The sequence below is a fragment of the Bacillus sp. OV322 genome, from assembly GCF_900112495.1.
GTDB lineage: Bacteria > Bacillota > Bacilli > Bacillales > DSM-1321 > Peribacillus.
On record NZ_FOMA01000004.1, the window covers coordinates 1 to 57,671 of the forward strand.

At 36.8% G+C, this 57,671-nt stretch carries 61 protein-coding genes and 4 pseudogenes (1 of these 65 running past the window's edge); 17 read left to right on the plus strand and 48 right to left on the minus strand.

Features of this window, described 5'->3' with window-relative positions:
- Positions 1-148: 148 nt before the first annotated feature.
- From BM126_RS10290 to BM126_RS10330, 9 genes are all read right to left on the minus strand, one after another.
- Positions 149-793: a protein kinase family protein gene (locus tag BM126_RS10290; RefSeq protein ID WP_090989435.1), complete on the minus strand. Its 645-nt coding sequence runs from the start codon at positions 791-793 to the stop codon at positions 149-151.
- Between the two features lie 275 nt (positions 794-1,068).
- On the minus strand, positions 1,069-1,458 hold the full coding sequence (locus BM126_RS10295; protein ID WP_090989436.1) for a hypothetical protein: 390 nt from the start codon (positions 1,456-1,458) through the stop codon (positions 1,069-1,071).
- Entirely contained in the window at positions 1,440-1,835 is a 396-nt protein-coding gene (locus BM126_RS10300) for a GNAT family N-acetyltransferase (RefSeq protein WP_090989437.1), read from the minus strand. The genes BM126_RS10295 and BM126_RS10300 overlap by 19 nt, the downstream gene beginning before the upstream one ends.
- 124 nt (positions 1,836-1,959) lie before the next feature.
- Positions 1,960-2,529, minus strand: coding sequence for a uridine kinase family protein (locus BM126_RS10305; protein WP_218154472.1), 570 nt, complete (start codon positions 2,527-2,529; stop codon positions 1,960-1,962).
- 197 nt (positions 2,530-2,726) lie between these two features.
- The gene (locus BM126_RS10310; RefSeq protein ID WP_090989439.1) at positions 2,727-3,212 is read right to left on the minus strand and encodes an NUDIX domain-containing protein; all 486 of its coding nucleotides are present in this window, start codon (positions 3,210-3,212) and stop codon (positions 2,727-2,729) included.
- Positions 3,213-3,358: 146 nt separating this feature from the next.
- Positions 3,359-3,664, minus strand: coding sequence for a hypothetical protein (locus tag BM126_RS10315; RefSeq protein ID WP_090989440.1), 306 nt, complete (start codon positions 3,662-3,664; stop codon positions 3,359-3,361).
- Positions 3,665-3,903: 239 nt separating this feature from the next.
- On the minus strand, positions 3,904-4,278 hold the full coding sequence (locus BM126_RS10320; protein WP_090989441.1) for a DUF3888 domain-containing protein: 375 nt from the start codon (positions 4,276-4,278) through the stop codon (positions 3,904-3,906).
- 136 nt (positions 4,279-4,414) lie between these two features.
- On the minus strand, positions 4,415-4,831 hold the full coding sequence (locus BM126_RS10325) for a hypothetical protein (RefSeq protein WP_256213055.1): 417 nt from the start codon (positions 4,829-4,831) through the stop codon (positions 4,415-4,417).
- Positions 4,832-5,051: 220 nt separating this feature from the next.
- Positions 5,052-5,339: a hypothetical protein gene (locus BM126_RS10330; RefSeq protein ID WP_177201391.1), complete on the minus strand. Its 288-nt coding sequence runs from the start codon at positions 5,337-5,339 to the stop codon at positions 5,052-5,054.
- 290 nt (positions 5,340-5,629) lie between these two features.
- On the opposite strand from BM126_RS10330, the gene BM126_RS10335 reads away from it, so the two are divergent.
- Entirely contained in the window at positions 5,630-6,469 is an 840-nt protein-coding gene (locus tag BM126_RS10335) for a tyrosine-type recombinase/integrase (RefSeq protein WP_090989443.1), read from the plus strand.
- Positions 6,470-6,672: 203 nt separating this feature from the next.
- On the opposite strand, the gene BM126_RS10340 is transcribed toward BM126_RS10335, so the two are convergent.
- The 8 genes from BM126_RS10340 to BM126_RS10370 all read right to left on the minus strand — a co-directional run bounded on the left by BM126_RS10340 (position 6,673) and on the right by BM126_RS10370 (position 12,013).
- Entirely contained in the window at positions 6,673-6,885 is a 213-nt protein-coding gene (locus BM126_RS10340; protein ID WP_090989444.1) for a DUF5316 family protein, read from the minus strand.
- A 184-nt stretch (positions 6,886-7,069) separates the two neighbouring features.
- On the minus strand, positions 7,070-8,293 hold the full coding sequence (locus tag BM126_RS10345; protein WP_090989445.1) for an MFS transporter: 1,224 nt from the start codon (positions 8,291-8,293) through the stop codon (positions 7,070-7,072).
- A 263-nt stretch (positions 8,294-8,556) separates the two neighbouring features.
- A complete protein-coding gene (locus tag BM126_RS10350) occupies positions 8,557-8,904 on the minus strand; it encodes a hypothetical protein (RefSeq protein WP_090989446.1) in 348 nt (115 codons plus the stop codon).
- A 274-nt stretch (positions 8,905-9,178) separates the two neighbouring features.
- The gene (locus tag BM126_RS23295) at positions 9,179-9,379 is read right to left on the minus strand and encodes a DUF6678 family protein (protein ID WP_371261440.1); all 201 of its coding nucleotides are present in this window, start codon (positions 9,377-9,379) and stop codon (positions 9,179-9,181) included.
- Positions 9,380-9,479: 100 nt separating this feature from the next.
- Positions 9,480-9,944: a GNAT family N-acetyltransferase gene (locus BM126_RS10355; RefSeq protein ID WP_090989447.1), complete on the minus strand. Its 465-nt coding sequence runs from the start codon at positions 9,942-9,944 to the stop codon at positions 9,480-9,482.
- 86 nt (positions 9,945-10,030) lie between these two features.
- On the minus strand, positions 10,031-10,894 hold the full coding sequence (locus BM126_RS10360) for an aminoglycoside phosphotransferase family protein (RefSeq protein ID WP_090989448.1): 864 nt from the start codon (positions 10,892-10,894) through the stop codon (positions 10,031-10,033).
- A 96-nt stretch (positions 10,895-10,990) separates the two neighbouring features.
- Positions 10,991-11,458 carry a 2-thiouracil desulfurase family protein gene (locus BM126_RS10365; protein ID WP_090989449.1) on the minus strand — a complete coding sequence of 156 codons (468 nt, stop codon included), beginning with the start codon at positions 11,456-11,458 and terminating at the stop codon, positions 10,991-10,993.
- A 105-nt stretch (positions 11,459-11,563) separates the two neighbouring features.
- Positions 11,564-12,013 carry an ASCH domain-containing protein gene (locus BM126_RS10370; protein ID WP_090989450.1) on the minus strand — a complete coding sequence of 150 codons (450 nt, stop codon included), beginning with the start codon at positions 12,011-12,013 and terminating at the stop codon, positions 11,564-11,566.
- Between the two features lie 307 nt (positions 12,014-12,320).
- Here BM126_RS10370 and BM126_RS10375 point away from each other — a divergent pair, with 307 nt between their 5' ends.
- Positions 12,321-13,361: a C45 family autoproteolytic acyltransferase/hydrolase gene (locus tag BM126_RS10375; protein ID WP_090989451.1), complete on the plus strand. Its 1,041-nt coding sequence runs from the start codon at positions 12,321-12,323 to the stop codon at positions 13,359-13,361.
- 270 nt (positions 13,362-13,631) lie between these two features.
- Here BM126_RS10375 and BM126_RS10380 read toward each other — a convergent pair whose 3' ends face one another.
- The 8 genes and pseudogenes from BM126_RS10380 to BM126_RS10410 form a co-directional block, all read right to left on the minus strand.
- Positions 13,632-14,063, minus strand: a complete 432-nt coding sequence (locus BM126_RS10380; RefSeq protein ID WP_090989452.1) for a cytidine deaminase — start codon at positions 14,061-14,063, stop codon at positions 13,632-13,634.
- Positions 14,064-14,438: 375 nt separating this feature from the next.
- On the minus strand, positions 14,439-14,615 hold the full coding sequence (locus tag BM126_RS22345) for a hypothetical protein (protein WP_177201392.1): 177 nt from the start codon (positions 14,613-14,615) through the stop codon (positions 14,439-14,441).
- Between the two features lie 246 nt (positions 14,616-14,861).
- The gene (locus BM126_RS10385; RefSeq protein WP_141770056.1) at positions 14,862-15,287 is read right to left on the minus strand and encodes a DUF5412 family protein; all 426 of its coding nucleotides are present in this window, start codon (positions 15,285-15,287) and stop codon (positions 14,862-14,864) included.
- A 483-nt stretch (positions 15,288-15,770) separates the two neighbouring features.
- Positions 15,771-16,273 (minus strand): annotated as a pseudogene (locus BM126_RS10390) (DUF2716 domain-containing protein).
- 240 nt (positions 16,274-16,513) lie between these two features.
- Positions 16,514-17,389 (minus strand): hypothetical protein, encoded by an 876-nt coding sequence (locus BM126_RS10395; protein ID WP_090989454.1) that lies wholly within the window; start codon positions 17,387-17,389, stop codon positions 16,514-16,516.
- Between the two features lie 13 nt (positions 17,390-17,402).
- On the minus strand, positions 17,403-18,272 hold the full coding sequence (locus tag BM126_RS10400) for an endonuclease/exonuclease/phosphatase family protein (RefSeq protein WP_090989455.1): 870 nt from the start codon (positions 18,270-18,272) through the stop codon (positions 17,403-17,405).
- 114 nt (positions 18,273-18,386) lie between these two features.
- Positions 18,387-20,006, minus strand: a complete 1,620-nt coding sequence (locus BM126_RS10405) for a UvrD-helicase domain-containing protein (RefSeq protein WP_177201393.1) — start codon at positions 20,004-20,006, stop codon at positions 18,387-18,389.
- The gene (locus BM126_RS10410) at positions 19,990-21,654 is read right to left on the minus strand and encodes an ATP-dependent nuclease (protein ID WP_256213083.1); all 1,665 of its coding nucleotides are present in this window, start codon (positions 21,652-21,654) and stop codon (positions 19,990-19,992) included. Before BM126_RS10410 ends, BM126_RS10405 begins: the two co-directional genes overlap by 17 nt.
- Before the next feature lie 765 nt (positions 21,655-22,419).
- On the opposite strand from BM126_RS10410, the gene BM126_RS10415 reads away from it, so the two are divergent.
- Positions 22,420-23,604 carry a DUF4317 domain-containing protein gene (locus tag BM126_RS10415; RefSeq protein WP_090989458.1) on the plus strand — a complete coding sequence of 395 codons (1,185 nt, stop codon included), beginning with the start codon at positions 22,420-22,422 and terminating at the stop codon, positions 23,602-23,604.
- A gap of 209 nt (positions 23,605-23,813) precedes the next feature.
- Here BM126_RS10415 and BM126_RS10425 read toward each other — a convergent pair whose 3' ends face one another.
- Positions 23,814-24,248, minus strand: coding sequence for a hypothetical protein (locus tag BM126_RS10425; protein WP_090989460.1), 435 nt, complete (start codon positions 24,246-24,248; stop codon positions 23,814-23,816).
- A gap of 370 nt (positions 24,249-24,618) precedes the next feature.
- Between BM126_RS10425 and BM126_RS10430 the strand changes: the two genes are divergently transcribed.
- Positions 24,619-24,882 (plus strand): GlsB/YeaQ/YmgE family stress response membrane protein, encoded by a 264-nt coding sequence (locus BM126_RS10430; protein ID WP_177201394.1) that lies wholly within the window; start codon positions 24,619-24,621, stop codon positions 24,880-24,882.
- A 252-nt stretch (positions 24,883-25,134) separates the two neighbouring features.
- On the opposite strand, the gene BM126_RS10435 is transcribed toward BM126_RS10430, so the two are convergent.
- The 4 genes and pseudogenes from BM126_RS10435 to BM126_RS23300 form a co-directional block, all read right to left on the minus strand.
- Positions 25,135-25,683, minus strand: coding sequence for a DUF4367 domain-containing protein (locus BM126_RS10435; protein ID WP_141770058.1), 549 nt, complete (start codon positions 25,681-25,683; stop codon positions 25,135-25,137).
- A 244-nt stretch (positions 25,684-25,927) separates the two neighbouring features.
- Positions 25,928-26,302: a DUF3888 domain-containing protein gene (locus BM126_RS10440; RefSeq protein ID WP_090989463.1), complete on the minus strand. Its 375-nt coding sequence runs from the start codon at positions 26,300-26,302 to the stop codon at positions 25,928-25,930.
- 166 nt (positions 26,303-26,468) lie between these two features.
- Positions 26,469-26,648: pseudogene (locus BM126_RS10445) on the minus strand (NUDIX domain-containing protein); the annotation flags it as partial.
- 649 nt (positions 26,649-27,297) lie between these two features.
- Positions 27,298-27,735 (minus strand): annotated as a pseudogene (locus BM126_RS23300) (VOC family protein); the annotation flags it as partial.
- A 140-nt stretch (positions 27,736-27,875) separates the two neighbouring features.
- On the opposite strand from BM126_RS23300, the gene BM126_RS10455 reads away from it, so the two are divergent.
- Positions 27,876-28,742, plus strand: coding sequence for an STAS domain-containing protein (locus BM126_RS10455; RefSeq protein WP_090989464.1), 867 nt, complete (start codon positions 27,876-27,878; stop codon positions 28,740-28,742).
- 71 nt (positions 28,743-28,813) lie between these two features.
- Here BM126_RS10455 and BM126_RS10460 read toward each other — a convergent pair whose 3' ends face one another.
- The 3 genes from BM126_RS10460 to BM126_RS10475 form a co-directional block, all read right to left on the minus strand.
- Entirely contained in the window at positions 28,814-29,725 is a 912-nt protein-coding gene (locus BM126_RS10460) for a VOC family protein (RefSeq protein WP_090989465.1), read from the minus strand.
- Between the two features lie 164 nt (positions 29,726-29,889).
- Entirely contained in the window at positions 29,890-30,477 is a 588-nt protein-coding gene (locus BM126_RS10465) for a group-specific protein (protein ID WP_256213056.1), read from the minus strand.
- 935 nt (positions 30,478-31,412) lie between these two features.
- Positions 31,413-31,679, minus strand: coding sequence for a phage holin (locus BM126_RS10475; RefSeq protein ID WP_071352079.1), 267 nt, complete (start codon positions 31,677-31,679; stop codon positions 31,413-31,415).
- A gap of 495 nt (positions 31,680-32,174) precedes the next feature.
- Here BM126_RS10475 and BM126_RS10480 point away from each other — a divergent pair, with 495 nt between their 5' ends.
- A complete protein-coding gene (locus BM126_RS10480) occupies positions 32,175-32,825 on the plus strand; it encodes a C40 family peptidase (protein ID WP_090989467.1) in 651 nt (216 codons plus the stop codon).
- Positions 32,826-33,319: 494 nt separating this feature from the next.
- Here BM126_RS10480 and BM126_RS10485 read toward each other — a convergent pair whose 3' ends face one another.
- On the minus strand, positions 33,320-33,703 hold the full coding sequence (locus BM126_RS10485; RefSeq protein ID WP_090989468.1) for a VOC family protein: 384 nt from the start codon (positions 33,701-33,703) through the stop codon (positions 33,320-33,322).
- A 24-nt stretch (positions 33,704-33,727) separates the two neighbouring features.
- A complete protein-coding gene (locus tag BM126_RS10490) occupies positions 33,728-34,399 on the minus strand; it encodes an AlkZ-related protein (RefSeq protein ID WP_256213057.1) in 672 nt (223 codons plus the stop codon).
- Positions 34,400-34,840: 441 nt separating this feature from the next.
- Between BM126_RS10490 and BM126_RS10495 the strand changes: the two genes are divergently transcribed.
- The 3 genes from BM126_RS10495 to BM126_RS10500 all read left to right on the plus strand — a co-directional run bounded on the left by BM126_RS10495 (position 34,841) and on the right by BM126_RS10500 (position 36,544).
- The gene (locus BM126_RS10495) at positions 34,841-35,911 is read left to right on the plus strand and encodes a hypothetical protein (protein ID WP_090989470.1); all 1,071 of its coding nucleotides are present in this window, start codon (positions 34,841-34,843) and stop codon (positions 35,909-35,911) included.
- Positions 35,904-36,038: a hypothetical protein gene (locus BM126_RS22840; RefSeq protein WP_256213058.1), complete on the plus strand. Its 135-nt coding sequence runs from the start codon at positions 35,904-35,906 to the stop codon at positions 36,036-36,038. Before BM126_RS10495 ends, BM126_RS22840 begins: the two co-directional genes overlap by 8 nt.
- Positions 36,039-36,247: 209 nt before the next feature.
- Positions 36,248-36,544, plus strand: a complete 297-nt coding sequence (locus BM126_RS10500) for a DNA-binding protein (protein WP_090989471.1) — start codon at positions 36,248-36,250, stop codon at positions 36,542-36,544.
- A 75-nt stretch (positions 36,545-36,619) separates the two neighbouring features.
- Here BM126_RS10500 and BM126_RS21925 read toward each other — a convergent pair.
- The 7 genes and pseudogenes from BM126_RS21925 to BM126_RS10530 form a co-directional block, all read right to left on the minus strand.
- A pseudogene (locus tag BM126_RS21925) lies at positions 36,620-36,879 on the minus strand (IS1595 family transposase); the annotation flags it as partial.
- Between the two features lie 694 nt (positions 36,880-37,573).
- Positions 37,574-38,032 (minus strand): VanZ family protein, encoded by a 459-nt coding sequence (locus BM126_RS10505; RefSeq protein WP_090989472.1) that lies wholly within the window; start codon positions 38,030-38,032, stop codon positions 37,574-37,576.
- 103 nt (positions 38,033-38,135) lie between these two features.
- Positions 38,136-39,626 (minus strand): argininosuccinate lyase, encoded by a 1,491-nt coding sequence (gene argH / locus BM126_RS10510; protein WP_090989473.1) that lies wholly within the window; start codon positions 39,624-39,626, stop codon positions 38,136-38,138.
- 12 nt (positions 39,627-39,638) lie between these two features.
- Entirely contained in the window at positions 39,639-41,327 is a 1,689-nt protein-coding gene (locus tag BM126_RS10515; RefSeq protein WP_090989474.1) for an ABC transporter permease, read from the minus strand.
- Entirely contained in the window at positions 41,324-42,421 is a 1,098-nt protein-coding gene (locus BM126_RS10520) for an ABC transporter ATP-binding protein (protein WP_090989475.1), read from the minus strand. The genes BM126_RS10515 and BM126_RS10520 overlap by 4 nt, the downstream gene beginning before the upstream one ends.
- Positions 42,422-42,433: 12 nt before the next feature.
- Positions 42,434-43,507: an extracellular solute-binding protein gene (locus tag BM126_RS10525; protein ID WP_256213084.1), complete on the minus strand. Its 1,074-nt coding sequence runs from the start codon at positions 43,505-43,507 to the stop codon at positions 42,434-42,436.
- Positions 43,508-43,509: 2 nt separating this feature from the next.
- The gene (locus BM126_RS10530) at positions 43,510-44,703 is read right to left on the minus strand and encodes an ROK family transcriptional regulator (protein ID WP_256213059.1); all 1,194 of its coding nucleotides are present in this window, start codon (positions 44,701-44,703) and stop codon (positions 43,510-43,512) included.
- A 311-nt stretch (positions 44,704-45,014) separates the two neighbouring features.
- On the opposite strand from BM126_RS10530, the gene BM126_RS10535 reads away from it, so the two are divergent.
- The 6 genes from BM126_RS10535 to BM126_RS10565 all read left to right on the plus strand — a co-directional run bounded on the left by BM126_RS10535 (position 45,015) and on the right by BM126_RS10565 (position 51,532).
- Positions 45,015-47,519, plus strand: a complete 2,505-nt coding sequence (locus BM126_RS10535) for an NEW3 domain-containing protein (protein ID WP_090989478.1) — start codon at positions 45,015-45,017, stop codon at positions 47,517-47,519.
- A gap of 129 nt (positions 47,520-47,648) precedes the next feature.
- Entirely contained in the window at positions 47,649-48,527 is an 879-nt protein-coding gene (locus BM126_RS10540; RefSeq protein ID WP_090989479.1) for a PdaC/SigV domain-containing protein, read from the plus strand.
- Between the two features lie 112 nt (positions 48,528-48,639).
- The gene (locus BM126_RS10545; protein WP_090989480.1) at positions 48,640-49,104 is read left to right on the plus strand and encodes an SAM-dependent methyltransferase; all 465 of its coding nucleotides are present in this window, start codon (positions 48,640-48,642) and stop codon (positions 49,102-49,104) included.
- Positions 49,105-49,421: 317 nt separating this feature from the next.
- A complete protein-coding gene (locus BM126_RS10550; protein ID WP_090989481.1) occupies positions 49,422-49,604 on the plus strand; it encodes a hypothetical protein in 183 nt (60 codons plus the stop codon).
- A gap of 338 nt (positions 49,605-49,942) precedes the next feature.
- Complete coding sequence (locus BM126_RS10560; protein ID WP_090989483.1) at positions 49,943-50,485, plus strand: GNAT family N-acetyltransferase; 543 nt, start codon at positions 49,943-49,945, stop codon at positions 50,483-50,485.
- 87 nt (positions 50,486-50,572) lie between these two features.
- Positions 50,573-51,532, plus strand: a complete 960-nt coding sequence (locus BM126_RS10565; protein ID WP_090989484.1) for an aldo/keto reductase — start codon at positions 50,573-50,575, stop codon at positions 51,530-51,532.
- 160 nt (positions 51,533-51,692) lie between these two features.
- On the opposite strand, the gene BM126_RS10570 is transcribed toward BM126_RS10565, so the two are convergent.
- Positions 51,693-52,262 carry a hypothetical protein gene (locus tag BM126_RS10570; protein WP_090989485.1) on the minus strand — a complete coding sequence of 190 codons (570 nt, stop codon included), beginning with the start codon at positions 52,260-52,262 and terminating at the stop codon, positions 51,693-51,695.
- Between the two features lie 554 nt (positions 52,263-52,816).
- On the opposite strand from BM126_RS10570, the gene BM126_RS10575 reads away from it, so the two are divergent.
- Complete coding sequence (locus BM126_RS10575; protein WP_090989486.1) at positions 52,817-53,233, plus strand: DUF1284 domain-containing protein; 417 nt, start codon at positions 52,817-52,819, stop codon at positions 53,231-53,233.
- A gap of 50 nt (positions 53,234-53,283) precedes the next feature.
- Here the strand turns inward: BM126_RS10575 and BM126_RS10580 are convergent, their stop codons facing one another.
- Positions 53,284-54,477, minus strand: a complete 1,194-nt coding sequence (locus tag BM126_RS10580; protein ID WP_090989487.1) for a YhgE/Pip domain-containing protein — start codon at positions 54,475-54,477, stop codon at positions 53,284-53,286.
- A gap of 168 nt (positions 54,478-54,645) precedes the next feature.
- Here BM126_RS10580 and BM126_RS10585 point away from each other — a divergent pair, with 168 nt between their 5' ends.
- Entirely contained in the window at positions 54,646-55,263 is a 618-nt protein-coding gene (locus tag BM126_RS10585) for a TetR/AcrR family transcriptional regulator (protein ID WP_090989488.1), read from the plus strand.
- 328 nt (positions 55,264-55,591) lie between these two features.
- Here the strand turns inward: BM126_RS10585 and BM126_RS10590 are convergent, their stop codons facing one another.
- From BM126_RS10590 to BM126_RS10605, 4 genes are all read right to left on the minus strand, one after another.
- A complete protein-coding gene (locus tag BM126_RS10590) occupies positions 55,592-56,053 on the minus strand; it encodes a GNAT family N-acetyltransferase (RefSeq protein ID WP_090989489.1) in 462 nt (153 codons plus the stop codon).
- Between the two features lie 324 nt (positions 56,054-56,377).
- Complete coding sequence (locus BM126_RS10595; protein ID WP_090989490.1) at positions 56,378-56,857, minus strand: GNAT family N-acetyltransferase; 480 nt, start codon at positions 56,855-56,857, stop codon at positions 56,378-56,380.
- A gap of 13 nt (positions 56,858-56,870) precedes the next feature.
- Positions 56,871-57,563 (minus strand): HAD family hydrolase, encoded by a 693-nt coding sequence (locus BM126_RS10600; protein ID WP_090989491.1) that lies wholly within the window; start codon positions 57,561-57,563, stop codon positions 56,871-56,873.
- Positions 57,564-57,604: 41 nt separating this feature from the next.
- Positions 57,605-57,671: the end of a hypothetical protein gene (locus BM126_RS10605; protein WP_090989492.1), read on the minus strand. Its footprint extends 707 nt past the window's final position; 67 of the gene's 774 nt are visible here — the last part of the coding sequence; the start codon falls outside the window, past its right edge — the gene reads right to left on this strand; it ends in the stop codon at positions 57,605-57,607.

Consider the following 57,671-nt stretch of genomic DNA (forward strand, 5'->3'; position numbering starts at 1 on the left):
AAGGGAAGGTTATTTGCCATGCACATTTTTAGTATAGCATGAGATATTTTAAGTTTTTATTGAAAAATATTGACAAACTATTAGCTGGTTTAGTTTAAGTGTAACAGTTCACAAACAGTCCCACCTTAACAAAAATCAACCCTTACCTTTAACAAAGCCTTATTTTTTTATAAATTCTATATGAATGACGAACGAAATCTAATACAATTGATGGAATTTTAACTGGCATTCTATATAGGGTTTTTATATAGAATTTGTAGTACGCTTTAACTAAGTCATTCCATTTCTCATCCTTACCTTTTTTATGAAAATCGGAAATATCAACCACATACCCCCGTCCGTGCTTCATCATCACATTTTTACCGTGAACGTCATAGGGATTTAGCCCTCGTTTAACAGCATACACTAATGCTTCATTGATATCTTTAATGACACGCTCAGGTATTCTGATTCCTTTTATAATCGCATCATATAGAGTAATTCCCTCTAGCCTTTTTAGAATTAAATACCGGCCGCCTTTATGTATCAGCTTTGAATAAGCCGGATGTTCACCTAACTGTTGATACACTCTGGCTTCTTTTTCTAATGCGGAGCTATCATCCAGGACGACTTTGACGACTAATTTTGGTTCTGACTTATGAACAAAAACAGCAGCATAGTTTCCGGTCCCAATACACTTCCAACCTAGCGGGATATTCTTTACTATAAGGGGGTCGTGTGGTTTGATCCTTTCAATTTTCACTTGTCCTAGAAGTTCATTTTCAACTATATATGTAAAATCATTATTTTTCATTTAGAGCAAAAACCTCCTCGAAGTTTCATAAACCTTTAAATGGTCCTTCATTTCCTCCCCTTTTCCTTTGATAGTTGTTCTCGATTATGACCTATTATAAAAACCTTTGTGTCTCTGCTCATTATATCAATTATTAACTGCATATCTTGTGCTGTTAATTTCATCGGTTCAACGATAATATATTTTATGTCCATATGGGTCTCCTTAGTGTTAATTTTATATCTAATTCATACAAAAATAGCCTTCGGATTTACCGAAGACCATTTGAGTAGAACTCAGTTAAGATATAGTTTTCCTCTAAACTTAATCGATTTTATCATTGATATTTCCACGTTTGCTTTGTTGCTACCAAGTAAGTCACCATTCAAGTGATTAATAACATTATTTTCAACTTGAACTTCTTCATCACTATGTAAGATAGCCCACACTTTTTTCGCGGTTTTTAAATCGGTTCTCAGGAGCTCCAGAATTGCTTCAGTTTTAGCTAAAGGCATTGTCTCCTTAAGAGGATCTCTCTTCTTATCTGAGTCTACGGAAATAGAACCAACAGTTGATTTTACCTTCTTGGTATCCTCTGTTTCAGTTTCCATTTCCGAAGCAGCCATACGTTCTTCAACAAACGCACCCTTTAGTTGAGTAAGAATTTTTATTTCGATGATTGCCATAATCCTCCTGAACCAGGTGTAAAGCCACATGCTTTATAAAATTCAGTTTTGTTTTCCTCGAATGACACCGTTACAATTCTTAATCCAAATCGTTCAGACTCTCGCAATAATTCCTTTACCAACTCAACTCCAATTCCCCGTCCTTGATACTGAGGATGAACGATTATATCTTCCATATATCCATGTTCTAAACCCATTCCACAAACATACCCAAAGGCAATCAGTTTATTATTTTCATTTCTAATGCCAGCCCAGAAATTACAACGTTCAAACAATGTTGGGTAATCTTCATCTCGTCTACCCCAACCGACATGTTCTCTTAATTCTGGTACCTCGTTATTAGATATCGAAATGTTTATAATAACTTTATAGTTCATATAATTCCCCTCTTTTACAACAATGCTAATTTCTATATGAACAAATCCTATTCCTTCTTCTATTAATCTGCCTGTTTAGAGGTTGCTGCAGCAACCACAGTTATTGAACTAAAGAACCCGTTAGCTAAATAATATCAGTTCCGTTAACAACAAAGTCTGCTCTTTCATCAGGTTTTTGTTCTTCAACATAAATGTCTTCTGATATCATCCATTTATTTTCCCACATGTCACGAGCCTCTTCCCCGTCTCTTTCAATACCTCGTGAAAGCCTTATTTCTCGTGGACATTCCACCCATATTGTATAGTCATATTTATTTGATAATTCCATGCAAATGGAATAAACACCTTCTATTATGACAATTCCTCCGATTGGAACAGTATGCCACTCTGCTAGATCATCCGACTCCCAGTCATATCGCTGATAACAACCCTCTTTGTTTTGTCTAATAGGTTCTAGAACTTGTTTTAGTACTCGATTCAAGTCAAAATCCGCACCAATGATTTTTTTCTCTGGATGGGTTTTTACTTGTTGGGAGGATGGTAAATAAAAATCATCCATATGTACAACAGTGACATTAGAACAGTCAACCTTCAAATTATTTGCGAATGTACTTTTTCCTGAACCCCCACAACCATCTATTCCAATTAACAAAGTTGATTGTTTTTTTGAAAATGAATTTATTGAACTAACCAATTGCTCAAAATTTTTAAATTCACGCTTTTTAGTTTTGAATCTCACTTTATCACCACTTTAATGTTAGTAAGTATTAGTTCTTCAAACATTCAATATAAACCTGTTTATTGAAGTTAACTGCCTTGTTAGTGGAACAAGAAAAGCCTCACTCCTTCTTGAAGTAAAGCGCCAGTTAGTATATTAAAGAAATTTTACCATTACTTCGGTTCTAATCGTAGCCGATCTAACCTATAATCCTCAGTTAATTCGATATTCCTTTTGTTCTTAATATAGTTTGTTATTTGCTTATTAATATTTGGTATCAGCAAAATGGAGTCTAGTTCTTCTATAGGAATCCATTTAACTGCCGTTTGATAAGGATCTGGGAATTGAGGTAATCGTGGAATTGAATTATTCTTTAATGTACATTCAAAAATGAGATGCAATCCGTGTTTCTCATTGACGTTATAATCTCCAGACTGTTTATGCGGGGTAAACTCATAAATTAATGCTAACGGACCAACATCAACTTGTGCTGTAGTTTCTTCTAACACCTCTCTTGCAACACCCTCTAATATAGTTTCACCCTGCTCTAGTCCTCCACCAGGTAAATTATAATGAATTCCATTATCATCGTACTCAACTAAAAGTACAGAATTCTTTTCTATTATTAGTCCTGTACAGCGTATTCTTACGTGTGACAAGTCTTCACCTCATTTGTTTTTTAGATCCTGGTTAATCTCTATATAATTCGTCTTATCTATGAAAATTACCTTCCTTGGACTAAACTACTCCGTTATAAAGAAAATGGCTGCCGAAGCAGCCATACGTTGTTCAACTAAAGCACCCGTTAGTTCACTAAAGTACTAATTGTTTTAAATAATAATTGAAGCTTCATTACACCTATTTTTAATATAGTTTTAATTATCTTTTTTACTGAGGGTTGGTTTAAAATTGCTAACAAAATTAAAGTAAACAAAGCATAAATCACTACTTTTTCCCAAGACATTTGTGCAATAAAAGTACTATTGTCCAAAATTTTCACATTATAAAGACTCCACCAACTCCGAGGGTCAACAAAACCATTGCTACCTAAAAATAACACTAAAAACACAATTACGAAGTGGGAGTATAAACTTTTTATTTTGTTAATCAACTATTCACCTCCCTTTCCTTTATTTAACATAGTAATTCAATTTAAATACATTTATTCCTTCTTTAACTATACTGCCCCTTTAGTTCCATAACAAAAAGGCTGCCGAAGCAACCCCTGTTATTGAACTAAAGCACCTAATAGTTTAAGTATACAATATTTCACAATCTTTTTTATATGAGAAAAAAGGCAACCTTCTCCTTAAAAAATAGTACACGTTAATTCAATATTACATACTAAAATTAACCTTTAATATCAATCACAGTAACTTTATCTGTTTTGACTTCAAATGTTATGATAACTGGACCTTCTGGTGGATTATGTGCACCAGTATAAGTATCATACTTAACCTTCACCTTAAAATCATATTGAGAATACCCTCCAGTCATTCTTTTTACCTCTAATATGTCTGAATTCCACAATGCATAACTACGAGTAGGGTACTTTTTATTAATTGCTTTTTGGGCATAAGGGTTTAAAAAAACTAAAAAGGCATCATAAAAAACATTATGCTTTTCTTGGAGAAAGTCTCCTTCGATTTCCGCCTTTATTGGAGTGGATATGGTTAATCCCAAAATGGAAAAAGATAAAACAATCCCAATTATTATGTGTTTCATATTATTAGCCACCACCTTGTTTTAAGGTAGAAATGCCCACTTCAGAATAAATCTATGCATTTTCTTGTGTTACTAACCTGCACCTTTAGCATAATAAGAAAAAACGCTGCCGAAACAACCTATAAGGAATAGCAGTTTAATGGTATTGAAACCAAACAAACCATTCTTTTTCCTTATTTTTAGCTAAAAATATTTGACCTTGGCCTAAGTTAGCTCCAGGTGCTTTGGGGAAATCTAAACGTACAAGCCACGATTTTTCAGCAATTTCTTTGCCACAAAAGGTCTTTGCCATTCCAAAATAGTCTTCTTCATCTTTATTGCCAACTGTTTCGGGAAAAGGTTTGGCTGTTACTACATCCCACTTAGTATATATGTCAGGAAAATCATCTATTCCAGTTCCATAAGTTTTTGGTATTAAAGTATTTAACGCTTTTATTACCTCTTTTTTATCCTTAATCGTTGTTTTCTCTAATTCACTTAACACAGGACATTCTTTAGGTTGTGCGTATCCTTGAAGTGAACAAAAAAACAACATCAGAATGGTAATAATCAATATATATAGCATTTTCATAAAACTCACCTCAGAAGTTATCTTTCCTAATTTTAAGAAAAATAGTCCAGTTTAAAGGTATAATAGCTCAATTGTTATTCAACAAAAAAGCTGCCTAAGCAGCTGAGTGATCTTCAACTAACGCACCCGTTAGTTTAAGTAGATTTCACACAAAATTTTTAGTATTTCAGTTAATACAGGACAGGAATGCCGCCCTGTTAGTTTACCCATTTATGAATTTCATTAATGAATAAATCAATAGTAATAATAATTGATAAAGAGTTAAGGGGATTAGTGTAAAGAATGGGATGTACTTCATTTTATCTTGTTCTTTCCTTACCACAGCGATAATTGTACATATAATAGAAACACCATACAGGCTCAAACTAATATATAGTAATATATCACCAAACTCCATTATGTCAATTGCAACAAATAAAAGGAATGGAGCCACAACTCCAACTACGGCTGACGTAAAACTAAACATATTTTTCTTCATTTCAATTTCCATCCTAGATTCATTTGATAATGGTGGTGGCAGCCACACATCTTGAACTATAGCACAAGTTAGCTTAAAGTTATCTCTGTTATCACTCTTTTTTTAAATAATAGATTTATTTAATTCTACTTGTCAAAGCAACTAACCTGCCCGTTAGCTGAATAACAAAAAGGCTGATGTAGCAGCCCAGTCCCCCTTCTTTAATTAACGCTCCCTTTAGGCCAATATTCAGATTAAAGTGTACTAAGTGGGATTTTAACTGGAAATAATCCCTTCTAGATAGATAATCAGGAGGAGATTATATGTTATTAACCAAAGCGTGGGAAAATTATGAAGTCGATAAACGGATTGAAGGTTACTCACCCCATACGATAAAGGCATACAAAGTTCAATTGTACTTACTGATAAAATACTTCAAGGACATAGATATAAAAACACTTACCACGGAAGATTTAAAACAATACCTTATAAGTAATGGGGATCATTTGAAGCCAGCAAGTCTTGCACATCGTATACGATTCATAAAATCCCTACTTAGGTGGGCATATGAAGAAGGCTATTTGGATCACAACCCAGCCATAAAAATAAAAGAGCCTAAGTTGGGGCAGCGAATACCGAAATTTCTTACTGATCACGAGATTGAATTACTTAGAGAGGTTTGTTATTCCCCAATAGAAAATGCATTGTTTGAATTTATGTTTTCGACAGGGTGCAGGATTGGTGAAGTTGCAATGCTCAACAAAGAGCACATAGATTGGCCCAGCAGATCAGCGATAGTCAGAGGGAAAGGAGATAAAGAACGCGAAGTTTATTTCAATACACGCAGTGATATTTGGTTAAAGCGTTACCTGGCTGACCGGCAGGATCAAGATTCAGCCCTATTTGTCACAGAACGCTGTCCTCATAGGATGAGTACAGCCCAGATACGTTACATTATAAAGCGAATTTCGAAAAGAGCATCCTTCAATAAAAATATTTACCCTCACCAATTCCGCCATAGTTATGCCACTCATTTATTAAATAATGGGGCCCCTCTTGAAGTTATTCAGACGTTACTCGGACACGAAAAAAGTGAAACAACCAGGGTCTACGCCCATCTTAGCGGGAAAATAAGGAAAGATTTCTATAATAAATACTTTTAGCGAAGGCTGCTTCAGCAGCCTCCATTACTTTAACTAATGCACCCGTTAGTTGAAGTATAATCCTTCACAATCTCGAATTAAAAAAAGAGGTAGATACCCCTTAACCATCGCTTACTTTAATTTCCTTCTTTCACTAAACTGCCCTTTAGTTGAACAAGAAAAAAGCTTTACTCTCTATTTAAAGTAAAGCACTTTAGTTTCTGTTATTGAAATATGAAATAAATTAACCCAGAAATTAGTAAAGAAATTATGCCTACGAAACCAGATATTAATGCTATTTTCGTTCTGGAATTTCTGTCTTCTGGGGTTGATGAATAAAAATTTCCTCTTTGACGGTCTCCATCAACCCACGCCCCGATAAAAACACCTGAAATAATGATACCTACTATCCCTACAATTAGAAAAAACTGAATCAATTAAATGCCCCCTTTTTCACCGCCTTATTAATACATACGCATTAAGGACATCTTTGTTTCATATTCGTTTTCCTCTTTCAACTATCTTGCCCGTTAGTGCCATAAGAAAAAGGCTGCCGCAGCAACCCCTGTTAATGAACTAAAGCACCCGTTAGTTGATTAAGATATTTTAAGTATTGTCTTTTTAACCAGTAATCGATTTTTTATTTTCTTCGAAATAACCAGCCTTTGAAGGAATAAATATTGTAATGAAAAGAACCGTTGCAAGAATTGCTCCGACAATAGAAAAAATAATACAAACAACTTGTAATGAAAACCATTCTATTGTTAACCCTAACAGCATTGTCAATCCAATTTGAATTATACCTTGAACCATATCTGCAAAACTACCGAACCTTCCCATAATTGTTACTGGTACATTACTTTGAAAAAAGGTAGCATATCCTGCATTCGCAAATGCCATAAAAAAGCCTAAAAATACAAATGCCAATGTTGCGGTTATAAAGTTAAAAGATGCATAAAACAAAACATATCCTATTGATGTCAGTAACATTCCAGCACCTATAAATAACCTTAGTTGCAACTTCTTAGATACAACGGTAGCGACAGTAGCTCCTCCCAATGCCCCAATACCAGTAATACTTACAATTAAGCCATAATCTCTATCAGACAACTCCAAGTGCTGCTTAATAAAAGTAACCTCTTGCGAGTCTAGTGCAAAGCCAATTAGCATTGCACATTGAAACAATAAATAAACTGATACAAAGAACTTTGCAACCTTAGTAAATTCCCTAACTGCATTCCAATCATTTATTAGAGTTTTCCACTGAACCGGTTCTCTTATATTATCTAGATCTTCATCAACATCAGGAAGAAGATAGATGAAAAATGCACAAATTATAAAAGTAATGGAATTTATTACAATGCATAATTCTGTCCCTACATACATAATAAGTATCCCAGAAATAGCTGGGCCTAATAAAAATGCACCGGAGCTGGCCAAACTCATAATCGAATTAAATCGTTTTCGATTTACAGGAGGTACCAGCTTTGTTATGTAAACGGATGAACTTGGACCAAAGAATGAACCAGCAATATTAATCAATAAAAGGACTGTATATATAGTCCTTAATGATGATATGAAAGGAATCACAAATATTAAGACACCTCTTATAATATCAATAGAAATCATTAATCTTCGTTTATTAACACGATCAATGACACTCCCAGACCACGTATTAGTGATTAATACCGCAATAGGCCTTATAATATAGAGCCCCGCAACTGCTGTTGCAGAGCCAGTTAAGTTTAATATCGAAATATTAAGTGCAATTAAGTAAATCCAATTTCCTAAATATGAAATCCCTATTCCTGATATTAAAAGAATAGGATTCTTCCATTTGGTCATTCACTCACCTTTTCCCCTTAAAGAATTACTTCAATTTGCATCTGAACAAACTCATTTTCGGTAAAATATTACACATTATGTATAACTAAATAATACCATTTAATTTCATTACAGATGAAATAAAAATTTCTTTATAATTCTATAAAATCAACCAATAGTACCCCTCATTATTATCATTTCTTCTGCAACTAACCTGCCCTGTTAGTTGCAGAAGAAAATCAATAACATACATTAACAGAGCCTACAAATTAGATAAAAAGTTTTTAAGTCAATTCCTGTAACCAGTCCTCAAACCATTCAAGAGGGAGCCTTATTTTAGAAAAATCCAACTGCTGTAGTTCTATAAGTGAGAACATGTTAGCTAAATATAAATCCCACTGTGCAGAAATATCCCCTAATATCCCGTATAGCTTTTCATCACCTAGCTCAGCCTCATTCATATATTTCATATAATGCTTGTCACACCAATTACAAATCTGTTGATGAGTATATTGATTTGTTTTATTTACTACACTCTTTAACAACTCAACAAGGTTTTCCTTATTAAACGACCAATTGATTTCAGTAAATTTTGATTCAGACCAGCTACCTACATATCGGTTTCTTCCCACCAATTACACCTCGGTTAATATATGATTTATATTTAATTCAACGTATCTTGAATGGATTCCTATTTCAAGTAACCTACCCTTTCGTATTATAAAAAAGCTGCCACAATGACAGCTTGATCTACAACTCTTGAAATTTTTATAGATAGTCAACAGGCTTACCAATTTCAATGTGCCCATAAACCCTAATCCTTCTATCAAGTTCCTCTCCAGGGACGTGGATCTTTTTAAGCATTTTTAAAACCTCAATACTTTTTTTTAGTTTCTGCCCTTATTTCTAGCCACTCAATGAACTTATAACTATCCAATTCACTATCAATTTGAAATGGTAGTACCATTCTCCATCCCAAGGGCATATGTACCCCGTTTTAATGACTTTTGTCCTCCATTGATGAGTATTTGGAGAATCAAGCATTGCTGATCTAATTTCTTCCCACTTTGTATTATTCATAACTGGCTGGTATTGATTTAATTCAATATTAAATCACCACTTTTCTTAGGCATTGATGTATGTATTCTACGGCAATTAATGAGATATCTTATTCAACTAAAGCGCCCGTTTCTTGAATAAAAAATCGCTAAACTGAAAATTGATTATTGCTCTCATAAATTCTTGAACTACTTCCCCAAGGATGATATCCGTCACCTATATAAGCGAATCCATATTTTTCATAGTATCCAATGTGGTCAGTACAAAGGAAAACTTTATTGAATCCTGCTTTTTGGGCATCAGTTTTAGCACGTAAAAGTAGCTCTTTTCCTAAAGACTTACCACGATAGCTTTTTTCAATGTAAATAGCACATATCCAAGGATATAAATCCATACGACTAATAAAGTCATTACTAATAAGACCTGCACAGCCAATAATTTCACCTAAATCTTCCATTAAATACCAAATAGGAAGGGGACTGTCCGTTGTTATGCTATGTGTAATACAGTCCTCATATAATTTCATACTGTTTTCATTTGCCCATTTGCTCTGAAAATATTTAATTGCTTTTTCTTTATACTCTGGATGTTCTCTAACGTTAATAATTTGCATATGATTTTCCCTTCGTAATCGTATTTTATATAAATTTTTTAAGCGCAATCCTTATTAAAGGATCGCGCCCTTTAGCTGAATAACTATTATGTTTCTTTGATTATATCCTTCCAGTAGATCCAAGCTTTTAGATAGTCATTTAAATCATTTGGATGATGTCTAATACAGGTTGCTAACCTGAGATATAATCCAATAAGTACTTCCTCATATAATAATTGTTCCCTTATGTTTTCTTTAATTAGTAAGTGACTCGCTGCTGAAATGATCGTTTCTTTAGATAAATCATCTGGTGAAGAACAAAATGCATAGATTAAATCATAAATGGGGTCTCCGATAACAGGAGTCGGGTCAATCACACCACTTAAACGTCCATCATTAAAGATGAAATTGTGCACTCCACAATCCCCGTGCAATAAAAATGGTTCTCTGTCTAGGTTATTTATTTTTGAACTTTTGACAAGGTTAAGCACAAAGGTAAACTCATCTTTTTCTAGGTATGAATCTAAAATCTTATTTGCTTCAATAATTTCATTCAAAAGAAAACTTTGCCAAGAATCTGTTAATTCATCCGCCCATCCCCAACCAATATCATTTGGCACTGCCTTATAATGGTTAATGAGCCCTTGCACAAGTGCTTTTAGCACTTCCTGTTTATTTTTTCTTACATAATTTGTAGAACCAGTAATGAATGCATAAACTATGTAATTAACTGATGGTTCAACAAAGAGAAGACGAGGTAATAGATATAAATCCTTGTAAAAGGTAAGAAAATTTGCCTCAGATTGAAGAACTTGCGGTTCATTCAACTTAACGACATATCTTCCACCATCATAGGTACTCAGGAGATACAAGTCACTTACAGTGCCTCCATTTAATTGTTCATACTCAACGGCACTTGAATGGATTATTTCTTTATTATTTAATTCTTTAATTACCTCTTTGATGTCCATATTTTTCCTCTTTTATTAGAATGTTACTTAATTAATTTGCTCTCTTTCAAAAAAGCGCATCTTATTCGAGAATAGCGCCCTTTAATTGAAGATAACTTATATGATCTCAACTAAATTATCGGCAAACTGTTTATCTGAAATTACTTGTAAACCATTTCTTTTTAATAAAGCAGCTGTAACTCCATTCCCAGCAATTTTCTCTCCTATAAATTCACCATTATAAATCATTGAACTTCCACAGGAGGGGCTATACTCTTTAAGTACAATTACTGTTGCATTAACATCAACAGCTTTTTTTAAAGTGGTGTATGCTCCTTTTATGTATAGTTCAGTAACGTCTCTACCTGATTTCTCGACTACTTTAGCTTTCCCATCCAATACATCTTCCCCGGTACCACCTATTATTTCAGCAGGTTCTCTAGGAGTTGAAAAGCCACCAAGTAATTCGGGGCATACGGTAATTGCTTTTTCCTCTTCAATTAATTTCCTGATCTTATGATCTAAACAATGTGTGCCGTTATATCTTAGCTCTAATGCTGCTAAACAAGAACTTACTAATATCATTGACATCACCCCAATTTTGCATCATCTAATGACATTGTATAACTAACTCCCATTATAAAATAGAACAAATTGAGCTCCATCTTTATTAAAGAATGGAATGAATCTTTACCAATTCTTCACATCCACCACTTTAAAACGCTCACAAACAAGGAGCATATCTTCCGAAAATTCACGTCCGATTGCGTTTAACTCATTTCCGAAGAACTTTTCATGAGCTTCCCACCAATATTTATAGGTCCTATCTCCTTCACCTTCTGCAATAGCGAACTCTTCAGTGACTTCATTCATAGGAGTTAGCGTAACCTCTACTGTCTTAATAATTGCTACAGGTTTATCATCGCTGTTTAAAATAATGCTGTAATCCTCCGTTGTTGGCAGTGGTTCATTCTCCAGTTCATAAAAAATATATCCTGAGCATGTTGCAGTTTTACTTCCATCTATCACCAATTGCGCGAGATAATCAGGATCAGCCCCAAATTGCCATGCACTAACAGACTGAGGTTGATTTTGATTCTTCCAATATTCATTCCAGTACTCCTGAGCCGCCTGATTCATAGTATTCCTCCATATACGTCTTTTATTTTAGTAACATTCTATCAAAAATAGCTTAAGCAATCTAAAATCTTATTCCGTTATATGGCCCTTTAGTTGAACAACATAAAGCTGCTTAAGTAGCCAGGTAACCTTCAACTAACGCACCAGTTTGTTTAAGTACATTAGTTCACAATGTATTTAATATCCATCAGAACAATAAAACAGGAAACGAATGACTTTTACCTGGATTTGTTAAGAACGAGGAATGAGACAGTAATAGATTTTTTGGATATAGTTAAAGTGAATCATTAACAAAAGGAGTAATCTAATGTTCACTGTTTATAGCGATATCATTCAATTTAAAGGGACTCATTATGAGTTTGGATATATGCAAGGAGAAACATTAAAAGAGTCTCCTATTTTACCAAATCGAGCAAAGCAATGGACTTCGAGAAGAACACGTCATTTTGCTACCGACCAAGAAAAGGCACTAACTCTACTGTCAAAATATATACCGGAAGTTATAGAAGAAATACATGGATTAGCAAATGCTTTACAATGGAGCATTGATGACGCAATAAGAGAATTTGGCGGGTATTATTTGGAGTACGGAAAAAGCGGGTGCTCTATCTTTACCGGCCCCGACTACCTTATACGGAATTACGACAGTCATCCTGGTTCTTACGAAGGAAGATTCACTCTTTATCAACCAACCGATGGTGGATACGCAGTTATTGGTCCTTCTATGCAAATAACCGGAAGAATTGATGGTATGAACGAAAAGGGTCTTGCTATGGGGTATAACTTTATCAATCGTATCCATTCGGGAGATGGATTTATTTGCAACATGATTGGGCGAATGATACTAGAGACATGTTCCAATGTAGAGGATGCTATTAATCTACTGAAAGAAATCCCGCATCGAACGTCATTCAGTTATGTATTGCTCGAACCAAAAGGTGATTCTTATGTAGTAGAAGCATCTCCCCGCTCCGTAATAGCTAGAAAATCAAACACCAGCACGAATCATTTCGAAATGCTTCTAGAGGAAAATCGTTATCGGATGGACGATTCGAAACGAAGACAACAAATTATGGAGAAACAACAAAAATTAGGTGTTTACGAGGCTTTTTCTTTATTAAATAACAAAGATGAACAAGTTTTTTCTGAAAAGTACGATGCTTCATCAGGAACCTTACACACTTCTGCTTACATTCCAAAAGAAAAAAAGGTTTGGTTCGCAATCGGTCCAAACCGTAACCCAGTCATTTTTGATTTCGAGAAGTTTCTAGGTGGAGAAAAAAATAATATCAAAAAAATAAAAGGGGAACTAAATTTTAATGTCCCCTTCCTGAATATGAATTTATAATTATTCGTACCCATTATTAAAGTAATAAATCTATAATAAAAGAAGGCGTTATTAATGCCTTCTTTTTTTGTCATAGCTTCAATGCTCTTGCTATCAACAAATAAGGACAAATAATTATCTAAGTATTTAGTGACACACCCTTAAATCTCCGAATTCATTCCTTTTAACAAAAAAAAGGCTAGAAAAAGTCTTTTTTCAAAAAAACGCGTGTGAGCCTTTAACTATTTTTTAAAACGTTATTTAACTAACGCACCCGTTTGTTGAAGAAGGTCATTCAGTATCACTTGTATATTTTTCTGGTAGTAATTGCATTACATTACATTTTACTAATTCACCTTTATAAGAAATGATTACATCAGTATCTTTCCCATAATCACTTATTAACTCACGACACATACCACATGGTGCAACTACCCAACATTTCTCTATATCCTCGTGTGGATGAGGGTGGGCTACTGCAACAATCGTTTCAAATTCATGGTCTCCCTCAGATATAGACTTACCAATAGCCATTGCTTCGCCACATACTGTAATTCTTCCTACATTCGCTTCAACGTGAACCGCCGAGTAAATATTTCCCTTTTTCGTCCTTACGGCTGAACCAATGTGATGTCGTTCGTATCTATAATTCTTTTCAATAACTTTTTCTGCTTCCTTAATCAGTTCATAATCTATACTCTCTAAAGGTCTAACTTCTAACATAATAATCTCCCTCTCACCATTTTTTATCTCTTTTTCTTATACTAACCTGCCCCGTTAGCGGAACAACAGAAAGAAGGCTGCCGAAGCAGCTATCCTTCTTCAACTAACGCACCCTTTAGTTTAATAAGAACTCTTTTTCCACTTTATTAAAAATCAGTCCATAACTCCTTTTCATTTACGGTATATTTCTCTTTATTTAATCGTTTTACTATAATTTTAACTGCTTCTCTAAGATTATTGATGAGGTACTTTCTAATATCCAGACCATTAATGCCCTCCCAACGAGAAATAGGCATACCTATATCTACAGTAATATAACGGCTCTTTTTACTAAGTCTTAGTTTTTCACAACCTTCAAATCCAAATCACCATAAATTACCATCCTACACGGAGAACTGGAGCAATTTCATCCACTTCAACACAATAGTTTTTATTACAGAATCGGACTAGAAGTTTACTTAACTCTACAAGATGAGGAGCAACAGCATTATCCGCTTCTATATCACCCATTTGAGCACCGAATGTTATAAATGGGTTATCGTTATTCTTCATTTATAGCACCCACTAGTATTTAATTTACTCTTTACCTAAAGCACCCGTTAGCCATCCATGAATCGCACTCCTTTGTTCTCTTAACGTTATTCTAAACAATAGCTTGTCCGCTGGACAGACGGAACGGAGATTTGCACCAGATGTAATCACCCGGAAACAGAGGTGGAATATGAGGGTAATCGATAAGAGGAGAGGCTAAGAAAATATGAAAAAAGGAACTCTTTTATAGAGTTCCGAGTTGAAATGTCATCTTCCCTTATAACATTTTTTGTATTGATTTTTCATAGCTAAGCTGTTGCAGGCATTACCTGATTCGTCGTAAATTTCATTATCAACATTTAATTTATGACCGTGAATGTTTAGTATATTATTGTTTTCCCATTTCATTGAAAAATTGTAAGATTCAATAGATCGATAAATGATCTTTGACTTATTTGTTTCATTGTTTACTATTTCCACAATTACAATTGTTGGTCCGAGTGCTCCTGGTTTGACATCAAAATAAGATTTGGCAATCCTACTTCCATCTGGTGATAGCAAAGTATCCGTTAATTTTCCTTTTGAAACATCCTTTTCAAATGAGAAGGAAAAATAAGTAAACCCCCAGTAGAAAATAAATAATATTAACGGAATAGAAATAAGAAACAAAATTAATTTTAATTTTCTTTTCATTTTCAATAAAACCTCCAAAAAGAGCGATATACAAAATAATAAAGAAAACAAGCCAGAAATTACAAGCTTGTTTTCTTTAAATTGATTTACTTACCGCTACTTCTGAGATTATATCCGTATTCAATCATCTCTTTTTCTCTTGCACTGTCTCTATAATTACTTAAATCCGCCCACTTTCCTGCTCCAATATATGTTGCGAAATTCTCCCTTGTTTTAATTCAGTAAGAGTTATTCCTGAATGATTCAATTTTTCTTCCGGATTTTTTATAGACTTCATACTCAAAAAATCACCGCTTCACCACAGAGAATGAAAATGGTTAGTAAGTGTCAATACTGATCTGACCTTAATCCAGTCAACCCAATCCTTAGACTAATTAATTAAACGCTCTCCTCTTTTTTTAAACGATTGAGCAGGGTCTTCTTAAGTATTGTCATTTTTCTTTTAAAGAAACTTATTTTCATGGTAGTTAAACAAGTTTTACATTAACCCTGACGTAATATTTTTTGAAACATACTTGGTTTATGTTTTTCAAAACCTTTTATCAATTCTTTTCCAAAAATAGTGTGGTTTTTTCCCAAGGGTGTCCTAATAATCCCCATTCAAAATTCTTATGAATAAAAAAGTAATAATCACCGTTTGGAGAAATAGGTACCGTCCATTCATCAAATTCACTTTTCGGAAACTCCATACGGGGGTTTATCCAATAACCTGTTTGTTGCCAATCTAATGCATACATATATTCATTTTTTTGTGTAAGTTCTTGAAAAACCAGCAATGACTTATCCTCTAGATCATTGTTAATCTCATCATAAGTATCTGAATCCCCGGACCAATTTAGATACGGGGATACATCATATGTGATAAATGGACTTGGCACTTCAAAAGATGGGAACTTTGATATGCTTGGTTCAAAAGTAAATTCATCATATATCCTATCCCATACCTCTTTATCTTCTATTGTAGATAATTCAATCCAATTTCCCATTTGAATAGCCACCTTTACGATGCTTTTAATCAGGTTTAATATATCATTTATTGTGCAACTAATCTGCCTGTTAGCTGAAGACCAAAATGTAGGATTGAAATAAAGTTTGATTAAAAATAGGCTGTACCCGTTGAATTTACAGTGGAATAAACCAAAGCATTTTGAATAAAGATTGATCAAAATACGTTGGTTTTGTTTTTCATTGTGAAAGTTTTTATAAAAAAGAATGATTATTCTCCTTTAATTACGCCACTTTCTTGCCGGATTTTTAAATGTATTACCATCTAATCTCTTTAACTTTCCAAAATAAATTTCATCGATTCTTGAATAATTAGTGTGGACGCCTGCGAGTAACTCATCAAAATATGCTAATCGATTTGCTAGATTTTCAACACTTCTGTGTTCATAAATATCGTTATACTTGCCTAGAAGCTTACTAGCAAATTCATTTGTAATTTCCCTGAAAGACTCCTTGTCGTTTTTATCGAGTTCTTTTCTATATGAAGGGATATTATCAATAATTAGCTCTTTTTCTTCCAGTGTCCATTTTTTTCGATTAGTATATTTAAGTGTGTTCTTCTTAACTAATTGCTCATCATGTTCAAGAAAATAATTTGCACAAGCACTTTTAGTCTCAACCCTTTTATTCGCTACTATCCATTTATCAGATTCAATAAATTTATCATTATTATAGTTTAACAGCTCATCGTTAGTATTATTGAATTCTATGTAACTATTCATCTCTAAAAAACACTTTTTTAAAATCATTTTTAATACTTCTAAGAAATCATTTTCACTCTTAAATTCAAGGAAATCATCATATAAATAATTCGCTTGAATTTTTACTGGATAATTAAAGTCATCCACACAGTATAATGTCATCAATGTAAATTTTTGTTTTTCCTGACCTTCTAAAAAAAACTTTAAACGAACCCAATAATGTGGTGATTTCATAGAAGTCTCACTAAAATGTTTAATTTCAATTTCATAATCATATCTAACATTTAATTCTAAAAAAAATATTTTAACAAGTTCTCTTTCTACTACCATTAAAACTTCCCTTAAAAATTTAGGTGTAATATGTACATTTTCATTTGTATATTTCCATCTATCCATATCTGTATCATCCTTAAATATCTACTTCAAACACAATTGGTAAGTGATCTGAATAATTATTGTCGATAACTTTTTTCTTAATTTTAGTTGTTCTACTTGTTACATCCTTCAATAGTTCCTTTCCAGATATCTCTGTAATAATTTTAAATGAGTTGCTAATGTATGCGTCCATCATACTTGAAGAAATAAGAACTTGATCTAGTAAATTCCAATAAGGATTTAGAGAAGAGTTATTATCACTATAATAATATGTGCCCTGAGGTGAACTTAGTTTATATGCATCCCAAGAAGCATTATAATAAAATGATTTATTTTTATAACCAAATTTTCTTTGTGGATTATAAATAATTTCTTCCTTACTGAAAATTGCATTAAATCCTGTAGCCCCCATAATACCTTTTTCATAGGGATTCATATTAAAATCTCCAATCGCTATAACTTTATCAATTTTATAGCTGTCGATAAATTCTCTATGTTGTCCTGCTAAATCAAATAAGTCACTCAAATCATGCGTATAACGATCTCTTAAATGTACACCTACTACTAAAATTTCCTCGTTATTAATATTATATTTACAACTAGATAATCTTTTATCTTCATCTGTACTTACATTTTGACCATTTTCTAAGCTATCAATTAAAACTATTTTTTGACCACTTCTAAAACGAGAAATATATTGTTTTCCAGTTTCATTATTTAAAATGGTTTTTAATTCAGGTAAATTAATAGCATTTTTTCCACTCGCATTAGAGCTGCTTTCTTGGAGTACTTCGGCCAATATTATTACATCTATTGATAATTCCTTTACCAGTTCAACAATTAAGTCAGAGAAATTTTTCTTATTAACATTCCAAAACAAAAACTTTTTTGCCATTGCATTCATATCCATTCCATCTAATAATTTACGTTAAACACAATTTATTTTAATTATTTTTAAATGATCCTTAAATTTTACTTCTTCTCTCATCAACTATCTCACCTAATAAAAAAATATATATTACCATTCTAGATCTATTCTCAAATTAGGTGTGTTATACAAATATAAAAATGGTGATTCTTGAGCTCTAATAAAATCTCCTTGTTTCGGTCTATATCTTTGCTCTCCTATCATGATATAACAAACTTCAATTGCTCTCGTAACTCCAACATAATGTAAATTTAATGCTTGTATATAATCTTCCTCAGATAACCAATCTCCTTCTTGTGGTAAAATCCATCTATATAAATCTAATAAAAACACACACTTAAATTCTAATCCTTTCGATTTATGCAAAGTCATAATATTTACTTCATTATCCGTTGCTGGCTTGAAACTTTGCAAAGCCTCTTCATTATTTAGAAGATCCTTTAACATCGCTAAAATTCTTTTATCTTCTTGCTCTGGATCTATCAATTTTGCAATTTTGTTAAATTCTCCAAAATTATTTTTCAATTCACCTTCCGGTAATCTAAATATTTTATCAACTAATTTTAATCCTTTTTGGAATACCTTATAATTTAGTTCTTCATTTATATATTTACTAATAAAATCAAGAACAGTAACTTCTTTAATTTGATATAGATAATAGGACATTAAGAGATCATTAAATAAAATTGCCCAACTCTCTCCAACTTTATCCAAAGCTGTATCTACAAATAACTTGTTTTCTATTGTTAAAAAGTCAGCCGCTCGCCTAGCGGTACCATTGTTTCTACATAAAATTGCAAAGTCGCTATTTTTACTTAAATTAAACTTCCTTTTTATTTCATCTAGATTATTTTCTATACCATAAATAATATGTTCATCTGTTCCTTTAACATTAATTTTAAGTACTCTTTTATCTTCTTCTATACTTTCCCTAGCAACCCCCATTAATTCTAAAGAATAATCTGATATTGACTTATGACATCTATGGTTACGAGTGATTTCTAAATGAGTAAAACTATCATCACCTATTAAAGATAATAAATATCTAGAATACCTGTTACTAAATGCATAAATAGCTTGGTCTAAATCTCCAACAGCTATTCCTGTAATGCCGTTATTAACTAGTTTCAAGAATATTTCATGTTGAATCTCACCACAATCTTGATATTCATCAATAAAAATATGAGTATATCTAGCCTTAAGATATGTTAAGCACTGTGGTACTTTATTTAATATAAATAATGCTGTTTCGCCACTAATTTCTAAAAACAACACCCCTTCTTGCAATGCTTGTTCTAGTAATTTAAATAACTCTTTATCATCTCTAGTATGCTTCAACTTCTTTAAATCGTTATACTTTGAATAATCATCTATCGAATCTTTAACTTCCAATTTCTTTCCTACGCCAAATAAAAGCTTTGAAAAAGGTACAATAATTTCGGAAATATAAAATTTGTCTATAGTGCCAAAAAAGTGATAATTACTTTCAATACTTTTTCTTTTGTAACGTAGCTCTAGCTCCTTGCTTGCTTTTCTTGTAAATGAAATAGCTATAACACCTTGATAATTTAATAAATTTCTAGAAATATCAATTATCTTTTCTACTATAGTATATGTTTTACCACTACCTGGTTTAGCAGTCACCACTAAATTCCCCTGCTCTTCAATAATTTTCATTTGTTCAGATGTAGGTTTAGTCGCTTTTTTCATTCTCATTAACAACCTTTTCAGCTAAATTTTTTATTTGTTTAAGTGGTTCTGAAATCTTATCCTCACTTAAACATTTTAAATCATCAAAGTGAGCTTTTAAAAATTTCAGCATATTCTCGGCTTTTGCTTTTTGCATCTTACCTACAGTGCTTTTTATTGCTCTAGTATTATAGAATTTTTTTAGCGAACTCAATAAACTACTGTTAGCTAGGTCATTTTCCAAATCAATTTGTGATATATATATATTATTTTTTTCTACTTCTTGAATAATATTATTTGCAAGATCCTTAGCTACTTGTGGATGCTGTCTGATTTTTAACCATTCATTTTTTAAATGGTGAGTTTTCCAATACTCTATTAACCCTTGATTATCTACTGTTTTTAGCAATTCTGTATATATCCCCATAACTCGCGATATGCCACCTTGGAAATAAAACTCAACATTCTTTTGCCCAATTTTTTTTGTTTTACTAAAAATATCGTTATCTGTTCTTAATACAAAAGGAATGTCTAAAGCCAAACAAATCTTAATATATGGTTTAAAACCTACACCGTTAACAGATAAAATTGACACGTTTAAACGGTCTAAATCAATCTCTAATTGTTTAGCTAAAGCAGTATAGAACAACTTTTCTGAGGGCCCTTCAACTAAAAATACACCATTTACAAAAAAAACATCTGATGTAATAGCATCTAGCCTATAACCAAAATCATCAAAATCCGTGTTTAGTTCTTCACTACATCCACCTTTGGCAGCTTTAGTAAATTTCCCTTTAGAACATAATTTAACAATCCTATCAGGTTTAAACTCTGTTGCAATATACGGAGAATGTGTAGTAATAAAAACTTGTTCTTCAAATTTATCTAATAAATAGCTAGAAAGCTTACGTTGTTGCTGTGGATGTAAATGTGCCTCTGGTTCTTCTATAGCATAAAAAGTTACTTTTTCTAACGAACTTACATTTTTTTGTTTAGAAACCCATGTTGCTAAAAAGATTTGATTATTTCTACCATCTCCGCCTAAAGTTAAGGCACCTTCATCAGTGCTATATGTTAATTCTAAGTTATCTAGCATTCTCGTAGCATCAGAATTAGAATTTTTGTAAGTCAATACTTTGCCTTCATTATGTATAGCAAGAGAACTTAATTCATTATTTACTTTAGTTAAAGATTCTTGAATATAATTTAAGCGATCCACTCTTTTATTTACAAGTTCTAAATTACGCTTAATTTTGAGAACAGATTGTTCGTCTGATTGTGTTTGTTCTTCTGTTAATTTTAATTTTGCATCTTCTAAAATTCGGTTTTTCTCCCTTTTCATAAAAGATTCTAAATTACGGTTTGTATTCACATATTCCATATTCAAACGTTTTATATAAAATCGAGAATTTCTTTCTTCTAACGTTTCTTCTGTGGCCCCCGAAAGAATACTATATTCACTATTCTTTGAATTTTTATATTGTATATAAACAGTTTCCTTGTTCAAATCTCCTTTAAATACGGTTATTAAACAGTCCTCCGTAACTTCTACAAGTTTCACTGTTATTTCAATAGAATCTGATTTGGTATACACATTGTAATCACTGTTAAATAAATCCAAATCTCTATCACTTAAACTACGATCAAAAAGAAGACGTAATGCGTATATTAAATTTGTTTTCCCAACATCATTAGCTCTCCAATGATTAAAGTTTGCTCTGCAAAATTAATTTTTTCATTATCAAAATTTCTAAACCCCTTTATTTTTATCCATTCAATTTTCATTTGTTAAAGCCCCCATTAATAAGAAAAAGTTTTGATTTTACTATATAATACCACCCGAAACAAAAAAAGGAATGTTATCATTGTAACATTCCTCCTTCTTTACGTTTTTCATTAATTGATACAGCTTCTAATATCTTTAGCTAATATTTTCGTTCCCGCAACCCCTTTAACGGATTTTAATTCTCCGTTGGCTGACCAATCAATCTCCTCTAAATTCAATAGCTTATTAGCAATCTTTAATGAATCAGGTTGTTGCGATTTTACTAAGTAATTCTCATTAATTAACTCATTACCTACAATAGCTAATGCATTTAAAACCTCTTATGGATATTTTACCCATAGAGGTTGTTTTTCATCAAACTTTATTATTTATCATCAATCTTTATTATAAATTATCAATCTTTATTAAAAACCAACACAAAAAGTTGATGTAGCAGCCCTCCTTCTTAAACTAACGCACCCGATAGTTTAAGTAGCATATTTCACAAAGTAGTTGGTTCATAAATCAAATACACCTTACTTTAAATACATCAATCTCCTTCCCTTCAGGAGCTGTGGACCGATCGATAGAAAAGTATGTTCAAATGATATGAAGCTTTGTTATTCTAGTAAATAGGCAATTCAGGTCAACTTAGGAGTGAATGCAAGCATGAACCAAAAAGACATTGCACATATTCGAAAACAATTCAAAGCAGGAAATGATTTACTCACCATTTCCGATATCTTTAATGTTTATATCACGAAGGAACCCAGTGACATTTATCATCATGAAAGCCAGCCTTTTGAAATGCTCGACCAGGAACAGCAGGAGTTATTCATGAATAACTTCAAAAAAATGCTAGCCGGTCAATTGGATGAAAAGCTCTTTGAGTTAAAGTTCAAGCGGGACGGGGGAGAGAACAGCCAGCTCATTTTGCATCAAGGATTGCTGAGCTCTGATGTAGACGGCTGGAAAGAGCAAATGCACCACATCGTTGGCAGAATGCTGGAACTCCGCCAATACGAGAAGGATATCGTCGTCACTTTCATTCGCGGAGAATATTTTAAACCCATGAAGCGGCGAAATGAAGAGGACGGGACAAGCAAACGGGATACCGTTTATTCCCACCCGTTTATCCTGTGCAGCATCAATAACACACAGGAGCCGAAGAAAGAGCTGCTTTTCGACTATGTAGAAAAAGAATTTAAATATCACTTTGTCGTGGACCCCATTATCAACCTAAAGGCGCCGATTTCAGGCTTTTTGTTTCCCTGCTTCACCGAAAACGCGGCAGACGTCAATCACGTTCTCTATTCGGCAGGCAAGGTTCACGAGCCTGACCATGCGTTCATTGAAGAAGTCTTAAACGGCGAAGAAACAATGACGGCACAAGATGACAAAATCATTTTTGAAGAAATCGTGAAAGACATAACAGGGGATCAGTTAAGCACCTCTGCCCTTTCCAATGTGTATGAAGAGATCCACCGTATGATCGAAGAAAATGAAGAAGAGGAAGAGCCGCCGAGATTAGATGCCAAAGATGTGGAACGGGTACTAAAATTGAGCGGCCTTGAGGACATTGATTCGGAAAAGGTTGAGTCAGCTTACCAAAAAATCATCGACGATGACAAGTATGAGATTAAAGCCAGCAGCATCCTTCCGAAATATACGTCCAAATCGATTAAGATTAACACAAAAGCGGCGAACATTTCGATCAGTCCACAAGACTTAAGGTATGTAAAGCAAATTATGTTTGACAGAAAACGCTACCTCATGATCGAAGTGGAAGAAGATGCTGTGATCGAGGGCTTCACGATGATTCCGGAAGCTTTGGGCAGCGAACCAGAACACTGATATATAGGGAGTATAAGTCCCCGGCTGTTTCACCGGCAATGAGGATTTATGCTCCCTTCTCTTTGCTCTTCGGGAAGGCACACCCCGCTATTTTTTTCTTTTGCATATTTACAATTATTCTCTTCCTTACTTCAAAAAGCCTTCTTGTACTAACCTGCCCTTTAATTGAAGAAGAAAAAGCCTTACTCCTTATTGAAGTAAAGCACCCTTTAGTTTAAAAAGAACTCTTTTTCCACTTTATTAAAATCAGTCCATAACTCCTTTTCATTTACGGTAAAGTTCTCTTTATTTAATCGTTTTACCATAAGTTTAACTGCTTCTCTTAGATTATTGATGAGGTACTTTCTAATATCGTAGCCATTAATGCCCTTCCAACGAGAAATAGGCATACCAATATCTACAGTTATATAACGGCTCTTTTTACTAAGTCTTAGTTTTTCACAACCTTCAAACCCAAAGCACCATAAATCACCATCTACACGGAGAACTGGAGCAATTTCATCCACTTCAACACAATAGTGTTTATTACAGAATCGGACTAGAAGTTTACTTAATTCTACAAGATGAGGAGCAACAGCATTATCTGCTTCTATATCACCCATTTGAGCACCGAAAGTTATATATGGGTTATCGTTTTTCTCCATTTATAGCCCCCACTAGTATTTAATTTACTCATTTTCAATATAGCATCTTCCAGCCTACCACGTTAGTGGAAAAGGCAAAATCGGAGGCAATCAGCCCCTCCTTCTTTACCTAACGCACCCGTTAGCTTAGCAAGGTGGAGTTGATTCTCGGGAATTCAGTTTTAGGGATTTGCTTTTCAACAGTGATTATAAAACATCTTCAACCTGCCCTTTATTAAACACTCGGGTTGCAATCCAATTATTTCCAATGATCTTTCGCCACTTGTTATTGAAAAGACTGAAAAAATCTTCTTTGGTTTAAAAGATATCTGTAGAGGGCAGATATAAATATGCGGTGACGCTGAAAAATAAGTGAAGGAGACTTGATATAATGGAATTTTTATGGTCATTAATTATAGGTGGCATTATTGGTTGGTTAGCTGGAATGATTCTAGGCCGTGACGTTCCAGGAGGCGTAATTGGAAATATCATCGCCGGGTTTATTGGTGCCTGGTTAGGCGGATTGATTTTTGGTGATTGGGGTCCTCATATTGCCGATTTTGCCATTATTCCAGCATTGATCGGAGCTATAATTTTAATCCTTATTGTTAGTTTTATTATGAAATCTGTAAGAGGACGAAATCACAGACATTAATAACACTATCATCTTAACTTAATATAGAAGGCAAGGACCCTTCAAAAAAGGTAAAACTCTATATTTTCTGAGTTTTACCTTTTTTGTTTTTTTACGAAATAACCCTCATTGGCCTCACTAATAAGGCTGCCGTAGCAGCATGTCTTCTTCAACTAACGCACCCGTTAGTTGAAGTGAATAACTTCACAATATCTTTTTTAACTAACACAAAAAGACCACCTTGCCCCTGCTCGGTGGTCTATTTTTTTAATTTTATTCAGTTGAGTTAGCGATTTTAACTAATATTTCAGGTGTAACTTTATTTGATACCTTTTTGTCAATTCCGAGCATATATTGCCAATTATCTTTTTCAAAAACAAGAAAATTCATAATTGGACCATCATCCATATAAATGGCTTTTTGACCATTTTCAAGTGTATAGACTTTTTGATTGCCTCTATCCTTAAAATTTATTTTATTTTTTAAGGGTCGAATATCAACTTTATAATTATTTTCTCGTGACTTTTCATTCACCAAATGGATTGATAGAAAATCATTTGTGTCATAGTCCTTATCTTCATAAAATCTACCGAATTGATGGGTGAAAGGAATAGAAGGCTTGATTTTTGGCAATTTTACATCTTGTTCAAAGTGATTTTCAAATTCCTTAACGGCATCTTCAGCAGATTTATATCCAACTTGAGTGAACATTTCCTCAATGGAAGGAGGATTATCGTTTGGACTTGCAAAGGCTATCTCATTAGTTGGTACAATATAAGCAATACAGAGTATTAAATAAATAAAGTTAATTCTTTTATTCAATGTTCCACGCACCCGCTCTATCCTTTTAATAAGTATTCTTCCCCATTAATGAAAGATTATTTATCGTGAATGTAACTAACCTGCCCCGTTAGTTCCATAAGAAAGTGTTACGTAGCAACCAATTTGTTAAACTCAAGCACCTAATAGTTTAAGTACAATATTTCACAATCTTTTTTTATATGAGAAAAAAGGCAACCTTCTCCTTAAAAAATAGTACATGTTAATTCAATATGACATACTAAAATTAACCTTTAATATCAACCACAGTAACTTTATCTGTTTTGACTTCAAATGTTATGATAACTGGACCTTCTTGTGGATTATGTGCACCAGTATAAGTATCATACTTAACCTTCACCTTAAAATCATATTGAGAATACCCTCCAGTCATTCTTTTTACCTCTAATATGTCTGAATTCCACAATGCATAATTACGAGTAGGGTACTTTTTATTAATTGCTTTTTGGGCATAAGGGTTTAAAAAAACTAAAAAGGCATCATAAAAATCATTATGCTTTTCTTGGAGAAAGTCTCCTTCGGTTTCCGCCTTTATTGGAGTGGATATGGTTAATCCCAAAATGGAAAAAGATAAAACAATCCCTATTATTATGTGTTTCATATTATTAGCCACCACCTTGTTTTAAGGTAGAAATGCCCACTTCAGAATAAATCTATGCATTTTCTTGTGTTACCAACCTGCACCTTTAGCACAATAAGAAAAAACGCTGCCGAAACAACGTTTTGTTCAACTCTTGCACCCGTTAGTTCTATAAGGAATAGCAGTTTGCTACTTGTTCCAAAGTTTCACCAATCTCCAATGAACCTCCAGCTAATCCCCAGCAGTTATTGTCATTACGGAGTTGCAATAATATCTCTTTATCATCATTTATTAAAATAACACAAGCTCCAGCTATTATTAGGGGACGGCTTCCCACTATTTTCCTCAATTCCATTATATAACCCACATATAACCTCCCATTATATTAAATATGTATCGAGGTGATATTTATTTTACTAATTGAAGTAAATGGCCTTCAAGACATAATGAACATCGACTTTAGTATTTAGAAAATTTTGATAATATAAGATTATCATATATCGTATCTATTGAGAACAGGCAGCTTTCAACAATAATTTTAATAAAAGTAGTGTGGTCATTACGATGTTTAATTTGCTCAAGAAATTCACACCAACTCAAATAATAATCGAGTACTTCGTTGTCACGCGATTAAAATCTATTCACATTCTGGATATGATAACTTGAACACGCTCCTTACTACCTGATATTAACAGAGCCTTTTATTTAAGCATGTATCTCTCTATCCTTTCAGCAAAAAACATCCACTCCTTTCCTGCCCAGACAAACTTGATTTTTTCAATGGTTCTATAATATTGCTAATATTATTTGCAGTTTAGAAATCACCCATAAAAAAAAATCACCCATAAAAAAAGCCGATATTCCTTGAAGGAAATCGACTTTATGCTACCATGGAAAATAACATTATATGTACTTCGGATCCTATCCATTTTTTACTGATTATTTATAGAAATCAGAATGAGGTTCTGAACAAACTTTTAAGCATTACCATAGATCATCCATCACCTCCATTCTGATTATCCCTTGTATGCTTGCCGTAATTTCTCCAGATCAAATTTCTTCATTTTAAGAAAAGCATTCGTCAGGCGTGCACGCTGATCCGGCGTGGCTTTGCTCATCATCTCATTCATCTCGCTTGGCACAACCTGCCAGGATATACCGAATTTATCTTTCAGCCAGCCGCATTGTTCTGCTTCAGGAACTGCAGATAGCCTTTCCCAGTAGTGATCAATTTCTTCTTGTGTGTCACAATATACCATGAATCATGATGGTTCCTTCTTTATCAGGTTCCATGCCTTGAGGGTAGCCTGTTTTGCATTCTTAAACACAGATAAATAAAAATGAATCACCTCTTCGGTCATGCCGCATTTTTCGCCGACAAACAAAAGTGATGGAACGATAGCAGGCCGTTCTTCACCTTCTAGATTGGTAAGCATTAATTGCCAGGACAATCCATTAGACCGTCTTTTAACCAAGGCATTGCAGCTGCACCATAAAATATCATTATTTTTTTATTAATGATAAAATAGATAGACTATATTATGAAGAATAGAAAAATACTTTTGTGGTTCCATTAAGATTTGGAGGAAGTACATTGAATAATGAATTGAAATTGTTAGGGGAAATGATTTTAGAAAAGAAAGATGAAATTGCCGCCACCATACATGGAGACAGGATGGCTGGAGTGCAAATGTCTGAAAGTGAAAAAAGGGAATTTGAGCAAATAGAAGCACATATTTTGGAGATTCGGGCTAATTTCATTGGTTTGTTTGGAGAAGCGTTAATCGAACATATGGACAAAGAAAGAGCCTATGAAAAAATATTTAATTGGGGAAAAGAAACCGGCGAATTCTTTTATAAGCTTGGAGCGCCGCTGGACGAGGCATTGAAAGATACGAGCTATTACCGGACTTATATGTGGGAAGCTATCGAGAAGGAAGCAGCCTCCAAAAATATGACTGCATCCACTGTATTTGATGTCATCCGAATTATAGATCCCCTGTTAGATCGGGCTGTTTATAGTTTTAGCCTCACTTATGTTGAATTTCATCAAAAAACCCTTGAAAATGCAAAAAATGCGTTTATGGAGCTTTCCGTCCCTGTTGTTCCACTGACAAAAGGAGTAGGCATTCTTCCATTAATCGGAAACTTAGATACTGATAGAGCTCATTTACTCATGGAAACTACCTTGAACCGTTCGGTTGAACTTAAGCTCTCCCATCTTATCTTAGATGTGTCAGGTGTGATGATTGTTGATACGATGGTGGCCAATCAGCTTTTTAAGGTAATTGATGCTTTATCCTTAACGGGAGTAAAGACCATTATCACAGGAATCCGTCCAGAGGTGGCACAAACCATGGTCAGCCTTGGATTGAACCTTGCTGAGATCAAAACAATGGCAAACCTTCAGCAAGCATTCGATGACATAACGAGAATTTCTAAACATGCAAAGGGTGATTAAATCACCCTTTTTTATTTTAGGTATATATCAGGGTCCCTGCGTGAAAAGAAGAAGCTCTCAATGTCTGATTATCACTTGTATGCTTGCCGTAATTTCTCCAGATCAAATTTCTTCATTTTAAGAAAAGCGTTCGTCAGGCGTGCACGCTGATCCGGTGTGGCATTGCTCATCATCTCATTCATCTCGCTTGGCACTACCTGCCAGGATATACCAAACTTATCTTTCAGCCAGCCGCATTGTTCTGCTTCAGGAACTGCAGATAGCCTATCCCAGTAGTGATTAATCTCTTCTTGTGTGTCACAATACACCATGAATGATATGGCCTCATTAAAATTGAATCGATGCTCATGTGCGCTATCCATTGCGGAAAACCACAGGTCTTCCAGCATAAAATCGGAGAACATGATGGTTCCTTCTTTATCAGGTGCCATGCCTTGGGGATAGCGGGTGAGAAGTCCCTGTTTTGCGTTCTTAAATACAGATAAATAAAAATGTATCGCCTCTTCGGTCATGCCGCATTTTTCGCCGACAAACAAAAGTGATGGAACGATAGCAGGCCGTTCTTCACCTTCTGGATTGGTAAGCATTAATTGCCAGGACAATCCATATTTATCCTGAATCCAGCCAAACCTCTCACTGAAGGGATACTTATCGAGCGGCATTAACGCTGTGCCGCCTTCCGACAAATTGTTCCATACCTCATCTATTTTTTCTCGCGCATCACTTTCCCTCGATGGATCGAAATTAACTATGAATGAAATCGACGGATTGATTTTGAAATAAGGTCCAGCACTGATTGCCATGAACTTCTGTCCCCATAGCTCAAATGAGACAATCTCGGAGTCGCCCGAAGGTGTGTCCTTGATAGTTGTGACATTGGTGATTTTTGAGTCCGGGAATATGGAAGCATAAAACTCGGCAGCTTCTTTTGCCTCCTTTTCATACCATAAGTGTGGAACGATTTTTTGGTTTGATTTTGACATATTCATTCCTCCATGAAAGATTTAAATTCTTAGCGATTGCCTGTGAATGGAAGTTATCCCAAGCTATACTATCCAGATATTTCTTATTTCGTTTACTTTATTTATAATCAGCCGCAGTAGCCCTGTTTTCTTCCATGCTTAGTTTAAGTATATTTTTTCACACTCTATCTAGGTTCTTTCCAAGTTATGATTTCTGCATTGTTAATATCTACTTCACCAAGACTTAATACATGTGGAATATAAGGAAACAATCCAAATCTATTTCCTTTTCTGCTTTCTTTTTTGTAGTATTCAAATGCAGCTGGAGGCAGTTCTGTAAGTTCTTTATAGTCTTCAATATTTAATAATTTAATTTCATCTTTTTCGATGGGTTCCGATGGACCTTTGTAATTCTCTTGGGAGTATAGGTAGATAGCATTTTTATTGTTTTTCAGATTTACAATAGGAACTTTAAAAAAACGTTGTTTTTCTTTAGCTTTAATATCTAACTTTGTAAAAGCCATGTAAACGTAATAAGGATGTAAAGGCAGAAAATGCAGAACATCATTCCATAAACAATTTAGTTTTGGAACTTGTTTACTAAGCAGTTTTGGTCTCTCAGGATGGTCAAAATACTTTTTAGTATATTTCTCATACATTTGAGGATAAGGATACTTTAACGAATTTAGCGGTATCAATTTTTCCCCTTTCATCTCACTCGGTACCATATAATATACATACTGTTTTATAAGCACACCTCCAATTTCATTCAAATTCTACATTCAGCCTTTATTTCCCTTCCTTCCTTTATCAAACTAAACTGACTGTTAGTTACCTAGCCCTCCGGGGTTATCTTAGTAACACCTCTCTAGGAAAATAGGCTTCATGATTGGGTCAATTGGGGTAATAAAAGATAAGTTCGATTTTCAGGAAAAGTATATTAAATATTTTTACCAAAAAAAATACTCTCTCAAGAGTACTTCTGCCAGCGCAAACTCCAATAAACCTATTTTTTCAAAAAACTCCATAAAAAAACATTCGACGTTTTTAGTGTTTTCGTACATATTCCTCATCAAAACCATACAGCTTTCATCCAAGAATGCTAAAAAGCCTCAGCACCAAGAGTAAAATCAGGTCTATTGCTGAGGAAAGCTGATGGAATTTGTGTTGTTTGTTTTACAAGAATTGGCGGTATACTGAGAGTATAAATTATAAATAATGGCAGTTTAACATAAAAAACTAGCGAAGGAGAGATTATTATGAAAATCAAAGCCGGAACATGGAACTTGCTAACAGCGCAGGAAAAAAGATTCGTTTTGGAAGCGGTCAGCTATTATCGTTCACATGCTAACTTAAAGAAAACGTCATAATAGTATATTCGGGATGAAAGGATACAGCCTTTCGTCCCCTTTCCTATTTAAAAATATCTTCCCTGCTCATCGCCGCGCTTAGCCGCATACATTTTATGAACTCATCTCAAGAAAAAGCAGCTCATGATAGCACTCGTGATGCTGGCATAGCAGATGCGCTCACCCTCTAGCTTTGTACTTTGACTTTGCCCCTTATACGAATGTGTAATTTTTATATACCCCAATAACTTCAGGCAAAACAGATTTATAGTACAATATCTTCCTTTTTTTAAATATGGACTATATCGAAAACTAGCACACATACATAAAGAGACCCGCTGTCAGCAGCCGGACTTTTTTTATCTTGGATGCTCGTAGTCCTTCGCCTGGCTGCTGTCACTATATCCTTTTGTAGTAGGATCCTGAATATTCGTGACTGTGGACAAAAGTGCCGCAACAGCATTTACAAGTGACAGCACCCACCCTTTTATATCCTCTGTCAGCTTAAAATCAGTAAGGCCAATCGCATGTGCCCCCACCAGCAGGATTTCAATGACTATGAAAAGCTGTGACAGAAAACCTGTGAGCCAAAGCCTATTTTTAAATCGGACTTTCCAGTTTATCATGCAGAAACCTCCCATACTATAGATTCTCTATATCCTATGTAAAATCTTGAGGAAGTTGTCCGCATTTCACTCTATATCTTCTGATTTACGACAAACATTTTCATGCCATTCGGCCGCCACATGACAGTTTCCTTATCAGGCTGCATTTATAATAAAAGAACAGCCCGTGTTTTTCATAGTCTGCAAAAAACCTGTGGGGGGAGTGTGGTTTATGAAAGAGGAGACCGGCGGCTTTTCAAGGGGATTTGTTTGGGGTGTTTTTTTAAGCATCCCTCTGTGGGTGTCTGCAATTGGATGGGCGAAGATTGTTCACAGCTGGTTCTGCTAGCAAAATGTAAAAAGTACCAATAATTACTATATCGCCATCAAGCCTGCTATATCAGCGTTTTCATAGACTTCTAATCAACGTAATTATTTTGTAATATACCTGTGATGTTTTTGTTATCTCATTTGTATATATTGAGTTTAGCAAATATGATTCGGGGGTAAATTACATTGTTAAAGAAATTGTTATCGTTAGTTTTACTTGCATCAAGTATCTCAGTGGTCGCACCTACTTTAAGTGAAGCGGCTACAAGCAAATATGTGAAAGTCAGTTCAGGAACGCTAAACGTACGGAAAAGCGCTTCTACTAGAGCATCCATCGTGGCTAAATTAAAAAAAGGCACAAAGGTTACGGTTTACTCAACTTCAAAAGGCTGGGCTAAAATCAAAGCAAGTTCAAAATCAGGATATGTAAGTTCAAAATATCTTGCTACATATTCAGCTCCTAAAAGCACGGCGTACCATACAAAAGCTATTTCTGTTGCCAAAAGCAACTTAGGCGTCAAATATAGATACGGCGGCACTACACCAAGCGGATTCGATTGCTCAGGACTTGTGAAATATTCATATGCGAAAGCCGGCAAAACATTGCCCCGCACAGCAGCGGATATGTACCAAAAAGGAAGCCGCGTCAGCTCAAGCTCATTAAAGACAGGCGATTTAATGTTCTTTGCTCCAAACCGGGCATCCCGCCCAACTCACGTTTCCATCTACATGGGAAGCGGAAAAATGATCCAAGCTGCTACATCAAAAGGAGTATCCATTGCTGCAACAAGCAATTCATACTGGAAGCCTAAATTTATCGGTGCGAAACGTATATAAATTTAGCAAAAAAGAAGGCCCCATCGGGTCTTCTTTTTTTTGCACTGCAATCTATTAGAAGCATTATTCGAATCAATGAAAGTATTCTTAAATCACTAAACCTAACATTAAAGCCTGCCTCAGATTGTATACTGATTTCAGCTTCCATTTCATAACCAATATTTTCGCAGGAGATTCTCTGAAACTGCTCAGCATTGCTCTATATCGTGCAGCATCTGCTTTAATATAACACAACCTTAGCTTTTGGAAGATCATAATGCTTATCGTACTTGCACATTTTGCACTTAATTTTCATGTAAAACACTTTTTCTATACCAAAAATAAAACAAAAAAGTCGTTTAAATCTAGAGGTTATACAACAACCGCGCCCGATTGCTGAAGATCGTTTTTGGATTAAAGCACCTTGTTAGTTGAAGTGTATTTTTTCAAAAACTGCCTGAATTTCAGATCAAGAAAAAGACGATACCTTCTAAAAGAATCGCATCGTTTTAAAATTATCCAATACTCTCATAGATTTCGATTAGTGAACCATCAGGATCTCTAAAATGAGCTACTTTAATTCCCCATCCTTCTTGTGCAGTAGGCTTTGTTATGAATTCCACCTTTTCTTTTAATTCCTTATATTTCTCTTCAACATTATCGACCTTGAAAATTAAAGCAATTCTATCAGACTTATGAATATAAGATACACTCTCTGCACCTATAGCTTCAAGCATTTGTTTTCGTTCAAATAGTCCTAAAGTACAACCACTGAACTTGAAATCTGCATATAAAGTTTCTTCGTCTCCCCACGATACTTCGAAACCTAAAACATCTCTATAAAATAAGAAACAATCTTTATAATTGTCTACTAATAAACGTGTGTGTGTTAGCTCCAAACGAATTCACTCCATTTCATCTCATTACTTGAATATTTTTTCAAGTTTCTTTACCGATTCATTACTGCATAAATTTGAAAAATGAGCTATAAGAAATTTCTTTGTTTCTTCTTTATCTGTCTTAAAAGTGTCAATTTTATTCCTCCTTGCCCAAGAATCATAAGTCTCAAAAGCTGTACTGCTCCAACCGTTCTTTTCACCGTCGTCATTTTTTTTCTCCTGTATGCCTGAAATTACAATATCCATTGATCCTTGTAATTCTAATAATGCGTTCTCAAATATCCTTTTTTTATCACTTTCCTTTAGTCCTGCTTTTATTCTTAATGCCCTTGTGTCTATCCCTTCCTCTTGTCTAATTATTTTGTATATATCAAATGCTTCTTTCGATATATTTCCATTAAAATAGCGTTCCTCAACGGACTCAGCATAGCCTAAAACCCTTTTTACATATGGAAGAAGCTGACGGGAAACCAATACCGATTTTTTCTTAATGAATTTACCGTATCCCGCAACCCCGTCAGTTGAAAATTTTGTCCTCCAAATCCAAGGATCAAACTCTGTTTCTGAATGCCAATACTCTGATAAAGTAATGGTATTTAAAGAAGGGAAATCAGGTATTAATGGGGCTAGAGGAAGTAAACCAATCTCTTCTATTACATCTATGGCTTCCTCATATGTTTTCACTTTATATTCCATCAATTTGTTATCTCCTTTATAAAAATAGACATATACCTAATTTCTATGTATAACCAAGACTTTCCTCCTTTAATAAAACTGCCTCGTTACTTTAAGTACAATCCTAGACAATACCCAAATCTGCATAAATATCAATTATTTGTTTGAAAGTCTTATTCAATTAAATGGCCCGATTGTTGAATAGCATAACTGACGTTTAGTTTTAAATGACTTTATTATTTTTTAAACGACTTTAATATGATTTAAACAACTTTATTATCACGAAACACCTCCCTTGAAAAATCATCCTCTGTATTTTACTATACCCTGTTTCCAGAGGCCTCTTTCTCCATTTAGCACAATACATTATCAGACGCATGAAAAGTTTTGAAAAATCGTCAAAATTCACTAAAGGAAATATTTTCAAACACACTATAATGAGGGGATAAGGGAGATGATGAGATGCTTGTGTGGAAGCTTGAGGATAAAAACTATATCTGGAAGGTCCTGTTAATCCTGGTGCTCGGATCAAACGTATTATTATACCGCTCGCCCCTTTCACCTATATTCCTGCCGGAAGATACAAATTGGATCGTGCTTGGCTCCATCCTTGATTTGGCAATAGTTTCTCCCCTGCTGCTACTCGTTATAAAGAGGAAAAAGAATGGCCATGTGAAGCGTCTAATTCTTTCAATGGCTGCCGGCATTATATTGGCACGATTTCTGATCCCGCAGGAATACTTCCAGCCGTACAAGGTTCTTTCATATGGAGGATTTGCAATTGAAGGACTGCTTCTGTTTTTGGAGCTGGGACTGCTGTTTATGCTCATGCGCAATCTCCCTGCAATAATACAGGAAGTCCGCCGGAGCGAAGAAGGCCTGCTGTTCTCCGTTCCGTCTGCAGTTGAAAAGAAAACAGGCAAACATCCTATAGTGAAGGCAGCCGCTTCAGATTTCCTGATGTTTTACTATGCCTTACTGTCGTGGAGAAAAAGTCCAGCTGCTGAAGAAAACAACTATACACTCCATAAAAATACTAGCATGATTGCTTTTCAGATTATGCTGCTTCATGCAATTGTGATTGAAACAGTCGGCATACACTGGTGGCTTCACAACTATTCATCGGTCCTGTCAACAGTGCTTCTCATACTGAACATCTGCTCGGTCATATTTTTTCTTGGTGACATCCAGACAATCAGGCTGAATCCTGTTAAACTGTCCGACAGCACCTTGTACCTTTCTCTTGGATTGGCAAAGAAAATGGCATTGCCGCTTGATAACATCGCTGAAATCAACACAAATCCGATAGAACTTAAGCAAAAAGCCGACAGTACCACAACAATCGAATTTATAGCCAAAGACTTCGAGGCACTGCACCCTCACATCATTTTAGAATTAAAAGAACCACAGATGGCAGTTCTTTTCTTCGGTATAAAAAAAACATATACAAAAGTAGCTATACGCTTGGACAATCCGGGAAAATTTATAGAGCAATTAAAAATAAAAATACAAACGGAGACCAAACATGATTGAAAAAATGCTGCTTTCCCTCTCCATGATTATTGTTGTCTTTCTTCATCCTTACATGGCGGATGGATATCATCATCACCATCACTATTTGGGCAATCAACGCCATATCGATCTTTTACTTGTTTTTTGATAAAGCTATGTTAAAGGAAAAGGTTGATTTGTTGAAAAATGTTCTGATGACTTCTCCTTCCATCTAATTAAATTAGTTTTACCTAAACTGGATATTTACGGTAAAATAAGAATGATATTGTGAAGGAATGCACTTTAACTTTATTGAAGTCGTTTTTTAACATCAAACCTTAGATAGAATGAACATTTTTTTAGGAGGGGGAGAAAGTAATGGAATGGAGTATTTTTTTTGTATCGGTAGGGATTGCAGCTGCAGGATATTTTATCGGAGATGGACTGAAAAATTTTAAAAACCCGAATGCAAAAAGCCTTTTCGATTCGTTAAATGAAGATGATGAACACCAACTAATTAAAGAAAATGATGTGCATTATTTTATAGGGATATCGAGAGAAGATGCAAAATCTTTAATTCAAGAGCATTCAAACATTCCGCATATTATAATAAGCGGTAAGGTGTACTACCCGAAGGATAAATTGCGTAAATGGTTATTGAATTTAGGAGAGTAAACATACTTTACTTTAGTAAAAACGGACAGCAAACACACGAGCTAGGAGATACAAAATAACTGGTGTAATCTTCAACTAGAATGCGTAGTTTCTCAGTTTTAATTTATCTGCGGCTTCCCAAGTTCCATAAACACTTGCCAAGATAAGCATTTGCTTTTTCTTACTCAAATGGCTTTCCATTTTTCTATTGTCGAGGAATTGAAACCACATTAAATAAAGTTGTAGTGCTCCACATTGTCGCTAGAACTGTAAGAATAGTGGGCATCGGAAATAAACACCGTGTCGCTCTTAAAATGTAATGTAAGGATGTTTTCAATTTGTTTCATTAGAATTCTACTGATATCACAAGAAAACCTTCTTTCTCTATTCACCAATTAAGGCTCCTTGTTTGGAAGCCGAAACCGAGAAAAGGCGATTTAAATAATCTAAAATAGATTCTTTATCCCTATCGTTTAAAGTAATTTATACAGTCAGGGATATCATTCAGAATCAACCAATAACTTTAACTTCGCCTTTGATAAAAAGGCTGAAAATCATATACAATAGCCTGTATCAGTCAAAAAAAGCGAAAAGAGCCCGTTTTCCTTACTTTACAGAGCTCTTTCCGCTTTTTAATTTCCATTTTCCTGGATAATAACTCCAAACCAGCTTTGATTCGAGCGAATTCAAAAAAGGCCTAAATGAACGCCTTGACAAACCAAACAGAGAACGAACATGGTTGGCGTTGACAAACATTCCGAAATTACCTCTTACTCTAGCAAAAAAACCTGATATCTCGCCCTGATATTTGTCTTAAGGCGCACTCTTCGCCATTAATATATTCAAAACATCTCTGTTTCCCTCAATGCACAGGGCTGTCACGCACTTTAATTTCCATTTTTCTGGATAATAACACCAAATCAGCGCTGATTCGAGCGAAATTCCCCTTCATTAGAGCCAAATGTACAGTGATTCGAGCCAAACTCCCTTTGATTGGAGCGAATGCACAAAAAAAGGACAAATCCCTAAAGATTTGCCCCTCACTCTACTCTACCCGCGTATCCTCCGCTCAAACACACTAAGAAAAAAGGAGACAAACAAGATGCCCAGTGAGTCAATGCCAAGATCATATAATCGTCCGTCCCTGCCGAAAAACAGCTGGAAAAACTCCGTAAAAAACGCAAAGGCAAATGAAATCAGAATCGCCCGCTTATGATTTTTCAAAAGCCAATACAGCAAAAGGTCCATCACGGCAAAACCCGTGAAATGTCCAAGCTTCACGATGATAAAGTCCTGGTGTATCAATGTTAAATCATAAAAATAAAAAAAGGAGACAAAATCCGGAGACGAGTCCCAGGTAAAACCCAGCGATTTAAAATCAAGAAAATGCTCAAGGCTTTTTGTCCAAGTGTTCACACAGAGTACAAAACCCCAAGCAATAATAACCAATATTTTAAACAGCTTTTTATCCCTGCGTGCAATCGTCTCATTCGTTTGCGGCTGATTCATTATATTCATCCTAACCCATGTATTCTTAGTACCCTATCATACATAAATGGCAGGACAATCACAAATTCATGATACTAAAAAAAGCCGGGAGTTCTCTCCCGGTTCAGCTTTTAAAGGAAAATTCCATCAGTTCAGCCCGTTTTTCCTTCAATATATTCATCACTTTTTCCCAATTACCTTTAGCCTGCAAAAGAGCTTCCTTACGCTGCAACATCATCCTTTCCACTTCATCAGGATTCGGTCCGCCCTGCACCTTCCTTATTTCAACAAAATATTCCGGGGAAATAATTTTCTGCCACTCTTCTTTTGTAAGTGTGACGGAGACAAAATCCTGCAGCATATTGTTTATGTCCTGAACGTCCCATTCATATAACTCCATATTCTGCTGCTTTGTTTTTTTGGCTATATTACTTGCAACGGAATGGGCATGGCGGAAGGATATCCCGTAGTCACGTGATAATGAATCGGCCAGCTCGGTGATGGTGATGCTTGATTTACCGGCCATCTTTTTCATATGCCCCTCATTGACCTTTAAAGTGGAAATGACAGCATACATCAGCTTCAGCACCCGGTTCGCATTATTGAATGACCGGTATAGATGCGGCTGCAAATCATCCTCTGTATCCACGATATCGCCAAACGGTGTATTATGAATCATGTTCACTGCAGCCATTGCATCCCCGAAAGAGCTGCTGGCAAGTGCCCTCGCATGCTCAATGGACACCGGATTTCGTTTTTGCGGCATAATGCTGCTTACCTGCACATAAGGATCCGCCACAGTAAAGGAGCCGAACTCTCTTGTCACATGCTGCAGGAAATCCTGGATCCACCGGCCCGAATCCACCATTAACGTCATAATAGCAGAAGCTGTTTCAAGGAGATAATCAGCACCCGCAATCGAGTCATAGGAATTCTCAATCACTCCCTCAAAGCCAAGCAATTCACATGTCCGGCTGCGCGAAATCGGAAAGCCTGTAGTCGTCAGGGCGGCTGCTCCAAGAGGCGATCTGTTCACCGTTTCATACGCAGTCTGGAGCCTTTTCGCATCTCTTTGCAGCACATCATAAACAGCGAGCAGATAATGACCAAGCGTTGTCGGCTGGGCCGGCTGTGTATGGGTGTAACCGGTCATCACCGTATTACTATGATTTTCTGCCTGATACAGCAGCGCCTCGCTCAAGGAATGTACATGTCCTATGGTTTCCAGGAGGTGCTGTCTCAGCACGAGCCGGTACATTGCCACTCCCATATCATTCCGGCTCCTGGCAATATGAATCTTACCGGCAAGCTCAGCGCCTATTTCCTCCCCAATCCTTGCCTCCATCATAAAAAACAAATCCTCAAACTCCGGCTCATAACATAATGAAGAAGAATCACAAACCGCAGCCTTATTGATTCCCCCTAGCATGACCTCAGCTTCAGACTTTTTGATAATCCCCTCTTCAGCAAGCATAATCACATGTGCCCGGTGAATATCAAACATCACATGAAACAGGAAATCCCTTTGATCATTAAAAACAGGCTTCAGCAATTGCTCCACATAAGTTTTCCCGGGAAAGACCGTGCCTTCGCTTTTAATAAAATCTTCAAACATACAATACCTCCGTTAAAGTGATTGTTCCGCCTTTACACCAAAGAATTTATTTGAAATAAACAGAACAGCGGCAATTAAAATAATTTGAATCATGCCATAAGCTGCCGCTTGCCCCATATTAAACATGCGAAGCTGATTCATGATTTCTATGGATATTGGACGGTTTGATAAGGTATACAGTAAAACTGAAGTAGGAAATTCTCCCACTGCTTCAACAAAGGCAAGCAGTGTTCCAGAAAGGACACCTGGCATAATAATTGGCAGTATCACTTTTCTGAACGTATAAAACCACTTTGCACCGAGACTCCGTGACGCTTCCTCAATCGAATCATCCAGCTGCTCAAGGACCGCATTTGTAGACCTCACCACAAGCGGAATGTGCCTGATAAAATAAGCGAGCGGCAAAATCCAGAAAGTTCCTACTAAAATGTTTCCAAAGGAAAAAATATTCGGTTCATTAAAAGCAAAAACGAGATTCATCCCGATTACTGTTGCCGGCAGCGCCCAGGGAATCATCACTAAGATATCCACAAAGTTCTTCCCGACGAATTTCCTCTTCACAAGCAAGTACGAAGTAAGCACACCAAATACCAGGTTGCCTGCGGTTGCAATCACAGCCAGCAATAAGCTGTTTTTAATCGGCTTCAGAATATTGGGATCTTCAAACAGCAAACGGAAGTTTTCAAAGTTGAATGTCGATGGATAGGTCTGCCATGTCCACGTGCCATCCGGAACAAGCGAAAGAAGCAGGATTGTAAAGTGCGGAAGAAGCAGAATAATGACAGCCAGTATTCCAAAAATTACCATTATCCACTTCGTGACAGGGTTTTTCACTTCACTGCGGTGAGCTCCGATCCCCTTTGTCGCCATTCGGTAGTCTTTCCTGTTTTGATACCACCTCATGAACAGCAGGAAGCTGATTGAAACGATCGAAAGAATGACAGATTGTGCAGCAGCTATTTCCATATCACCATTAATTTTCGAAAAATATATCTGCAGACTAAGGACCCGGTAACCGCCTGCCAATAAAAATGGTGCACTAAACGATGCCATAGAAATCATAAATACAAGAAGCGAAGCAGCCACGATCGCAGGTGTCAAAAGCGGAAACGTCACCTTCCAAAACACATTGAATCTTGAACCCCCAAGGTTGTGGGCACTTTCCTCAAGTGAAGGATCAATTTTATTCAGAGCGGATGAAACGGTCATATAAAAGTACACATACATCGTATAGGCGTGCACGAGCAGAATTCCTGATACTCCCCCAATTTTGAAGGGTACCTTCTTTAGTTCAAACAAATCTTTTATTAAATTAGGAATCAGTCCGGTTTCACCGTATAAAAACATAAAAGCCATTACACCGACTAACGACGGAAGAACAATTGGCATGATAGCTGCCGTAGAGAAAAATTTCCTTCCAGGGAAATCATAGCGGTTGAAGATCAATGCAAGCGGGATACCAATGACAGCACTTGCAGCCACACTTAAAACAGAAATGTAAACGGAATTCCAAAGCGCCTCCAAATTGGTCTTTGATTTCTGTGAAAAGAAATCCTGATAGTTTGATATAGTCACACTGCCATCCTTATTCAGACTTTCCACAAGAGTACGGATCGATGGATACAGCACATAGGCAATAAGGACAAGCACAACAGGTATCAACAGCCCATATGTCAGCCTGGAATCTCGATTTTTCATCATAAAGCATCATCCTTTACCATTGGAATAATGCGGATATGATCTTCAGGTATATGAACCAGCACCTGCTCTCCCCTTTTATACAAGGCAGAGGAACTATTGTTCAGGATATTGATCTTAAGACGATGTCCCGCTGCCGAAACATCAAGATTAATGACCGATCCAAAAAACTGGATATCTTCAATCGTGCCATTAAACACATTAGATAGCCCGTCATGGTCAGCCTCTAAAATCCTGATTGCTTCCGGCCTGACAGAAAGAGAGAGCTCGCCCTCTAACTCTGACTTGATGTGATGGGTATGTATAGAAAAACGCTGGGTTTCATGTAAAACTTCTGCTTCCAGTTTTCCATGATCCCTATAAATCTCTTTGACCGGCAGCAGATTTATGTCACCTATGAAACTTGCAACAAAATCGTTTGCTGGCTCATTATAGATTTCTGCCGGCGTTCCAACCTGCTGGCAGACTCCATAATGAAACACCGCAATCCGGTCACTCATCGATAATGCTTCCGCCTGATCATGAGTCACGTAAATTGTGGTGATTTTATATTCACGCTGCAGCCTGAGAATTTCACTTCTCATTTCATCGCGCAGTTTGGCATCCAGATTGCTCAAGGGTTCATCCAGCAAAAGAATTTCCGGCTCAATGACAAGCGAACGGGCCAGGGCCACACGCTGCTGCTGTCCTCCGCTTAACTGGCTAACTTGTCTTTCAGCATACTTTTCCAGACGTACCTTTTGAAGAATATTGCCAACACGCTCTTTAATGTCCTTGAGAGAGGTTTTCCTCACTCTAAGTCCGTACGCTACATTTTCAAACACGGTCATATGAGGAAAAAGGGCATAGTTTTGAAAAACCATGCCTGTATTTCTTTTTTCAGGAGGTACTCGCGTCATATCCTTTTCCCCAAACCGGACGATGCCCTTTGTCGGATAATAAAAACCGGCAATCATGCGCAGTGTTGTCGTCTTGCCGCATCCGCTTGGCCCAAGAAAGGTAAAGAATTCACCATCCCTAATATCAAGGTTTAAGTGATCAATTGCCGTTACCTTTCCAAAGGTTTTTTGGACATTTTCTATTTGTATCGACGCCATACCTTTCACTTCCTATTCCTTGATTTCTTTGTTCCCGCTCTTTATATTTTCATCCCAGTATTTCATCCAGCCATCGCTTTCCTTCTGGAAAACAGACCAGTCGATATCCATGCTCTTAATTTCTGTATTTTTGATCCAATCCGGCAGATCTTTAATATCGTTTCTCGTCGGAATCCTGTAGAAGTCCTTAGCCAGAATCTTGGCGGCCTCAGGAGAATTCACAAACTCATAAAAAGCTTTCGCCGCTTTTGGATGAGGCGCCTTCTTCACTACAGCGATCCCTTCTGTTAATACAGGAGTCCCGCTTTCCGGAATGATGAATTCGAAAGGATAATTTTTAGTTTCCTTCAGCATAACAACATCCGGCATATCCCAGACGGTCACGACACCTTCGCCTTTTGCCACTTTGTTATACATCATTTCTGGATTCGCAGAATATTCCTTCGTATTTTTGTCCAGCTTCTCAAGCCACTTATAGCCGCCTGCCGGATCTTTTGAATCTTTAAAATCACGGTAAATCATAGAAGAAAAGATCGTTCTCATAGTTCCTGATGCTAAAGGATAGCGGATAATTAGTTTGTCTTTCCATTTGGGGTCAAGAAGGTCATCCCAATCTTTAGGTGCTTCACTTTTGGATACCTTTTTGCTGTTGTACATGATGACTTCTGGAGTTTGGCTAGTTCCTGTCCAATACCACTTTGGATCGTGAAAGCCGTCTGCGAGGGTATTTGCGTATTTTGGCTTGTATGGCTCAAGCAGTCCTTCATCCTTTGCCTGGTCAAAACTTGTAGACGGAGCTCCCCACCAGATGTCTGCCTGAGGATTATTTTTCTCAGAGCGGACCCGGTCGAGCACCTCCTGTGAACCCATATCGAGCCACTCTACATCAATGTTGTACTTCGCTTCGAACTTCTTCTCAAACTCTGATAAAATATCCTTTCCATGAGGAGAATAGACCACAATTTTTTCTTCCAAATCCTTTTTCTTTTCTCCATTTGTACCAGAGCTTTTCTCTGAACTGCACGCCGTCATGAACATGGCAGCTGATAGGGTTAATGCCGTTATTGCCGATATCTTTTTATTCATCTTCACAAAAAATCCCCCTCTTCAATATGAGTAAGAATGCTTTTATGTTCCCTTAAAAACAGAGAAACTGCTCCAAGAACACCAGCATGATTTCCAAGCTTCGTCGTCTGGATTTCCAGTGATCCCGGAAGATACTGTTTGACCATTTCACACAGCCTTGGCAAAATTTGATTAGATGATTTCGAGACACCACCTCCTAGAATGATTATTTCAGGATTAAGCAAGCTTGCTGCATTAATGACACCAAATGCCAAATGCTCGGTCGCTTCCCCGATTACTTTATCAGCAGTCCCGTCTCCTTTTGCTGCACATAGAAAAGCCATCTCCCCAGTTAATTCCGAAGACAGGGCATCCATGTAAAGCGGGTGGCCAGGGTCGTTTCTCACGCTCCTGGTAAATGCCTCCCCTATGGATTTCCCCCCTGCAACACTTTCCAAATATCCATAATGCTGAAAAACCGGTTTAAAATCCCTCTTTACATCCTGCCGGTCTGTGACCATATAACCCATCTCTCCTGCTGCGCCAAAGGCTCCCCGGTAAAGCTGATTATTAATTATAATGCCGCTTCCGATTCCAGTTCCGACAGCTATGAATAATACATTTTTCTTATCCCTTGCCGCTCCCAGCCATTGCTCTCCCAAAGCTGCAGCATTCACATCGTTATCCACCACAACCGGAAATTCAAAGTACTTTTTAGCTTCCTCAATGAACGGGTAGTTCACCCAGTTAAGGCTAGGGGCTTCCGATACAATGCCACGTTTAGAATCCGTGATACCGGGAACACCTGCCCCCAGCCCTAATATGGAATCCCTGTTAATGTTCTTATCCATAAGCAAGGAGTTCACATCTTCTGCAATTTTTTCCAAAAGCCCGCTCTTTAGAAATTCGGCTGTGTGAAAGCTTTTTTCTCCCATGATGCTGCCGTTTAAATCACTGAGAATAGTATGGACTTTTGTGCCGCCGATATCTGTACCCAGAATGAACATGGCTTTTTCATTAAAGTAAAGCTGAATAGGCCTTCTTCCTCCCTGTGATGAAGATTCACCGCTGCCTTTTTCATACACCCAATTTTCCCGGATCAGCTCCTCCACAAGCATGGATACAGTAGGCTTAGATATGTTAATTTTAGCGGCAATTTCTGCCCGTGAAATTGGTGCAAACTCCTGGATGCACAGCAATATTCTTTTTTTATTCATGTATTTCATATGCATGGGTGTCCCTTTTAGACTCATCACATCACGGCCTTAACTTTTTTGGTTAGTAAGTTTTACTAATTAACTAAACTATAAATTATAAATAAAGCGGTTTCAATATATTTTTTTATTATTTAGATAATTCTGTTAAGTAAATGTTATTACTGTATTTACAAAGTCAATTTGTTGTGTTATTCATTAGCTAAGGGGTTTTTTCGTCCTGTTAGTTAGGAATATTAACTAACCTACTATATACCCAGGCCAAAAGGAGGAAAGTTTGTAAAACTCCGCAAAAAGATGAAAGGGGTTACAAAATGAAAAGAATTCTATTCTCATTCCTTTCGATTCTGCTTTGTGTATCCTTTTTCCCTATCGAAGGAATTGCCGCTCCAGCAAAAGAACCTGATGTTGCCCTTTGGAATGCTGTAAAGCCTCTTGGAACAACCGTCTCTTTTTTGAATACCGGAGCCCATCCTGATGATGAGCGCAGTGACTTTTTGGCCTATTTATCAAGAGGGCTTGGAGTCAAAACATCAAGCCTGATTGCCAACCGCGGCGAGGGAGGACAAAATGAGATTGGTGATGAATTAGGTAATGCACTTGGCATTATCCGCTCAAGAGAAATGATTGAAGCTGCCAAAATCACAGGCGTGACGGCTTACCATTTAAGCAGAACCACTTCTGACCCTATCTATGATTTCGGTTTTTCAAAAACACCTGAAGAAACCCTTTCAAAATGGGGAGAAACACTCACCTATGAACGTGTCATCCGATTTATCCGCACCTATCAGCCAGACATTGCGATGCCCTCGTTCCGAAACGATGACACACAGCACGGCCACCACCGCACCATGGAGATATTGACAGAACGGGCATTTAAAGACGCCGCAGATCCTAAAGTGTTTCCAAATCAATTAAAAGAAGGTCTATCCGTCTGGCAAATTAAGAAACTCTACCTCCCTGCCGCCTCCAAAGAATCAGCAGCCACTTCCATAGAAATCGGCAAATATGATCCGGTCTATAAAATGACTTATCCTCAATTAGGCGAACAATCACGGTTCATGCACAAAAGCCAGGGAATGGGTTCTGTCATCCCTGCAGAACCAAGACAAGTTGATTTGGAACTCCTGAAAAGCGCAGTCGGTGATAATAAAGACCTGTTTGCAGGTGTACCTTATGACTTAAAACAGTGGGCAAAAAAGCTCCCTAAAAAAGAACAAGCCTTAAAGAACCAGTTTACAGCCCTTCAGTCTGACCTTAACTCTGCTATTTCTTCTTATCCGAACCGCAGCAAGGTTTTTGACAAAAGCCAGCAGGCATTAAAAGAAGTCCGCTCTGCACTTGCAAAAACCAAGCGTGCAAGCCTGGATTCTGCCCTGAAGGCTGACCTGCTGCATAAGCTCTCACTCAAGGAAGACCAGCTGCAAAATGCCAGCTTTGTTTCCTCGAGCCTCTCAGTTACGGCAAAAGCAACTTCAAATATTCTTACAAAAGGACAGAAAACTACTGTAACAGTAAAACTAGTAAACAATGGAAAGCATACCATCACAAATGCCGGAGCGTCTCTCATCATTCCAAAGGGCTGGAAGGCTGCCACTCATAATCAGAACAAAACTCTAAAGCCAGGCAGAACGGCATCTTTTACTTACAATATAACCGTCCCTAAGAATGCTGCCTATTATGACCCGTACCAAGCACCTGCCATACAAGCTAAGATAAACTACAAGGCCAAAGGAACAGCTGCAAGCCACGTTCAGGATCTGGAAGGAACCATTGCAGTTCTTCCGGAAGTCGGTTTAACTTTGTCACCCGATAACCTTGTTGTAAACACACTTGAGGTGCAAAAGGAAATTCCCGTCACAGTCAAAGCTAAAAACTATCAAAGTGGAGCTGCTAAAACAGCCGTCTCTTTACACATACCAAAGGGGTGGAAGGTTTCTCCTCAAAAAGCTGTTCTTTCTTTTAAAAAGAAGCTTGAAGAACAAGATGTCACCTTTAAGCTTTCACCGCCAGCTGGCATTAAAGCGGGAGATTACTCTATTGATGCCATAGCAGAAAGAAATGGACAGAAACTCGGCTCCACCATCCAGGAAATATCCTATAATCATATCGGAACCTTTTATTATCAATACCCGGCTAAGCTAAAAGCTGTAGCCTTTGAACTGAACAAGCCAAAAAACCTGAACGTCGGTTATGTGGACAGCGGATTTGATAAAGTGGCAGATAGCCTTATTCAAGCAGGTTTTCACGTCACGAAACTGACAGAAGCAGATTTATCCACAGGCGATTTAAGCAAATACGATACCATTGTTACAGGCATTCGCGCCTATCTCTCCCGTGCCGACCTGCTGAAAAACAATGCACGTTTGCTGCAATATGCGGAAAACGGCGGACACGTCGTTGTTCAATATCATAAACCCGGCGACAAATGGGACCCTGCTGCCACCGCACCGTACAAACTTAAAATTGGCGACCCTTCCATACGATGGAGAGTAACCGATGAAAATGCCAAGGTAACTGTAACAAATCCGAACTCTCCGCTATTCAGCTACCCGAACAAAATTACCGATAAAGACTGGGAAAACTGGATTCAGGAAAGAGGACTGTATTATCCGATGGAATGGGACAGCCGCTATGAAACCTTCGTCAGCATGGCCGATCCCAATGAAGCTCCTTTTACAGGAGGCATACTCGCTGCCAACTACGGGAAGGGAACCTACTTATATACAAGCTTAGTATTCTACAGGCAAATCCAAAGCCAGGTGCCTGGCGCCTACAGGATTTTCACTAACATGATCAGCTATGGTACCAATAAATAAGAACCTAATGCAAGCCCCTGCCTCTTGGCGGCGGCTTGTTTTTTTGACCATTTTTTACCAAAATCCATCGTTTTTTTAATTTTCTTCTTATATAATAGCTAGGTACCTTAAATTATACGGAGGGATATTATGAACATACAAAAAGTCTTAAAGACCCTGCTTGTTTTGTCACTTTTCGTTTCCTTGCTCGTCACAGCTCACGGGGCAAGTGCAGCTTCGGTAAAGACAGCCTATGTGAATACCGAAACTACATTAAATGTCAGAAGTGCTCCAAGCACAAAAGCGAAAATCATTGGTTCATTATCAAGTGGCTCTAATGTAAATGTATATGCAAAGCTGAGTTCCGGCTGGTCTGAAATTTTGTATAAAAATAAGAAAGCCTATGTTTCTACCAAATACCTGAAATTCTACACAGCCATCAAGGTAACTAAACACACATACAAAGTAAGCGATCTTAGCTATCCACAAGTTTCCGGCATGAAAAATAAGACTGCTGAAAAGAAAATCAACCAAACCTTATTGAATGAAGCAGCAAGATCTTATAAGGCATATTTGGCAACCCAAGCGCAGGAAAAAAGAGACAGAGGCGAAGAATGGTGCAGCGGATTTGCCTGTAACTATGAATACATCACCTCTTATAAAGTTAAATACAATGACGGATCAAGATTGAGCATACTGATTAGCGACTATACTTATCTAGGCGGCGCCCACGGAAACGACTATGTTGAAGGCTTTAATTTCAACAGCAGCGGCACCCGGGTAAAAATAAGCGACATCCTTACCACAAAAGAAAAAATGGAAAAAGTCAGAACATACGCCTACAACTACCTAAGCAAGCATGAGTCCACCAGCTACTTTGTACATAAAAGAAGCGATGTCCCAATGAACAGCAAATCTCAATTTTTCTTTGCCCACGGTGGCATTTACCTGATTTATCAGGAATATGAAGTGGCACCCTATGCTGCTGGAAATCCGGTTTTAAAGATTCCCAGTTCGGTATATAACTGATGTAAAAAGGTGTGAGGGCACCTCCTCATGCCTTTTTTCGGATAATAGAATAACCGCTTGGCCATTTTTCCATCCAGTTTGATTATGTTATTTTATTAGGAGGCTGATTTGAATGAATTTGTTTACTCTTAAAGCTATTGGAACCGTTTATAATGAGCGAAAAACTCCTGAGGATGATTATTGGGGAAACATCTCTTCCTTGATTGAGCTTGGCGAGGAATGGGATGAAAGCTGCCTGGACGGAATTGAAGCGTTCAGTCATGCTGAAATTCATTATATATTTCACCTCGTTTTGGACGAAAATATTCAGAACGCTGCAAGGCATCCTAGAAATAATCCTGCTTATCCTAAAGTGGGCATTTTTGCACAGCGGGGCAAGAATCGCCCGAATAAGATGGGCTCGACGATAGCTGAGGTAATCAAAAGAGAAGGACGGTCTTTATGGGTCAGGGGATTAGACGCAATTGATGGCACACCCATCATCGATATAAAGCCAGTTATGAAGGAATTTTTGCCAAGAGGAGAAATTAGGCAGCCCAAGTGGTCTTGCGAGTTAATGAAAAATTATTGGGAGTAGCAAATACAGCCTCTAATAAGCACTTTTTATCTAAACAATCCTCGTTAAACTAGAATTGTTTTGTTTAACGAGGATTTTTAACAGAAACAGCCTCAAAGGCAGGACTTATTTTCCAGTTAAATGGATAATTGCGCCAAATCTGCTTCCATTCGAGCCAAATCCTCTCTGATTAGAGCGAAATTAGGCTTCATTAGAGCCAAATCCCGCTTCATTCGAGCGAGTTGAAAATCATCCTCCTTAAGAATCCAGAATAATACAAGGCTCCCCTCACATAGGGTATAGAAATATACCGCTACATGATGAGGAGCCTGGCTGACATGAAGAGAAATAAAAATATGCCGTTTGTCCTTTTATCGTGTTTTATTTTATTGATATTTTTACTTGTAAATATGATCAGCCACACCACTGTTTATTTTGTGTACAGTTCAGGGATTGGGACTTTCATTATATTTGGATTAATCATTGCCGTTATCATCGTTTTATATGTAAAAGGAATGTAAAACAAATATGTACGCGGCTGCCTGCTCCCTATGCAGGCTTTTTTCTTTGTCGTCTCACCAGAAGACTTTATTAACCAAAAACAAAATCAGGGCCCACAGCGGGATGGACAAAAGCACTCCCCAAAAGCACCCTTTAAAAAATGAATTTTCACTATCTAAATTCTCCATTTGATAACCACCTAACACTGTTAACCAATCTGCCCATTTTCCAGAATTCTATGCGATTGTACCGCTATAAAAAAACCGACTCCAATAAAGCCGCCTTGAAATTTATGGTAAAATAACGGTAAGCTTTCATTCTATTAAATGTCCTTTTACGACAAAGAAAGGCGGACAACATGTTACACAGCGAAAAAATATACTTGAGACCCTTTACTGAAGCGGATACCGGTGCATTGCTAAATTTATTTGTCAAAAATAAAAGCTTTTTCGAGCCATTTTCCAGTGAACGCAAAGAAGATTACTATACTTTAGAATTTCAAAAAAAAGCTATCAACTCACGGCAGCAGCATTCAAAAGAAGATAAAGCCTATCATTTTGGCATTTTCCTTACTGAAAATAATACACTCATAGGAAATATCAATCTTTTCCAAGTGCTCCGCGGCTCACTGCAAAGTGCGTTCATCGGATACTCTCTCGATAAAGATCATAATGGAAAAGGCTACACAACGATTGCTGCCAAGCTTGTGGTCCAATATGCTTTTACGGAACTACAACTACATAGAATTGAAGCCGGCGTGATGCCCCACAACATCGGTTCCATCCGGGTATTGGAGAAGGCTGGTTTTCATAAGGAAGGAATCGCCATCAAGAATGTAAAAATAAACGGAAATTGGGAAGATCATCAGGTACTTGCCATTATTAATCCCAACGACTTATGATAGTAAAGTTTCCACAGCCCTAATTTCTTGAATCTCCCATTTAAAAGGACTATGCTTGTTTAAAAACAAATGAAGGCTGGTGGGATCATGCAGTATAAAAAGCTTGGAAAAACCGGTTTGGAAGTCTCGAATTTATGCTTAGGCACGATGGCATTTGGCAGATGGATTGATGAAGATGCCTCACATAGCATTCTGGATACGGCTCTTGAAAGCGGCATTAATTTTGTGGATACAGCCAATTTTTACGGAAAAGGCCAGGATGAGGAATTCAAGCATGGTACAGGGGAAAGTGAAGAAATCATTGGGCGTTACCTGAAAGGAAAACGTGATCAAGTGGTTTTGGCAACGAAGGTCGGCATCCAGATGGGACGCGGCAAAAATGAACGCGGCCTTTCAAGGGTACATATCATGAACGAAATCGACAACTCCCTGCGCCGTTTGCAGACCGATTATATTGATTTATATCAGGTTCATATTTTCGATGAAAGTACACCACTTGAAGAGACGCTTCGCACACTCGACGACATCGTCCGTCAAGGCAAGGTGCGGTATATCGGCTGTTCCAACTATGCAGCCTGGCAGATCGCCAAATCACACGGGATCAGTCACAGATTAAACCTCGAAAAGTATGTGTCTGTTCAGCCGCAATATAACCTGCTTTCACGGGAAATCGAACAGGAGCTTCTGCCATTTTCACAATCAGAAGGCGTTGGAGTCATGGTGTACAGCCCGATGGCAAGAGGCATGCTATCCGGCAAATACCAAAGCCCGGAAGATGCTCCAGCCGAAAGCCGTGCAGCACATGGCGAACAATTATTGAAAAAGTACTTTACATCAGAAAACTTCAAAAAAGTGGAACACTACAGGGAAATCGCTGAGAAGAACGAAGTCAGTTTGTCACAGCTTGCCCTCTCATGGGTTCTCAACCAAGACGCCGTCACATCCGCCATCATCGGCGCAACCAAAATCCACCATGTAACAGAAGCAGCAGAAATCTGCGACTGTAAATGGAATCAGGATATGCTTGATGAAATCGATCGTGTTTAAAAAAAGATATAGGGAAACCTAACGGGTTTTCTTTTGAGGGACAAAAGTTAAAAAAACATACAAAATAACAATAATTTAACACCTAAAAAAGCATCGGTTTTAGCACCGATGCTTTACTGTTTTTATTTGTTTTTCATCAAATTAAATAGCACAATTTTAACTATTCCTTTTTTAAGTTAAAACGAGTTATTTCTTTACCATCTGAAGTTACTATTAGAGATGCATCTAAAGCATTATCCTTAAGTTTATTTAGCTTTTCTTTTGATGGAACTCTTAAAGGAACTTGTGGGTTTTCTTCGCTTACACCCAAATCGAAAGATAAAATGTATTTCCCGTTTTTATTAGGAAGGATTTCCCCATCAGAAGAAGCTCCGTATCCTACACCCGTTTCATTATATGAAGAGGGTTCAAAAAAATTAAAACCAACTGTTTCTTTGGAGATAGCTGCTAATTTATCATTTGGTTCAATTTTTACTTGTAACCCCTTATCACCAATTCCTCCTATTTTTTCATTACCTTTATTTTTGATTTCAAACTCATAATATAACGCCGTTGGTACAAGTTCCTGCCCTTTCATGTCACCTTCTGTTATACCTATTGCACCAACCTTGCTTTTATCATTAACAATATCAACTTTTGATTTTACAAGTTCTAAAGATGATTTAGACGAGCAAGCTGTTAAAAGAATAAAAAGCAATATTAAGCCTGAGAGCATTATAAATCGTTTCATTTTGTATCCCCCTTTTTTTATCCAACCTATACATAAATTTTATCATAACACTTCCATATTTTAGGAAAATTTTTCTTTCCTCAACTTCCTTCGGCTGCATTTATTGCAGAATAAACTTTCTCTAACTAAGTAAAAACAGCATACCTTTTGGACTATAAAATCGTAAACAAAATCATACGAAATACCACTGTACAATAGCTATTTTACAAGTATTTTTTTGTGCTGAAATTTGTTTTATTTTTGTTGCTAAAATTGTGTAAATGGCTTCATATCAATAAAAAATAACCTATCCGATTTTGCGAATAATTCTGCGATTTTAAGTGCTATTTGATTGTTTTGTCCCCATCCCATCAAGAGAACCCGTGGAAACCTGTATCTTTTTTATAGGAAATGGCTTAGTTAATGTTATGCCTTTTAGGGTACTCCGTTGACAACAATACAAAAAGTTCTCAGTTGTACGGGTGTAATATGTTAAGATGAATAATATATGTTAACCATTAATAATTTTAGTTAACACTTAACATCAATTAAACCTGAAAACTGGGGGGAGAAATATGTATAAGCTGCGGGGTCATCATCTTTTTTGCCTTCTGGGCTATCGGGGAATGGGATATTCTGAAGAATACGTGGAAAATATGACACGTTTGCATCAAACCTTGAGAGCTAAACCCAACACGTTAATTTTGCTTGTAAAGGGACCTGATCAATTGTGTGAAAAATATCCTAACTCAGGTAAATATCACTGTCAAGACGACAATATTTATGAAAAAGATGCGATTATTTTAGAGAAAATGGGGCTTAAAATCGGACAAATCCTGACCTGGATGGACATTGAGGCCTCAATCCGAAAGTTTGTCGTCCCATCCGATATTCAAACTGTCTGTAAATCTTGTTCCTGGCGTTCCTATGGAGTTTGTGAAGAAGGTATTCAAGAGATTCATGAAGGGAAGCGCTTAAGGAAACTTCTCTGAATTTTTTACAGAACAAAGCCGTTTCCCAAAAGAAAACGGCTTATTTACTGTTATGCCTCTAATTTTTCGTTATTCATGTTGTTTTTTGCCAAACTAAGTTTTACGGAAGATGCCAGTATCATTACAGTGCTTATTAATCCAATCCATACAAGTGCTGATACTGGAGAACTCCAGGTTAATCCTTTTCCAAAGAAGAACAATTCACGCAAACCTTGAATCATAAATCTCATCGGCAGCCAAGAATACACCCAATCCCGATAAAATGGAGACATTATTTCCGGGGCCATTGCAAGCAGTGGCGCACCAAAGAATAACATTAACCCGAAAAGAGCTATACTTCTGATTCCCAGCAGGGACAGTACCGCTGTAATCATCAGGAAAAAGCTAAAAGAAGTAATCGATAGGAATAAAGCTGTATCCGTAAACTGCGGTATATGAAGTCCTACCAGCCCATCTGCGAACCAAGTTAAACCAAACCCAACGACAAGTGAAATAATTGCCCCTATTAAAATTTGCCCTAGCTTTGCGATAAGGTTCTCTTTCCGGTTTGTAATGGATAATTTACTGACAGCCATAAAAATAATTGCCGCACTTGCCAAGCTACCTATCCATAATGGCTGAAATAAGGAAACAGGAGAATTTCCGTTTGCGCTATTTGTACCAATTTCATTCACATTTGTAACTTTTTTTGATATAGGAGCCGCTAAAACGGCCGTTTGTTTTGCTGTTAATGCGGCTCCTTGAGCTTCAAATTCTTGAAGGAGCCGGGTGCGAATGGTGTTGTTCATATTGTCATACACACCATTCAAGATCTGTCCCGCCATTGTTGAGGCTGCTGTATTCATTCCCTGATTGATATAAATTTGAACATGGGGTGAAGAGGGTGCGTGTGTCCTTAATGATGCCTGTTTAGCACTAAAATCTTTCGGAATGACTAATGCTGCATAATACTTTTGATCATCCATTCCCTTTTGTGCTTCCTCTGATGTTTTTACTGCAACCCATTTTACAGCAGGGTCTTCTCCTTTTGCCGATTTTGAAATTTCCCTCATCTTATCAACGATATTTTTCCCCATATTCATTTTTGGCCCATTAGGAACCTGCACACCGCTATCTCCATTTACGATGGCAATAGGCAGATTTTTGGGCTGTGGCTGGACTGATGGAAATAATGTTAATGAAAAAATAAAAATAATTGCCAATGCAATGATTGGTGACAGCAATACTAGTTTGTTTTTGAACATATTTTATCCTCCTTGGTTTCATGCTACAATAAATGAACAACCTGTTGTTTATTTACAATCAGATTATAAAGTGTAGTCAAGTACTGTTTCAATAATCAAAAATGGCAGATGTGTTGGTTACGGAACATTTGTCATAAATGTGTTGGATAAAAGTAAGGAGGAAATAGCTTGCGGGATAGTAATACGGATTTACGGGTCATTCGGACAAAAGAATCCATCCGGGATGCACTTGTTGAATTGATCAATGAAAAGGGTTTTGAAGCCATAACCGTTAAAGACATAACCACTAGAGCAAAAATTAATAGGGGTACATTTTATGCCCACTACCAAGACAAATTTGATTTAATCACAAAATGCGAGGAAGAGATTATGCTCGAGATGTCCAGACTTGCAAAACAAAACTTTCCAGGAGTTATTGCCGCACTTAAGACCAACCCCTCGACTGCAACACCATTCTCCCTTGCCGTTTCAATATTTGAGTATTTTAATGAAAACAGCGGTTTTATGAAAGCTGTATTAGGTCCAAAAGGCGATGTATCTTTTCAGACAAGACTGAAAGAATTCATGTGGAAAACTCTATTTGGAAATGATTCAAACGCACTCCTTAAGGAGGAACATTTACTTGTTCCAGGACAATACTTAGCTTCTTACGTTGCTTCTGCACATATAGGGGTCATTCAACAATGGTTAGATAGCGGCAGGAAGGAATCTCCCCAAGAAATGGCTCGAATCTTATCCACAATAACAGTAAATGGACCCTTCTTTGCATTCGGGTTAAGTAAATAATCAGATAAAAGGGACAATACCTTAGAAAAAACGGTACTGTCCCTTTTCTAATCTGACTTTCCTGTTTTTTCTTATATTCACACACCCAAAGCAACCATTTTAAATTGCACCCTACAGACAACATCAGCTGATTATTGAATTCCGCCTAATTCATATAAATCTGCGCCTTGTTATTTCCATTTAATTGGATAATAAGTCCAAATCAGGCCTGATTCGAGCGAAATCTTCATTGATTCGAGCCGAATTCCGTCTCATTAGAGCCAATTCGCCTCCAATTCGAGCGAATTAAATCATCACACAAAAAAATGCCTGGATATCCAGGCACCCTTTACAAAATCTTCTCATACTCCAATAAACTCAGACTATCATTTATTTTGCTCGCCCCTACAACTTTATAGCCCAATTTTTCATAAAAATAGCGGTTACGAAAATTATCCTGCGGTGTATTCAAACTCCACATCTCCGCTTCGGGAAAGTTCCTTTCTGCCAAAGCTATTACCTTGGCACCCAGGCCTTGATTTTGAAAAGCAGTGTCAAGAAAAATCCGGAACAGCCGGTAATGGTGCTTCGTTATCTTCATAATGTCAACACCGCCAGCAATCCTGCCATCCGCTATAATCGTATAATGATTAGAAAACCTGATTCTATGGGCAAGCATACGCCTTGTTTCTGCCGCTGGACTAGTAGAATAATCCCTGTACTTCTGCAAATCATCCCTAAAAGCTTCTTTTTGAATGTTAAGAAGAACACCCGCTTCTCCCATTTTCGTTCTGCGCAATTGCAAATCCAATGAATACACCGCCTCATAACTTCATTTGAAATATATTATGAAACTGAGTGGATCCATGATCATTTCATTTTTTAGGGAAAAGCATCTATTTCACGACAAAAACACAAAGAACCTCACCACAAAGGCCAGGTTCATTACACCTATAGTTTTAAAGACGCCCTATTGTCTATATGAATCTCTCATCCAGGCAGCCTTCTAACAGTGTCTCGTTATAACTTTTTAAATAAAGATGCCACTTCGGAAGAAATCTGGTTGTCAGGTTCATTAGAACTCTCCTTTATGATGGGTTGTATTCATTATATTCCCCAGGAGAACACTAATATGCTAAGCCTTTCGTTTCATTTTTGTCGAATTTTCAGCCTTTTTCTCCAAAATAGCAATAAAAACTCCAGCAGCAACTTCTACTTCCTTCACTTTTTCGAATCCAAAACGTTTATAAAGATTCAAAGCAGGCACATTTTTTTTGCCTGTACTGACAATGACCTTGTTGTTTCCCGCTATCTCCAAAACATGTTCCAGCAGTTCCCTTGCAATACCTTTTCTGAAGTGAGAAGGATCCACCACCAGCCGGCAGATATCAACCACTCCCTCTTCAATGGTATAGGAAATAAACCCAAGCAGCTCGTCTCCTGAAGTATACCCGATAAACGTTTCCCTGCATTCCGTAAGATCACAAACCGTATCCTTTAATTGAGGAATGCCTTCAAAACCGATAATATTGGCTTCAATCTTATATGCCGGCAGCTGGACATGTAAAATCTTTTCTGCAATTACACTGCTTTTGTTATCAAGCTCTATAATCATCCTGTCTCTCCAATCACAATTCGTACTGCTTCTCTTCTATCTCACGCACAACATCCACAAGCTCAGAAATCGCAGAAATCTTAACATCCGCATCACCGATTTCTTTTTCATCTCCGAATCCGTATGTACAGCCAACTGTCATCAGCCCGCTATTCGTCCCTGCTTCCATATCAGAATGGCGGTCGCCGACCATAATGCCACGCTCTGTGTAACCATGATTCTTTATTAAAGCCGCCACCAAGTCACTTTTCGTCTTTGTCCCCTGACCTCCTGCACTGAACACTCCATCAAAAAAGCCATGGATCCTAAAGTCCTGTAACACGAAATCCACATATTCCTTGCTGCCATTGCTCGCGATAAACAGCGGGTATCCCTGACTCTTGAGCGCTGCAAGCGTATCTTCCACACCCTGATACAGCTTCCCAGCCTTCGGGATCAGCTCCTCTTCCACTTCTATCAGCAGATGCTCCGCTTCATTCACAATCTCTCGGCCTGCATTCGGCAATATTTCTGCAAAAATATCCTCCGTCACCGTGCCAAGGAACCTTTCATACTGCTGGAAGCATTTAATCTCAAGCTGCTCCCCGTACTTTTCAGAAAGCCTCTCAATCACAAGCGGAAACGTCTGATTCGTCAGCTCCCTACAGTCAAATAACGTTCCATCCAAATCAAATACAATCGGAAATTCCTGTTTTTTCACCATCATCACTGCCTTTTTTCCTTCATTATACCTCTAAACAGGACCCTCTAAAACCCCAGTTCAAACAGCTCGCTGAAGTACAATTCATCCAGTTTTTTCTGCAGAATGCCCCAG

Bases quoted from the DNA above. Each gene is read 5' to 3' on its own strand.
- BM126_RS10290 (WP_090989435.1), bottom strand. From the start codon at position 793: ATGAAAAATAATGATTTTACATATATAGTTGAAAATGAACTTCTAGGA.
- BM126_RS10295 (WP_090989436.1), bottom strand. From the start codon at position 1,458: ATGGCAATCATCGAAATAAAAATTCTTACTCAACTAAAGGGTGCGTTT.
- BM126_RS10300 (WP_090989437.1), bottom strand. From the start codon at position 1,835: ATGAACTATAAAGTTATTATAAACATTTCGATATCTAATAACGAGGTA.
- BM126_RS10320 (WP_090989441.1), bottom strand. From the start codon at position 4,278: ATGAAACACATAATAATTGGGATTGTTTTATCTTTTTCCATTTTGGGA.
- BM126_RS10330 (WP_177201391.1), bottom strand. From the start codon at position 5,339: ATGGAAATTGAAATGAAGAAAAATATGTTTAGTTTTACGTCAGCCGTA.
- BM126_RS10335 (WP_090989443.1), top strand. From the start codon at position 5,630: ATGTTATTAACCAAAGCGTGGGAAAATTATGAAGTCGATAAACGGATT.
- BM126_RS10345 (WP_090989445.1), bottom strand. From the start codon at position 8,293: ATGACCAAATGGAAGAATCCTATTCTTTTAATATCAGGAATAGGGATT.
- BM126_RS10355 (WP_090989447.1), bottom strand. From the start codon at position 9,944: ATGCAAATTATTAACGTTAGAGAACATCCAGAGTATAAAGAAAAAGCA.
- BM126_RS10360 (WP_090989448.1), bottom strand. From the start codon at position 10,894: ATGGACATCAAAGAGGTAATTAAAGAATTAAATAATAAAGAAATAATC.
- BM126_RS10365 (WP_090989449.1), bottom strand. From the start codon at position 11,458: ATGATATTAGTAAGTTCTTGTTTAGCAGCATTAGAGCTAAGATATAAC.
- BM126_RS10370 (WP_090989450.1), bottom strand. From the start codon at position 12,013: ATGAATCAGGCGGCTCAGGAGTACTGGAATGAATATTGGAAGAATCAA.
- BM126_RS10375 (WP_090989451.1), top strand. From the start codon at position 12,321: ATGTTCACTGTTTATAGCGATATCATTCAATTTAAAGGGACTCATTAT.
- BM126_RS10380 (WP_090989452.1), bottom strand. From the start codon at position 14,063: ATGTTAGAAGTTAGACCTTTAGAGAGTATAGATTATGAACTGATTAAG.
- BM126_RS22345 (WP_177201392.1), bottom strand. From the start codon at position 14,615: ATGAAGAATAACGATAACCCATTTATAACATTCGGTGCTCAAATGGGT.
- BM126_RS10385 (WP_141770056.1), bottom strand. From the start codon at position 15,287: ATGAAAAGAAAATTAAAATTAATTTTGTTTCTTATTTCTATTCCGTTA.
- BM126_RS10395 (WP_090989454.1), bottom strand. From the start codon at position 17,389: ATGGATAGATGGAAATATACAAATGAAAATGTACATATTACACCTAAA.
- BM126_RS10400 (WP_090989455.1), bottom strand. From the start codon at position 18,272: ATGAATGCAATGGCAAAAAAGTTTTTGTTTTGGAATGTTAATAAGAAA.
- BM126_RS10405 (WP_177201393.1), bottom strand. From the start codon at position 20,006: ATGAAAAAAGCGACTAAACCTACATCTGAACAAATGAAAATTATTGAA.
- BM126_RS10415 (WP_090989458.1), top strand. From the start codon at position 22,420: ATGAACCAAAAAGACATTGCACATATTCGAAAACAATTCAAAGCAGGA.
- BM126_RS10425 (WP_090989460.1), bottom strand. From the start codon at position 24,248: ATGGAGAAAAACGATAACCCATATATAACTTTCGGTGCTCAAATGGGT.
- BM126_RS10430 (WP_177201394.1), top strand. From the start codon at position 24,619: ATGGAATTTTTATGGTCATTAATTATAGGTGGCATTATTGGTTGGTTA.
- BM126_RS10440 (WP_090989463.1), bottom strand. From the start codon at position 26,302: ATGAAACACATAATAATAGGGATTGTTTTATCTTTTTCCATTTTGGGA.
- BM126_RS10460 (WP_090989465.1), bottom strand. From the start codon at position 29,725: ATGTCAAAATCAAACCAAAAAATCGTTCCACACTTATGGTATGAAAAG.
- BM126_RS10475 (WP_071352079.1), bottom strand. From the start codon at position 31,679: ATGATAAACTGGAAAGTCCGATTTAAAAATAGGCTTTGGCTCACAGGT.
- BM126_RS10490 (WP_256213057.1), bottom strand. From the start codon at position 34,399: ATGGAATATAAAGTGAAAACATATGAGGAAGCCATAGATGTAATAGAA.
- BM126_RS10495 (WP_090989470.1), top strand. From the start codon at position 34,841: ATGCTTGTGTGGAAGCTTGAGGATAAAAACTATATCTGGAAGGTCCTG.
- BM126_RS22840 (WP_256213058.1), top strand. From the start codon at position 35,904: ATGATTGAAAAAATGCTGCTTTCCCTCTCCATGATTATTGTTGTCTTT.
- BM126_RS10500 (WP_090989471.1), top strand. From the start codon at position 36,248: ATGGAATGGAGTATTTTTTTTGTATCGGTAGGGATTGCAGCTGCAGGA.
- BM126_RS10505 (WP_090989472.1), bottom strand. From the start codon at position 38,032: ATGAATCAGCCGCAAACGAATGAGACGATTGCACGCAGGGATAAAAAG.
- argH (WP_090989473.1), bottom strand. From the start codon at position 39,626: ATGTTTGAAGATTTTATTAAAAGCGAAGGCACGGTCTTTCCCGGGAAA.
- BM126_RS10515 (WP_090989474.1), bottom strand. From the start codon at position 41,327: ATGATGAAAAATCGAGATTCCAGGCTGACATATGGGCTGTTGATACCT.
- BM126_RS10520 (WP_090989475.1), bottom strand. From the start codon at position 42,421: ATGGCGTCGATACAAATAGAAAATGTCCAAAAAACCTTTGGAAAGGTA.
- BM126_RS10525 (WP_256213084.1), bottom strand. From the start codon at position 43,507: ATGAATAAAAAGATATCGGCAATAACGGCATTAACCCTATCAGCTGCC.
- BM126_RS10530 (WP_256213059.1), bottom strand. From the start codon at position 44,703: ATGAATAAAAAAAGAATATTGCTGTGCATCCAGGAGTTTGCACCAATT.
- BM126_RS10535 (WP_090989478.1), top strand. From the start codon at position 45,015: ATGAAAAGAATTCTATTCTCATTCCTTTCGATTCTGCTTTGTGTATCC.
- BM126_RS10540 (WP_090989479.1), top strand. From the start codon at position 47,649: ATGAACATACAAAAAGTCTTAAAGACCCTGCTTGTTTTGTCACTTTTC.
- BM126_RS10545 (WP_090989480.1), top strand. From the start codon at position 48,640: ATGAATTTGTTTACTCTTAAAGCTATTGGAACCGTTTATAATGAGCGA.
- BM126_RS10550 (WP_090989481.1), top strand. From the start codon at position 49,422: ATGAAGAGAAATAAAAATATGCCGTTTGTCCTTTTATCGTGTTTTATT.
- BM126_RS10560 (WP_090989483.1), top strand. From the start codon at position 49,943: ATGTTACACAGCGAAAAAATATACTTGAGACCCTTTACTGAAGCGGAT.
- BM126_RS10565 (WP_090989484.1), top strand. From the start codon at position 50,573: ATGCAGTATAAAAAGCTTGGAAAAACCGGTTTGGAAGTCTCGAATTTA.
- BM126_RS10570 (WP_090989485.1), bottom strand. From the start codon at position 52,262: ATGAAACGATTTATAATGCTCTCAGGCTTAATATTGCTTTTTATTCTT.
- BM126_RS10575 (WP_090989486.1), top strand. From the start codon at position 52,817: ATGTATAAGCTGCGGGGTCATCATCTTTTTTGCCTTCTGGGCTATCGG.
- BM126_RS10580 (WP_090989487.1), bottom strand. From the start codon at position 54,477: ATGTTCAAAAACAAACTAGTATTGCTGTCACCAATCATTGCATTGGCA.
- BM126_RS10595 (WP_090989490.1), bottom strand. From the start codon at position 56,857: ATGATTATAGAGCTTGATAACAAAAGCAGTGTAATTGCAGAAAAGATT.
- BM126_RS10600 (WP_090989491.1), bottom strand. From the start codon at position 57,563: ATGATGGTGAAAAAACAGGAATTTCCGATTGTATTTGATTTGGATGGA.